At 59.8% G+C, this 56,812-nt stretch carries 53 protein-coding genes (1 of these 53 cut by a window edge); 20 read left to right on the forward strand and 33 right to left on the reverse strand.

The genetic code is table 11. The features are described from left to right. Positions 1-353: endonuclease MutS2 (locus KF767_16795; GenBank protein ID MBX3019548.1), on the reverse strand; the 353-nt coding region annotated here is incomplete at its 3' end. Between the two features lie 3 nt (positions 354-356). Beyond that, positions 357-1,937 carry an apolipoprotein N-acyltransferase gene (gene lnt / locus KF767_16800; protein ID MBX3019549.1) on the reverse strand — a complete coding sequence of 527 codons (1,581 nt, stop codon included), beginning with the start codon at positions 1,935-1,937 and terminating at the stop codon, positions 357-359. Between the two features lie 110 nt (positions 1,938-2,047). Here lnt and KF767_16805 point away from each other — a divergent pair, with 110 nt between their 5' ends. Then, complete coding sequence (locus KF767_16805; protein MBX3019550.1) at positions 2,048-2,812, forward strand: hypothetical protein; 765 nt, start codon at positions 2,048-2,050, stop codon at positions 2,810-2,812. Between the two features lie 13 nt (positions 2,813-2,825). After that, complete coding sequence (locus KF767_16810) at positions 2,826-3,590, forward strand: hypothetical protein (protein ID MBX3019551.1); 765 nt, start codon at positions 2,826-2,828, stop codon at positions 3,588-3,590. 30 nt (positions 3,591-3,620) lie between these two features. Here the strand turns inward: KF767_16810 and KF767_16815 are convergent, their stop codons facing one another. The 6 genes from KF767_16815 to clpS form a co-directional block, all read right to left on the reverse strand. Continuing rightward, complete coding sequence (locus tag KF767_16815; GenBank protein MBX3019552.1) at positions 3,621-4,478, reverse strand: metallophosphoesterase; 858 nt, start codon at positions 4,476-4,478, stop codon at positions 3,621-3,623. A 97-nt stretch (positions 4,479-4,575) separates the two neighbouring features. Then, complete coding sequence (locus tag KF767_16820) at positions 4,576-5,898, reverse strand: S8 family serine peptidase (GenBank protein ID MBX3019553.1); 1,323 nt, start codon at positions 5,896-5,898, stop codon at positions 4,576-4,578. Between the two features lie 472 nt (positions 5,899-6,370). Next, the gene (locus tag KF767_16825) at positions 6,371-9,007 is read right to left on the reverse strand and encodes a transglycosylase SLT domain-containing protein (GenBank protein MBX3019554.1); all 2,637 of its coding nucleotides are present in this window, start codon (positions 9,005-9,007) and stop codon (positions 6,371-6,373) included. Positions 9,008-9,118: 111 nt separating this feature from the next. Further along, entirely contained in the window at positions 9,119-10,015 is an 897-nt protein-coding gene (gene htpX / locus KF767_16830; protein ID MBX3019555.1) for a protease HtpX, read from the reverse strand. A 153-nt stretch (positions 10,016-10,168) separates the two neighbouring features. After that, positions 10,169-12,466, reverse strand: coding sequence for an ATP-dependent Clp protease ATP-binding subunit ClpA (clpA, locus tag KF767_16835; GenBank protein ID MBX3019556.1), 2,298 nt, complete (start codon positions 12,464-12,466; stop codon positions 10,169-10,171). 12 nt (positions 12,467-12,478) lie between these two features. Then, positions 12,479-12,880, reverse strand: a complete 402-nt coding sequence (gene clpS / locus KF767_16840) for an ATP-dependent Clp protease adapter ClpS (GenBank protein MBX3019557.1) — start codon at positions 12,878-12,880, stop codon at positions 12,479-12,481. 388 nt (positions 12,881-13,268) lie between these two features. On the opposite strand from clpS, the gene KF767_16845 reads away from it, so the two are divergent. The 4 genes from KF767_16845 to dnaK all read left to right on the forward strand — a co-directional run bounded on the left by KF767_16845 (position 13,269) and on the right by dnaK (position 17,824). Beyond that, a complete protein-coding gene (locus KF767_16845; GenBank protein ID MBX3019558.1) occupies positions 13,269-13,856 on the forward strand; it encodes a prepilin-type N-terminal cleavage/methylation domain-containing protein in 588 nt (195 codons plus the stop codon). 240 nt (positions 13,857-14,096) lie between these two features. After that, entirely contained in the window at positions 14,097-14,591 is a 495-nt protein-coding gene (locus tag KF767_16850) for a hypothetical protein (GenBank protein ID MBX3019559.1), read from the forward strand. An 86-nt stretch (positions 14,592-14,677) separates the two neighbouring features. Next, positions 14,678-15,805: a molecular chaperone DnaJ gene (gene dnaJ, locus KF767_16855; GenBank protein ID MBX3019560.1), complete on the forward strand. Its 1,128-nt coding sequence runs from the start codon at positions 14,678-14,680 to the stop codon at positions 15,803-15,805. Between the two features lie 99 nt (positions 15,806-15,904). After that, positions 15,905-17,824: a molecular chaperone DnaK gene (gene dnaK, locus KF767_16860; protein MBX3019561.1), complete on the forward strand. Its 1,920-nt coding sequence runs from the start codon at positions 15,905-15,907 to the stop codon at positions 17,822-17,824. Between the two features lie 119 nt (positions 17,825-17,943). Here the strand turns inward: dnaK and KF767_16865 are convergent, their stop codons facing one another. Further along, positions 17,944-18,462 carry a hypothetical protein gene (locus KF767_16865; GenBank protein ID MBX3019562.1) on the reverse strand — a complete coding sequence of 173 codons (519 nt, stop codon included), beginning with the start codon at positions 18,460-18,462 and terminating at the stop codon, positions 17,944-17,946. A 175-nt stretch (positions 18,463-18,637) separates the two neighbouring features. Between KF767_16865 and acs the strand changes: the two genes are divergently transcribed. Beyond that, positions 18,638-20,587, forward strand: a complete 1,950-nt coding sequence (gene acs / locus KF767_16870) for an acetate--CoA ligase (protein ID MBX3019563.1) — start codon at positions 18,638-18,640, stop codon at positions 20,585-20,587. Between the two features lie 51 nt (positions 20,588-20,638). Here acs and KF767_16875 read toward each other — a convergent pair whose 3' ends face one another. Continuing rightward, the gene (locus tag KF767_16875; protein ID MBX3019564.1) at positions 20,639-21,529 is read right to left on the reverse strand and encodes a hypothetical protein; all 891 of its coding nucleotides are present in this window, start codon (positions 21,527-21,529) and stop codon (positions 20,639-20,641) included. A gap of 219 nt (positions 21,530-21,748) precedes the next feature. Between KF767_16875 and KF767_16880 the strand changes: the two genes are divergently transcribed. Next, positions 21,749-22,171, forward strand: a complete 423-nt coding sequence (locus KF767_16880) for a hypothetical protein (protein ID MBX3019565.1) — start codon at positions 21,749-21,751, stop codon at positions 22,169-22,171. A 208-nt stretch (positions 22,172-22,379) separates the two neighbouring features. Here the strand turns inward: KF767_16880 and KF767_16885 are convergent, their stop codons facing one another. From KF767_16885 to KF767_16905, 5 genes are all read right to left on the reverse strand, one after another. Further along, on the reverse strand, positions 22,380-22,853 hold the full coding sequence (locus tag KF767_16885; protein ID MBX3019566.1) for a ribonuclease HI: 474 nt from the start codon (positions 22,851-22,853) through the stop codon (positions 22,380-22,382). A 221-nt stretch (positions 22,854-23,074) separates the two neighbouring features. Beyond that, positions 23,075-24,043 carry a hypothetical protein gene (locus KF767_16890; protein ID MBX3019567.1) on the reverse strand — a complete coding sequence of 323 codons (969 nt, stop codon included), beginning with the start codon at positions 24,041-24,043 and terminating at the stop codon, positions 23,075-23,077. Between the two features lie 31 nt (positions 24,044-24,074). Then, entirely contained in the window at positions 24,075-24,587 is a 513-nt protein-coding gene (gloA, locus tag KF767_16895) for a lactoylglutathione lyase (GenBank protein ID MBX3019568.1), read from the reverse strand. Next, on the reverse strand, positions 24,584-26,179 hold the full coding sequence (locus KF767_16900; protein MBX3019569.1) for a TolC family protein: 1,596 nt from the start codon (positions 26,177-26,179) through the stop codon (positions 24,584-24,586). The genes gloA and KF767_16900 overlap by 4 nt, the downstream gene beginning before the upstream one ends. After that, the gene (locus KF767_16905; protein ID MBX3019570.1) at positions 26,173-26,937 is read right to left on the reverse strand and encodes a hypothetical protein; all 765 of its coding nucleotides are present in this window, start codon (positions 26,935-26,937) and stop codon (positions 26,173-26,175) included. The genes KF767_16900 and KF767_16905 overlap by 7 nt, the downstream gene beginning before the upstream one ends. A gap of 147 nt (positions 26,938-27,084) precedes the next feature. Here KF767_16905 and KF767_16910 point away from each other — a divergent pair, with 147 nt between their 5' ends. Continuing rightward, positions 27,085-27,603: a hypothetical protein gene (locus tag KF767_16910; protein MBX3019571.1), complete on the forward strand. Its 519-nt coding sequence runs from the start codon at positions 27,085-27,087 to the stop codon at positions 27,601-27,603. Here KF767_16910 and KF767_16915 read toward each other — a convergent pair. From KF767_16915 to KF767_16925, 3 genes are read right to left on the reverse strand one after another with little or no spacing between them, the layout of a single operon-like run. Further along, the gene (locus tag KF767_16915; GenBank protein ID MBX3019572.1) at positions 27,548-28,441 is read right to left on the reverse strand and encodes a hypothetical protein; all 894 of its coding nucleotides are present in this window, start codon (positions 28,439-28,441) and stop codon (positions 27,548-27,550) included. The two genes, KF767_16910 and KF767_16915, sit on opposite strands and share 56 nt — an antisense overlap. Continuing rightward, complete coding sequence (purE, locus tag KF767_16920; protein ID MBX3019573.1) at positions 28,438-28,935, reverse strand: 5-(carboxyamino)imidazole ribonucleotide mutase; 498 nt, start codon at positions 28,933-28,935, stop codon at positions 28,438-28,440. The genes KF767_16915 and purE overlap by 4 nt, the downstream gene beginning before the upstream one ends. 8 nt (positions 28,936-28,943) lie before the next feature. Further along, a complete protein-coding gene (locus KF767_16925) occupies positions 28,944-30,077 on the reverse strand; it encodes an ATP-grasp domain-containing protein (protein MBX3019574.1) in 1,134 nt (377 codons plus the stop codon). Between the two features lie 159 nt (positions 30,078-30,236). On the opposite strand from KF767_16925, the gene KF767_16930 reads away from it, so the two are divergent. Further along, entirely contained in the window at positions 30,237-30,905 is a 669-nt protein-coding gene (locus tag KF767_16930) for a hypothetical protein (GenBank protein ID MBX3019575.1), read from the forward strand. Between the two features lie 58 nt (positions 30,906-30,963). On the opposite strand, the gene KF767_16935 is transcribed toward KF767_16930, so the two are convergent. Beyond that, positions 30,964-31,902 carry a hypothetical protein gene (locus KF767_16935; GenBank protein ID MBX3019576.1) on the reverse strand — a complete coding sequence of 313 codons (939 nt, stop codon included), beginning with the start codon at positions 31,900-31,902 and terminating at the stop codon, positions 30,964-30,966. Between the two features lie 215 nt (positions 31,903-32,117). Between KF767_16935 and KF767_16940 the strand changes: the two genes are divergently transcribed. Beyond that, entirely contained in the window at positions 32,118-33,167 is a 1,050-nt protein-coding gene (locus tag KF767_16940; protein ID MBX3019577.1) for a tRNA-dihydrouridine synthase family protein, read from the forward strand. 11 nt (positions 33,168-33,178) lie between these two features. On the opposite strand, the gene KF767_16945 is transcribed toward KF767_16940, so the two are convergent. From KF767_16945 to KF767_16955, 3 genes are all read right to left on the reverse strand, one after another. Next, positions 33,179-33,433: a glutaredoxin gene (locus KF767_16945; GenBank protein ID MBX3019578.1), complete on the reverse strand. Its 255-nt coding sequence runs from the start codon at positions 33,431-33,433 to the stop codon at positions 33,179-33,181. A gap of 20 nt (positions 33,434-33,453) precedes the next feature. Continuing rightward, positions 33,454-34,653 (reverse strand): hypothetical protein, encoded by a 1,200-nt coding sequence (locus tag KF767_16950; protein MBX3019579.1) that lies wholly within the window; start codon positions 34,651-34,653, stop codon positions 33,454-33,456. Between the two features lie 112 nt (positions 34,654-34,765). Beyond that, entirely contained in the window at positions 34,766-35,584 is an 819-nt protein-coding gene (locus KF767_16955) for a hypothetical protein (GenBank protein MBX3019580.1), read from the reverse strand. A gap of 224 nt (positions 35,585-35,808) precedes the next feature. Here KF767_16955 and KF767_16960 point away from each other — a divergent pair, with 224 nt between their 5' ends. Further along, the gene (locus KF767_16960; GenBank protein MBX3019581.1) at positions 35,809-37,014 is read left to right on the forward strand and encodes a hypothetical protein; all 1,206 of its coding nucleotides are present in this window, start codon (positions 35,809-35,811) and stop codon (positions 37,012-37,014) included. Here KF767_16960 and KF767_16965 read toward each other — a convergent pair. Beyond that, positions 37,007-38,050 carry a tRNA-dihydrouridine synthase family protein gene (locus tag KF767_16965; protein MBX3019582.1) on the reverse strand — a complete coding sequence of 348 codons (1,044 nt, stop codon included), beginning with the start codon at positions 38,048-38,050 and terminating at the stop codon, positions 37,007-37,009. The two genes, KF767_16960 and KF767_16965, sit on opposite strands and share 8 nt — an antisense overlap. Beyond that, positions 38,047-38,505, reverse strand: a complete 459-nt coding sequence (locus KF767_16970) for an EVE domain-containing protein (GenBank protein MBX3019583.1) — start codon at positions 38,503-38,505, stop codon at positions 38,047-38,049. The genes KF767_16965 and KF767_16970 overlap by 4 nt, the downstream gene beginning before the upstream one ends. A gap of 130 nt (positions 38,506-38,635) precedes the next feature. Here KF767_16970 and KF767_16975 point away from each other — a divergent pair, with 130 nt between their 5' ends. The 5 genes from KF767_16975 to KF767_16995 are packed head-to-tail and all read left to right on the forward strand — an operon-like array spanning position 38,636 to position 44,122. Further along, positions 38,636-39,391 carry an SDR family NAD(P)-dependent oxidoreductase gene (locus tag KF767_16975; protein MBX3019584.1) on the forward strand — a complete coding sequence of 252 codons (756 nt, stop codon included), beginning with the start codon at positions 38,636-38,638 and terminating at the stop codon, positions 39,389-39,391. Beyond that, entirely contained in the window at positions 39,392-40,789 is a 1,398-nt protein-coding gene (gene fumC, locus KF767_16980) for a class II fumarate hydratase (protein MBX3019585.1), read from the forward strand. It begins immediately after the preceding gene. A 4-nt stretch (positions 40,790-40,793) separates the two neighbouring features. Beyond that, complete coding sequence (locus KF767_16985; GenBank protein ID MBX3019586.1) at positions 40,794-41,675, forward strand: hypothetical protein; 882 nt, start codon at positions 40,794-40,796, stop codon at positions 41,673-41,675. Next, positions 41,668-42,105, forward strand: a complete 438-nt coding sequence (locus tag KF767_16990) for a hypothetical protein (GenBank protein ID MBX3019587.1) — start codon at positions 41,668-41,670, stop codon at positions 42,103-42,105. The genes KF767_16985 and KF767_16990 overlap by 8 nt, the downstream gene beginning before the upstream one ends. 10 nt (positions 42,106-42,115) lie before the next feature. Further along, complete coding sequence (locus KF767_16995; GenBank protein ID MBX3019588.1) at positions 42,116-44,122, forward strand: UvrD-helicase domain-containing protein; 2,007 nt, start codon at positions 42,116-42,118, stop codon at positions 44,120-44,122. A 4-nt stretch (positions 44,123-44,126) separates the two neighbouring features. Here the strand turns inward: KF767_16995 and KF767_17000 are convergent, their stop codons facing one another. Beyond that, positions 44,127-44,573: a hypothetical protein gene (locus KF767_17000; protein MBX3019589.1), complete on the reverse strand. Its 447-nt coding sequence runs from the start codon at positions 44,571-44,573 to the stop codon at positions 44,127-44,129. Continuing rightward, on the reverse strand, positions 44,573-44,965 hold the full coding sequence (locus KF767_17005; GenBank protein MBX3019590.1) for a hypothetical protein: 393 nt from the start codon (positions 44,963-44,965) through the stop codon (positions 44,573-44,575). The genes KF767_17000 and KF767_17005 overlap by 1 nt, the downstream gene beginning before the upstream one ends. Positions 44,966-45,215: 250 nt before the next feature. On the opposite strand from KF767_17005, the gene KF767_17010 reads away from it, so the two are divergent. The 3 genes from KF767_17010 (at position 45,216) to KF767_17020 (ending at position 48,012) form a co-directional block, all read left to right on the forward strand. Further along, entirely contained in the window at positions 45,216-45,632 is a 417-nt protein-coding gene (locus KF767_17010) for a hypothetical protein (GenBank protein ID MBX3019591.1), read from the forward strand. 119 nt (positions 45,633-45,751) lie between these two features. Then, positions 45,752-46,642: a collagen-like protein gene (locus KF767_17015; GenBank protein ID MBX3019592.1), complete on the forward strand. Its 891-nt coding sequence runs from the start codon at positions 45,752-45,754 to the stop codon at positions 46,640-46,642. Continuing rightward, positions 46,639-48,012 carry a collagen-like protein gene (locus tag KF767_17020; protein ID MBX3019593.1) on the forward strand — a complete coding sequence of 458 codons (1,374 nt, stop codon included), beginning with the start codon at positions 46,639-46,641 and terminating at the stop codon, positions 48,010-48,012. The genes KF767_17015 and KF767_17020 overlap by 4 nt, the downstream gene beginning before the upstream one ends. Positions 48,013-48,224: 212 nt before the next feature. Here the strand turns inward: KF767_17020 and KF767_17025 are convergent, their stop codons facing one another. From KF767_17025 to KF767_17055, 7 genes are all read right to left on the reverse strand, one after another. Further along, positions 48,225-49,472: a hypothetical protein gene (locus KF767_17025; GenBank protein ID MBX3019594.1), complete on the reverse strand. Its 1,248-nt coding sequence runs from the start codon at positions 49,470-49,472 to the stop codon at positions 48,225-48,227. Beyond that, complete coding sequence (locus KF767_17030; protein ID MBX3019595.1) at positions 49,472-50,386, reverse strand: hypothetical protein; 915 nt, start codon at positions 50,384-50,386, stop codon at positions 49,472-49,474. The genes KF767_17025 and KF767_17030 overlap by 1 nt, the downstream gene beginning before the upstream one ends. Beyond that, the gene (locus KF767_17035) at positions 50,383-51,456 is read right to left on the reverse strand and encodes an outer membrane beta-barrel domain-containing protein (GenBank protein ID MBX3019596.1); all 1,074 of its coding nucleotides are present in this window, start codon (positions 51,454-51,456) and stop codon (positions 50,383-50,385) included. The genes KF767_17030 and KF767_17035 overlap by 4 nt, the downstream gene beginning before the upstream one ends. A gap of 75 nt (positions 51,457-51,531) precedes the next feature. Next, complete coding sequence (locus KF767_17040) at positions 51,532-52,584, reverse strand: hypothetical protein (protein ID MBX3019597.1); 1,053 nt, start codon at positions 52,582-52,584, stop codon at positions 51,532-51,534. Between the two features lies 1 nt (position 52,585). Next, the gene (locus KF767_17045; GenBank protein MBX3019598.1) at positions 52,586-53,857 is read right to left on the reverse strand and encodes a TonB family protein; all 1,272 of its coding nucleotides are present in this window, start codon (positions 53,855-53,857) and stop codon (positions 52,586-52,588) included. After that, the gene (locus tag KF767_17050; GenBank protein ID MBX3019599.1) at positions 53,851-54,147 is read right to left on the reverse strand and encodes a hypothetical protein; all 297 of its coding nucleotides are present in this window, start codon (positions 54,145-54,147) and stop codon (positions 53,851-53,853) included. Before KF767_17050 ends, KF767_17045 begins: the two co-directional genes overlap by 7 nt. A 1-nt stretch (position 54,148) precedes the next feature. Continuing rightward, positions 54,149-56,812 carry the 3' portion of a hypothetical protein gene (locus tag KF767_17055; protein MBX3019600.1) on the reverse strand. It continues 228 nt past the right edge of the window, so only the last 2,664 of its 2,892 coding nucleotides appear in the window; its start codon lies beyond the right edge, outside the window; it ends in the stop codon at positions 54,149-54,151.

Genomic DNA, 56,812 nt, shown 5'->3' on the forward strand with positions numbered 1-56,812 from the left:
GCCCACTCCGAGCGGGATTCTTTCAAGACTTCATCGAGCGCGATGATTTCCAGACAGAAGGTGCGCACGTCGCGAATTTCGAGAACTCTTAAGACCGCGCGCTTTTTCACGCGCGCGTACCAGGGTTCGAAGAAGTCCAGGCTTTCCATGAAGGGGCGTTTGCCGGTGGAGAGGATCTCGACGGCGTCGAAAACTTTCCGCAGCGCCCGTTCGGCTTCAAGTTTGGAGCGGCAGGGACCGAGCTGGGCGATTTGCAATTTCGCGGTGCCGCTCGTGGCGAAGCCTTCGATGCGGCCGAGCACCGCGGGCCAATCGAGTTCGTTCAGTTCAGGTGATTTGATTTCATTTTTCATAAATTAAAACTTGGGTTCCTTTCGGCGTCCCGCAAGTCCGGCGATGAGGGCGATCAGCAGAAGCACCACGGGGAAATACGCCCCGTAGCGGATGTAGAAGGTTTGGTGAGTGGTGGTGCGATACGGGATCTCGAAGACCGAGGCCCACTCTTCGAAGGTCGGCGAACGTTGCAGCTGCGTGCCGTCGGCGAGAATCGCGGTGGTTATGCCCGTGTTCGTCGAACGCACGAGCGGACGACGCGCCTCCACGCCGCGCGCGAGCGTCATGATCATGTGCTGGCGCGGTTCGAAGCCGGGACCGAACCAAGAGTCGTTGGTCAGGTTGACCAGGACTTCCGCGCCCTTTCGCACGAGCGCCTCGGTGAAATCGGGGTACAGGCTTTCGTAACAGATCTGCGGACCGATCTTCAGCTCGCCGTACTGGAAGAGCGTGGGGCCCGAACCGCGACCGAAGCCGGGACCGCCGGGATTGATTTTTTTGAGGTAAGGGAACATCTCGCCGAAGGGCACGTACTCGCCGAACGCGAGCAGATAGGTTTTGTGATAACCCGGCGACAGCGGCGTGCCGTCGGGTTGGTAAAGGAACATGCCGTTGTACTCGCGGCGATTCGCCGCGCCGGGAAGATCGTTCGCGTAAGAGCCGGTCAGAATCGGGATCTGGATCTCTTGCACGAATTTGACGAGCTCGCTGTTGTAGTAGCGATGGGCATTGTGCGCGCCCAGAAAATCCGGATACGCGCTTTCCGGCCAGACGATCAGATCGACGTTTCCGTTCTGCGCGAGGCCCTGCCGGGTCAGGCGGAAGTAACGGTCCTTGATGTCGGCTTGAAAGCCCGCGCCCTTTTCGGCCATGACTTTTTCGAGGTTCCCGATGTTCGCCTGGACCTGCAGGACCCGCAGCGTTTTGTCCGCACCGGTTTTCCAGGGCGCGCCGTGCTGCTGGCCCCAGAAGTTCAACGCGACGAACAGAAGCACGAGCCCACCGACACCGCCCACCCAGAGATGATGGGGACGACGGCGAATCATGCCGGCGATGAAGGCGTTCGCCAGATGCAGGCCGAGGCTCAGCCCCAAAAACCCCACGACGTCGGCGAATTGGAAGATGGGAAACTCGGCCCACAGAAGCGGGTAACCCAAGTTCCACGGAAAGAGCGAGGGCCAGAGCGTCTCGCCCGCGTTTTGGAAAACGGCGAACAGGACGAAGAGCGCGCCCGCGCGCAGCGGCCACTTCGAGTCGATCCACTTCGCGAGCAGGCACGCAAAGGGAATGTAAAGATGCACGAAGCTCGCAAAGCCCAGCAGCGCAAGAATCGCGATGGGCCAGGGAAGATAGCCGAATTCGTGGGCGACGTAAGCAATCCAGTGAAAGCCGATCAGCGACAGGATGAACTGCGCGACCCATGCCTTCCAGAACACTTTTTTCAGTGAGGTTTCATGACGGAGATCCAGCCACAAGGGCACCCAGCAAAACGCCAGAGCCCAAGGTGGGAGCGGGATATACGAGGTTCCCATCATGAATCCCGACAGAATTGACCAGCGATAATTCTTGAAAAAGAGGCCGAGACGCACGATGATCTGAGGCATGGCCTTCAAGGTAGGGTCTTGACCCTCCAAACTCAAGCTTCCTTCGGAGTACGAAACTGGAAAATCTCGAGCTTCCGAAATTCTCAAAATCGCGGACTTATCTGCACCCCTTGTTCCTGCGAACACGGTGTCCGCATTGTCAGAAGCTCTACAGGATCGACACCCGCGACATCAAATCCAGCGAGCCGCACTTCGACTGCCTGGTTTGCGAGACGACTTTCGGTTTCGCGTACCCCGCGGAAAATCCGCTCAATGTGAAAGCGAAAATCGTCAAAGCGGCACTTCTCCCCTCGGAAAAAGTGACCGAGACGCGTCCGCTCGACGTGAAGTCGTGCCCGAAGTGCAATACGCTCAACGCGAAAGGCAGCGCGCAGTGCGGTCGCTGCGGCGTCATCTTCGCCCAGCTCGAGAATCTGCCGCTCGACGCGAAGACGGGAGCGCTGCCGAGCCTCGTGCGCGCGTGGCAAGAGCTCATGGGCGATTACGACAACCTCGCCAAACATATGGCCTTCGTGCATCGCTGTGAAGATCTGCAGGCGTTGCCTTACGCGCTCAAAAAATACCGCGACCTCAAGGACGTGCAGCCTCAGGATGAAATTGCCGACGAGATGCTGCATCGCGTTCTCGGAGGGCGCCTGAAGCGACCGGCGGCGTGGCTGTCGAAACATCCTGCGGTGAAGACTGCGCTGAGTCGCGTTCATTGGGCGCGGATTCGCAAAATTTCGCCGTGGGCGGTCTCGGGTCTATTGATTTTGCTGGGTTTAACGACACCGAGTTTGAAGAACCTCGCCGGCATCGGCGCGTCGCTTCTTTTTATCACCTTCGGTCTGCACCTCTTTTTCAAGGGACGTATTGAGTTATCCGACTTTTGGTGACAGCTTTTTGGGCATGAATTTGTTCAGGGGCAAAATTCACCAGGCTTGGGTCCTCGTTTTCGCACTGAGTGCGAGCCTTTCTTCTGCGGCACAGGCGCCGACCGAAACTCCCATCACGCGGATCAAAGCGGATTATCTTTGCGCGCTCGGCGAGCGCGGTGAAGAGGTCGTGGGTTTCACCTTGGCCGGCCCCGGAGCGCCCGCGCGGGTGTGGCTCGGCATGGCCGACAACGACATGGGACTTGAGCCCGAGGTGAGTTCGTTCACCTACGCCGCGTGCGCGGGCTGCTTTACGGTGTCCGCACGCTACAGCTTTTCGGGTGGACTCAATCTTTTGCATTTCGAAACGGTCGACGAGAATGCGAACTTCATCGCGGGCCCGTGGCCGCCGCGTCCGCCCGAAGCGGTCGTGAATCCCGATCAGGAAGAGCCCATCGAACTTCCCGAAGAGCCCGGTGAAAATCTGTGGCGGCCTTTTTGGATCGTGGCTCCGAACGCGGTCGACTGCGATCTGCCGCCGGGCATGGAGCTTCCGCCGGAATGTCGTCAAGACGATCCCTGCGACGTTCCGCCCGGGATGGAGCCGCCGCCGGAGTGTCGCGGGGACGACGACCGTCCGCCGGGCTCGGATCCTTGGCCCGAGCCCACGCCGACCCCCACTCCGGAAGAGCCGGTCACGCCCGTGGGGCCGCCCCTGCGCGTCCGCTATTACGAGACGAGCGCCGATGGCGCCCGCATCTTGTTCCAGAGCCAAGGACTGTGTCGGTCCACGCGTTAAGTGAAGACGGCGCCGCCGTCGTAGAATCCTTTAGCTTTCGCTATCCGTGAACGCCGCCGCTTCGCCTCCGGGCACCGGGGCGGGGCTGGCGGGATTTCCGCGCAGCACTTGACTGCGGTCCTGCGTGCGCCGGAAGTCGCCCGCCGAGGCGTCGTAGTCGTAGACCTGCACGTGGATTTCGTCATCGCGCAGCTCGATCACGTTGAACGAGTTCGGCTCCTCACGCGTGCGCACCGAAACGCCGGTGCCGGCTTTGATTTCGAGCGGGAAGAGCTCATTGGGATCGTGCGCGCGGCGGAAGACGCCGAAGCGGTGATTGTGCCCCGACAGGATCAGGTGCGGCTTCATCGCGAGCACGCGTTCGCGGCGTTCGTCGTACTTTTGTAAAAGTATTTTCGATTCGAACATCGAGTGGTGGGTCAAAACGATTTTGAAGCGGGGATCGTTCGCGACCTCGGGATAACCGATCTCGAAGCGCGAGATCTGCTTGTTCGAGAGTCGCCCTTCCTTCACGGACCAGCGGTCTTGCGTGTTCAGTCCCAGAACCAAAATCTCATCGTCTTCGAAAACGTCCTTTACCAGCGGTGCGATATAGCGGCGGTAACGCGAAAGCGGCGTGAGGAACCGCAGAAAAGGCAGATGCATCGGCATGTCGTGGTTGCCGGGAATCGCCACGATGTGCGGTACGTCCAGACGGCGCAAGAAAGAGGCGGCCTCGCGGAATTGATGAAGGGTCGCGCGCTGGGTGAAGTCCCCGGTGATCAGGACGACGTCGAATTGGGGTTGCGCCCGTGCGATGAAGCGCTCAAACGCCGCGATGATACGCTCGTCGGTACGGCCAAAATGCAGATCCGAAACGTGGATGAATTGTCGATTGGGAAAAGCCAAGGGCGCGTCCTCCTTCCGTCGTTTTAGACCGGGTGAAGCGCGCCCTCAAGCAGACGTTCGCGCGAGTGGAAAATCGCGCCAGATCCCGTTGGTCCCGTTATTGCGTCTCGCCCAGACGGTTGCCCGCGTTCGACTCGCCGCCGAGCGCGTCCATCAGCGATTTGCCGAAAGTCGCGATTTTGGAAGTGGGCTCCATCCCTTGACCCGCGTCCATCGTGTAGGACTGAGTCGAAGAGGCCGAAGCGACGCCCGAAGCGGTCACGCCCGCGTCAAGCATGGTGAGCGCTTTGTACAGGTTCAGACGGCGCGAGGTGCGCGTCTTCGCGATCAGCGCGGCGTTCGAGTCACCCGTCGACAACACGTACTTCTTGACCTGACCGACCGAGAAGTCCGTGTGGTGCGCCATGACCAGAACCGCCGCGCCGGTGACGAACGCGGTCGCCTGCGAAGTGCCCGTCATGTAACCGTAGTTCGAGCCGGGCAGAGTCGACAGAATGTTTTGTCCCGGCGCCGCGAGGTCCACGGTTTCGACGCCGTAATTCGACGACGAGAGGACTTCGGTCTTGGGATCGATCGCGGTGACCGAGATGATGTTATCCAAACCGTAGTCGGCGGGATAGTACTTGTGGTGATCCGAGTTCGAACGTTCGTTCCCCGCCGCCGCGACAAAGAGGATGCCTTGGTTGCGCGCCTCTTGGATGGCCGCTTTCTCTTCCGCCGAGAATTCGGTTCCGCCGCCCGAGTAATTGATGATGTTCGCCTTCATTTTGATGGCGTAACGGATCGACTCGATCGTGTTCTTCAAGTTGTCGGTGTTCGGAACTTTGGGATCGAAATACTTCAGGACCATCAGGCTGACGTTCGGGGCGATGCCCGCGATGCCCTTACCGTTACCGGCCTGCGCGCCGACGATACCCGCGATGTGGGTGCCGTGACCGTGGTTGTCGGTCAGGTCGCCGTTGTTCGAAACGAAGTTCCAGCCGTGCACGTCGTCTTTGAAACCGTTGCCGTCGTCGTCGATGCCGTTGATCGACTTGTTACATTCTTTGATCGAGAGGGCTTTCGTTTCGGGCATACCTTTACAGTAGTCGTTTTGCACGACGCCGACTTCGCCTTCGTTTTTCCAGATATTGAGCGCGAGGTCCTCGTGATCGACATCGGCGCCCGTATCGATGACGGCGACCACGATGCGGTCCGAACCTTTCGAGATTTCCCAAGCCTTCGCGGCTTCGGATTTTTTGAAGCCCCAGGCTTGATTGATCGCCGGATCGTTCAGGGCGACGGTTTGCTCCATCACGGGCTTCTGGGACTTCTGACCTTTATCGGCCAAGTCGAGGGGGCGTTCGCCTTGATCGGCCACTTGTTCGGTGACGTTCACGCCGTGATCGAAGGTCTGACGCTTCATCACGAGCGATCCCATACCCAGAAGGCCAATCGAGCTCACCGCAACCACAACCACAATCCGAATGTCTTTCACTTGAAGCCCCCTGGATCGTCCACGACCCGACAGCAGTTACCGCTTTATAGAGCAAGGAGGGGGCCATGGTCGGGGTGACCAGTGGCTCGACTAAATAGCCAATTTCAGAAGGGAAAACGGATCGAAACAGAATGATCCAGTGTCGAAGTTGTGATTTTCCGTCGACGAACTTTGCGACAGCCTTCACAACTCCGTCTTAATTCGGGAATGCGCGCGTTTTTGTGTAACCGATATTCGCTCGGAAAAGGTGCGCATCAAATTGCGATGAGACACGAAAGTCGCCCGGCAGGCGACACGCCCGTCGGCGCGGCGGGGTCAGCTGGGCCGAGCGCGCGCTGAAGCGCGAAACGCGCCTTCCGGGCGCGTTTCGTGAAAGACGAATGAGAATGTCAATGAATCGCGGCGAGTGCCTCGATCAGAGAGAAGCGCTCTGATCGCCCGCGGAATGTTTGAATTTTTGCAGATCCGGTAGACACTCCGGCGGGAAAGCCAGCGCCATCTCGGGATTTGCGAGTCTTTTGTAGAAGATGTAGTTACGCAGAACGAGCTTCACGTAAGTGCGAGTCTCTTCATAGGCGATTTCTTCGATGAACTCGACGGGGTCCTCGCGGAAGCGCGACTTCAGCCAACCTTTGATCGCGCGGTCGTTGGCGTTGTAGCTCGCGATCGCCAGGATGAAGTTCCCGTCGTAACGGTCGAGTCCCTGGCGCAGCATCTTCGCGCCGACCGGGATGTTCAAATCGGGCCGGTAAAGATCGTCGTGCCCGCTCCACGCGATGCCGAGCTCTTTCGCCACGTTCTTCGCCTGCGTCGGCAGGATCTGCATCAAGCCCATCGCGTCCGCGAAGCTGCGCGCGTTCGGGTCGAACGCCGACTCTTGGCGGATGATCGAGAACACGAGTTCCGCCGGGATTTCCTGACGGTGCGCCGCCGATTTGATCGTCGGGGCGTAGTCCATCGGGAACAGCAGCTCCGGATGGTTCAGTAGTAAAGCTTCGCGTTGCGACTTTTCGATCTTGCCGATGGTAGCGAACAGCGGCAGGTAAAGCCCCGCGCGCGCGTAAGATTTCAAAAGCTCGAAACCTTGCTCGGTCGTGTAGTCCCAGCGCGATTCGAGCGCGAGTCCGTCCAGATATTTTTCGAGGATCTTTTTTTCGCCCATCAAGTGCAGATCCGTGATCCACACCTTCTCGTCGATCGTCAAAGAGCGCAGCGCGGTTTTGGCCGGGGCCTCGGCCGCGGTCTCACGCGTCGCGAGTCCGGGCGCCACCGCGCCCGTCGGGAGCGCCGTTTGTCCACGAGCCGCCGGAGGCGGCTCAGAAGCTTTGCCCGCTGCAGGCGGCTCCGACACCTTGCCCGCCGGAGGCGGCTCCGAGCTGGTCGTTGCCGTGGGCTCCACCGCGCCGACGTCCGGTTTCACATTCGGGTCCGCGACCGCTTGGGTTCCGCCGTGTCCAGCGGCACCGCTGAGGTTCGGGTCGTGCAAGTTTGGATCTAGCGCGACGGCGTCGCCCGTCACGGTCTGCGCGCTGCTGGCGATCTCGTCGTCGAGTTTCGCGGCGGACTTCGCTTTTTCGAGCTCTTCGCGAAGCGCGTTCCAGCCTTTCAAGCTGTCCGCGCGCGAGGCGTTGATCGGCGGGATCACGTGTTGCAGTTCGTGAAAGGCGATGAGTCCGTAATAACCGACGGGATCGTCGAAAGCCACTTGGCGGAAGACGAGCTGCGCGCGTTCGCCCTGGCCCGCCTTCGCGAGCGATTTACCCTGCCAGAAGCGGGCGCGCAATTGGTCGCCGGGTTCGGGCGCGTTCGCGGCCAGCGTTTCGAAAGCCGCGGCGGCCTCGATGTCCCGACCCAGGCGGCGCAGCGCCCACGCGCGGGACGCTTCGATTTTCACCCGCGAGGCTTTGTTCGAAAGACCGAGCGCTTTTTCGTAGTGGGCCAGCGCTTTCGCGAAGTTCGCGTCTTCTTCTTCCATGCGGCCGCGGATGAACTCGATCTCGAACAGTCGCGCCCCGCGCTTCGCGAAAAGCTTTTCCATGCGCGACATCGCCTTTTGCGCTTTGGCCTTCTGGCCGTCGGTCCACAGCGCGCGCACCCAGTAAAGGCCGCTGTCGAAGGCGAGGATCCACTCTTTGTTCTTCACGAGCCAGTCGTAGTACTTTTCGGATTCTTCCAGATGCTGCGGTTTATTCTGTTCGACCTTGAACGAGTTGCGGTGCGCCTGGAACGCGCGCCGCTGGTCATTGAACTTCGCGAACTTCGAGGTCATGACTTTGCGCAGGTACTCGCGACCTTTCGCGAACTCGCGCGCTTGGATCAGATCCTGGCCGACGTCGAGGTAGTCGCCGGCTTGCGGATTTTTCAGAAAGCGCGGCGCGAGTTTTTCCAGGTCGTGGCGTAGGCGCTTCGCCTCCTCGGGCAGGTTTTTGGTCTCGGCGATCTGCACGGCCATTTCGAGCTGTTGGGTTTTTTCACGGAGATTGCGGTTCTCGCGAATTTTCGCCGACAGCAGCTCGAGGTAACGGGGCCACTTCTCTTGGCGTTCGGTCACGACCATCTCGGCGTCGTCTTTCAGCGCTTGCAGCGCCGGGAAGTGCGCGACGTCCACATCGTTCAAATTGTCGGTCGGCTTCACGAGCGCCGAGCACAAAGTCCAAAAGCGCAGCTTCGCGAATTCGCGGCGGTTGAAGTCCGCATCCTCGGCGAGTTTTTGAAATTCGGGGCAGGCCTCTTGATTGCCCAGGGTGAGCGCCCGGCGGTAGGCGTCGAGTTTCGCGCGGCGGGCTTTGGCGACGTGGATGTCGGGAAAGATCGACGACGCGTCTTCCGCGACCGAAGCGACTTCCCGGGCCTGCGGCAGAACGAACGACGGCCGCTCGCTCGGGGACCAGTTCAGAAAAGCGAGGGGCGCTTCGCCGTGGCCGACGTGGGGATCCATAGGGAGAAGGGCGGCGGGAATGCGGACGCCGTTCTCGGCGTACAGTGAAAGTCCCGATCCCAGGATCAAGAAAGACAGCACTAAAAAAGAAGATTTGCAGAGTCCATTGCGCATCCCTTCAAGGATAGACCGGGGGGAGCGGGGTCACAAGGGTGGGAAGCGCGGATATGAAAAAAGGGCCCTCTGGCGAGGACCCTTTCTTCGATTTGGCCGGTTAAGACGCGATTAACGAATGATGACCGCGTTCTGCAGGCGTTCGATCCGCTGTTCCAGCGGGGGATGCGTGCTGAACAGCGCCATGACCCCGGCCGGTTTGTTCGAGATCTTCATGGTCGCCATGCCGCCGTTGTCCGGCGTCATCTGGGGGTAAAGCGACTGCAGACGACGCAGTCCCGCGATCATCTTGTCGCGGCCCGCGTACTGAGCTCCGCCCAGGTCGGCGCGGTACTCCCGCAGACGCGAGAAGTAGGCGATCGCGATCGAGCCCAGGATCGTGAAGACGATATCGAACAGGAACGTACACGCGAAGTAGACGACGGTCGAAATTTTCTCGTCGACCGAGTTCGCGATCACGCGCGCCACGATCCGCGAGAAGAACAGGACGAACGAGTTCACGACCCCCGTGACGAGCGTCATGGTGACCATGTCGCCGTTTGCGACGTGGGCGACCTCGTGACCGATGACGCCCTCGACCTCGCCCTTCGACATTTTGTTCAGCAGTCCGGTCGAAACCGCGACCAGGGAGTTGTTGCGGGAAGGTCCGGTCGCGAAGGCGTTCACCTCATCGCTGTCGTAAATGCCGACTTCCGGCATCTTCTTCAGGCCCGCGGCCTGCGCCATGCGGTAGACCATCTGCACGAGCTCTTGCTCACGCGGCTGCGCGGAATTGGGATTGATGATCTGAACGCCCATCATCCACTTCGCCATCATCTTGGACATGAAGAGCGAGATGAACGCGCCCCCGAAGCCCCAAGCGGCACAGAACACCATCAGGCCGCCGATGCTCGACGGATTCAGATTCACGCCGAAGAGCGGCAGAACAACGTTCAAGAACACCGAGATCGTCACGATGACCAGGACGTTCACTAACAGGAACAAACCAACGCGTTTGAACCATTTCATTCAAGGACCTCCTACAAGTCGCTATAAAATTGTGTATCACGTGGGTTTCGTCAAGGTCCACAGAATCAAAAAATCATAATCAAAACGGCTCGTTAAAGCCGTTTTGATTCATCAGGGGCGAAGGGATACTTCGTTTTCCGTGAAGGGATGGTTTTAGTGGACCGTTTCGAGGGTCTGGGTCTCGATCGTGAGCTGATTGTCTTTCACGTCGACGTACAAACGTCCGCCTTTGGCGAGATCTCCGAACAGGAGCTTATCCACCATCGCGCGCTTGATGTGTTCGTCGATCGCGCGCGCCATGGGCCGCGCGCCGTAGACCTTGTCGTAACCTCGTTTCAGCAGCCACTGCGCGGCCTCCGCGCTGACGTTCAGCTCCACGTTCTTTTTCACGAGCTGCGTGCGCAGCTCTTCGATGAACTTGTGGACCACGCGCAGGACCATGCCTTCGTCCAAATCTTTGAAGGTGACGATCGCGTCCAGACGGTTCAGGAATTCGGGCGCGAAGTTCTTCTTCAGCGCTTCCATCGAAAGTCCCGAGCGCGGAGTCTCGACCAGGCCGATGCTTCCGCGCGCGACTTCCGCCGCGCCGGCGTTCGACGTCATGATCAGGATCACGTTGCGGAAATCGGTCGTGCGGCCGTTCGCGTCCGTCAGGCGTCCGGCGTCCATCACTTGCAAGAGGATGTTGTAGACGTCCGTGTGCGCTTTTTCCATCTCGTCGAACAGCAGAACCGTGTACGGGCTTTTCGTGACGGCTTCGGTCAGCTGACCGCCCTCTTCGAAACCCACGTATCCGGGAGGCGCTCCCACCAAGCGCGCGACGGTGTGCTTTTCCATGTATTCGGACATGTCGAAGCGGGTCAGCGGGACGCCCAAGAAGTCCGCGAGTTTACGGCAGACTTCGGTTTTTCCGACGCCCGTGGGGCCGGTGAACAGGAAGGTCCCGATGGGTTTGTTGTCGCGGCCCAGACCCGAACGCGAAAACTTGATCGCGGCGACCAGACGGTCGATCGCCTCGTCTTGTCCGTAGATGACGGACTTGAGTTTGCGGTCGAGATCTTTCAGCTGATCCAGCTCGTTCGCCGAAATGGTGCTGGCGGGAATCATCGCCATACGCGCGATGGTCTCTTCGATTTCGCGGGTGGAAATCGTGACGCCCGCACGACCCTTCAGGCGCGCGTCGGCACCGGCTTCATCTAGGACGTCGATCGCTTTGTCCGGTAAGAGCTTGCCGGTCAGGTATTTGGCTGACAGTTCGACGGACGCGGTGATGGCGTCGTCCGAGATCGTGACGTTGTGGTGCTTTTCGAAGCTTTTGCGCAGGCCCTTCAGGATCTCCATCGCTTCGGGGAGCGAGGGCTCCTTCACGTCGATGCGTTGGAAGCGCCGATTGAGCGCGCGGTCCTTTTCGAAGTGCTGACGGAATTCGGTGTAGGTCGTGGAACCGACGCAGCTCACGTCGCCATTGGCGAGCGCGGGTTTCAAGAGGTTCGACGCGTCCATCGAGCCGCCGCTGGTGGAGCCCGCGCCGACGATGGTGTGAATTTCGTCGATGAAGAGGATCGCGTTTTTGCGTTTTTTGATCTCTTTCAGGACGCCCTTGATCCGGCCTTCGAAATCCCCGCGGAACTTCGTGCCCGCCAGCAGCGAACCCAAATCCAGCGAGTAGATCACTTTATCGGCGAGCGCCTCGGGCACGTCTTTCGCGACGATGCGCGCGGCCAGCCCCTCGGCGATGGCGGTTTTGCCGACGCCGGGTTCACCGATCAGGAGCGGATTGTTTTTCGTGCGACGGCAAAGGACCTGCATCACGCGTTCGAGGACGTCCGCGCGGCCGATCAGGGGATCGACTTTGCCGGATTCTGCTTTTTCATTTAGATTGGTGCAGAAGCTTTCCAGCGGCGAATTTTTACTTTCGTCCTGGGGCAGTCCGTCGATGTCTTCTTTGCCGCCACCGTCGGGGCCGGGGATCGCGCGGGGGCCTTCGTCGGCGCCGTCTTTTTCGATTCCGTGCGAGATGTAGTTGATCACGTCGAATTGGGTCACGCCTTGGCGCGAAAGCGCGTGCACGGCGAAGCTGTCCTGTTCGTAGAAGTAGGCGACGAGCAGGTGGCCGTCCGAGATCTGCGTTTTGCCGGCGCTGCGGACCTGCAGGGCCGCGCGCTGGATCAAGCGATGGCAGGCGAGGGTGAACTCGGGCTGCCAAGTCTCGTACCCACCGTAGGCGGAGAGCTGTTCGACCGTGATTTGCGGGCAATTCTTTTTGATGGAGTCGCGCAGATCCGTCTTCAGACGGGTGACGTCCACGCCGAGGGCCGTGAAGATCTGCTGCGCGGATGCGGAGTTCGTCAGCGCCATCAAAATATGTTCGAGCGTCACGAATTCGCAACGCGACTGTTTCGCATCCTCGGCCGCTTCGGCCATCCGACGTTCCAGATCACGGCTTAACATCGACGTCTCCCTTCATTCGGGTTCGAGAGTGCACTTCAAGGGATGCTGATTCTGGCGGGCGAACTGATTCACCTGCATGACTTTCATTTCGGCGGTCTCGAGCGAGTAGACGCCCGCGATGCCGGAACCCTTTTGGTGTACATCCAGCATGATCTTCATCGCGGCTTCTTCGTTCTTCGCGAAGAAACGTTTCAGAACTTCGACGACGAAGTCCATCGGGGTATAGTCATCGTTCAAAAGCAGCACTTTGTACAGTCGGGGCGTCTCGACGCGCGGAGCGGTGTCGACGACACTGCGAATATCGCCCGAAGTGTGATCGTCGTCGCCGTCGCGTTCGCCGCCCCCTCCCTCGTATTTCTGAGGGATGTGCGAGTTATCCAGTCTAAGATCTTCGACTCGAGAATTGTGCTGCATGCCTCTCTCAGTTTGACCCAAATTTCCGTCCGGGTCACGACGGCCCGGGGCGCGTTCCCGGCGCCCGCGGAAGTCCCGGCCCTTCGTCGAGGTCACCTCAATCGGGTAGGCCGTGACATAATCTGTTTCGCAATGTGGGCGCGCTTGGGAAAATGTCAAGACGAGTGGACTTCGCTCTTGAGGGACAAACCCCGACTTCCGATGAGTGGGTCCGAGAACGAAGCGCACGAAGCAGACGTCCGTCCCAGTGTGAAACACGTCTGAGCATTCGCTTGGTTTAGGTGAAAAAAATGTGCAAACTGTAGTCGTCTGATCAAAAATTCTGCGCAGATTGTTGGGGCGGCGAAGTTTTGATCTCAAAATTTAGCAAAAAGGGCAGGGGGTTTAGATGAAGAGACAAATGGGCACAAAAGGACAAGCGGGTTTCTCGCTCGTCGAGCTGATGGTGGTCGTGGCGATCATCGGGGTTCTTGCGATGATGGCCGTTCCGCGGGTGAACTCGTTCATCGCGAAGTCGCGTCAATCGGAAGCGAAAGTGAATCTAAGCTCCTTCTACACGTTCAATAAAAACTTCTACGTCGAGTTCCAAGGTTATACGAACTCGTTCGAAGCGATGGGCTTCTCTCCGGAAGGTCAGCTTCGTTATAATATTGGTATCGGTGGTACCGCGGCCGCGAATACTCAGTACACCACGCTGAAGGGGACTCCCGGAGGCACGGTGAGCTCGCTGGCACGCTGCCCGGTTCTCACGGCTCAGGCCGACAGTACGGTCGAGTGCTTCACGCTCCAAGGAGCGACGGGCGAAGATCCGCCGGAAGTCGCGGGTGAGCTGGAAGAGCCGTCTTTCGCGACCTTCACTGCGGAAGCTCGTGCGGTCCTGATCTCGAATGCGGCGGATACCGAAAACGACCGTTGGACGATCAACCAATCGAAAAACCTGCTGAACCCCAACGACGGAACAGTGGAAGGCGACTAAGCCTTGAGCGAGATTGGCCCCTCTGTGCAATCAGCGAAAGAAAAGAGCGGCTCCGGCCGCTCTTTTTTATTGATGAGCTCCGCGAAACTCCGTGCGGGTTTGGGGTGGGGGCTCATTTTGGCGGGTCTTATTGTCGGGCTCGCGTTGTCACGTACGGAATTGCGGACCGCGGCCGACAGACCGCGTGAACTCATCGCACCCCCTCGTGACATTCAGTACTTCACCTTCGGTCACAAAGAGATCCTCGCGGACGCGCTCTGGATCCGTTCGCTTCAGGATTTCGATTACTGCGAGAAGCTGGTGAATCAGCGGGATTGCCGCTCGGGCAGCTGGTTGTATCAAGTGCTGGAAGTGATCACCGATCTTTCGCCCTATTTCCGCATGGCCTATTCGGCCGGCAGTATGGCGTTGACGGTGATCATCTCGGATATCGAGGGGGCGTCGAAATTTTTCGATAAAGCGGTCGCGCGTTTCCCCACCGATTGGGAAATCAGTTACAAAGCGGCCTACCACGCGATCTACGAAGAGAAAGACCTCGAGAAAGGGGCACGGCTCGTGGAAGTCGCGGCTCAAAATGGGGCTCCCGATTGGGTGCACGTCTTGGCCGGGCGCCTGTACACGCAGGCGGGGCAACGCGAAATGGCCGAGCTGCTCGCGCGCAATCTGGAGGCGGCGGGCGAGGACCCGAAGATCGTCGAGGCCATCCGGGCCCGCATCCGCGAGAATCAACGGTAACCCGCCTTAATTTCAGGCAAATTTCGTGTTTTTCCACCCCCGGGGGAACTTGACACTCCGTGGGCCAGATCCCATGTTAGCGAGGCATGCGTATCACTCGCGATTATTACGAAATTTTGGGCGTGGAAAAGACGGCCGACGGCGACGTCATCAAAAAAGCGTATCGCAAATTGGCGATGCAATTTCACCCCGATAAAAATCCGGGCGACAAAGAAGCCGAAGAGAAATTCAAAGAGGCCGCCGCGGCCTACGAGATTCTCTCCAACAGCGATAAACGCGCGAAGTATGACCGTTTCGGTCATGCGGCTTTCCAGCAGGGCGGCGGCGGTGCGGGTTTCCAAGACGTCGACGATATCTTCAATCAATTCTCGGACATCTTCGGCGACTTCTTCGGTATGGGCGGGCAAGGCGGTCAGCGCCGCGCGCAGAACCGCACGAGTCCCCGCCGCGGAGCCGACCTCCGCTACGTGACCGAGATCTCGCTGCGTGAAGTGATCGAAGGTGTCGAGCGCGAAATCGAGTTCGAGACCGACGTGAACTGCAACTCGTGCTCGGGCTCGGGCGCGGAAAAAGGCTCGCAACCGCAGACCTGTACGACCTGCGGCGGCCGTGGCCAGGTGGTGAAGCAACAGGGTTTCTTCCAGATGGCGGCGACTTGCCACGCGTGTCGTGGCGAAGGCGTCGTGATCAAACATCCTTGCAAAACCTGTAAGGGCAGCGGTCGCGGCAAGCAGGATCGCAAGATCCGGCTCACGATCCCCGCGGGGGTCGACACGGGCACGCGTCTGCGCGTGACCGGCGAAGGCGAAGGCGGCTATCGCGGCGGTCCCGCCGGCGATCTGTACGTCGAAGTCGCGGTGAAGGAAGACAATCGCTTCGAGCGTGAAGGCAATCATCTCTTCGGCGTTTTGAAGCTCGATTATCTGCAGTGCCTGCTCGGCGCGGAAGTCGAAGCCGAGGTCGTCGTGGGCTTGAAATCCGTGACGGTTCCGGCGGGCACCCAGGTTGGTGATCGCCTGAAGGTGCCGAACGAAGGCGTCCCTTCGCTGCGCGGTTCGCGCCGGGGTGACCTCTACTACACGGTCGAGGTCGACTTCCCGACGAAAATGGACAAAGACGAAGAGCAGCTTCTCCGTCAAATTGCTGAAAAAAGGGGCGTAAACGTCTCTGGAAGCGGCGGGTCCATGTTTGGATTCCTGGGCCGGAAGAAATAAGAAGAAGCCCGACTTGACGAAGCGTGACTCGCACCCAATTTAAACACGAACGAGAGGCGCTCCTGAAGCGCTCTTTGATTCGAAGGAGAACAGCATAACATGGGTAAAATTATCGGTATCGACTTGGGGACCACGAACTCGTGCGTGGCCATCATGGAGGGCGGCGAGCCCAAAGTTCTGGTGAACGAAGAAGGCGCGCGCACGACTCCGTCGGTGGTCGCTTTCACGAAAGACGGCGAACGCCTGGTCGGTCAGATCGCGAAACGCCAAGCGGTCACCAACCCCGAGAACACCATCTTCTCGGCAAAACGTTTCATCGGCCGTCGCTTCCAAGAGGTCGCGGAAGAAGTGAAACTGGTTCCCTACAGCGTCGTTGAAAAAGGGAATGACATCGCCTTCAAAATTCAAGGCGGCAAACAAGCCTCGCCCGAAGAGATCGGCGCGGCGGTTCTGGGTAAACTGAAAAAGGTCGCAGAGGATTACCTCGGCGAACCCGTCACCGAAGCGGTGATCACGGTTCCCGCTTACTTCAACGATTCGCAACGTCAGGCCACGAAAGACGCCGGCCGCATTGCGGGTCTGGACGTGAAGCGGATCATCAACGAGCCGACGGCCGCCGCTCTGGCGTACGGCATGGACAAGAAGAAAGAACAGAAGATCGCGATTTACGATTTCGGTGGCGGTACGTTTGACGTGTCGATCCTCGAAGTCGGCGACAATGTCGTCGAAGTCAAAGCGACCAACGGGGACACGCACCTCGGTGGGGACAACTTCGATATCCGCATCCTCGAGTGGCTCATCGCGGAGTTCAAAAAAGATCAGGGCATCGACCTGAAGAACGACAAGATGGCGCTGCAACGTCTGAAAGAGGCGGCGGAAAAAGCGAAGATCGAGCTGTCCAGCGCGCAAGAGACCGAAATCAATCTGCCGTTCATCACGGCGGACCAAACCGGTCCCAAGCACTTGCAGATCAAACTGTCGCGCGCGAAGTTCGAGCAGATGGTCGACGACCTCGTGAAACGCTCCATCGAGCCCTGTAAGAAGGCGCTCGCGGATTCGGGCCTCGAGAAAGGCGCGATCGACGAGATCGTCCTGGTCGGTGGTTCGACCCGTATCCCCGCCATTCAAAAAGCGGTGAAGGATTTCTTCGGGAAAGAGCCGAACCGTTCCGTCAACCCCGACGAAGTCGTCGCGGTGGGCGCGGCGGTGCAGGGTGGGGTCTTGGCGGGTGACGTGAAAGACGTCCTGCTGCTGGACGTGACTCCGCTGTCGCTCGGGATCGAAACTTTGGGTGGCGTGATGACTCCGCTGATCGAGCGCAACACCACGATTCCCACGCGCAAGTCGCAGGTCTTCTCGACCGCGGCAGATAACCAGCCGGCCGTGGATATCCACGTCCTGCAGGGTGAGCGTAAGATGTCGACGGACAACAAGACTTTGGGACGCTTCGAGCTGCAAGGCATTCCGCCGGCTCCTCGCGGAGTTCCGCAGGTCGAAGTCACTTTCGATATCGACGCGAACGGGATTCTGAACGTCTCGGCGAAAGATATGTCGAGCGGGAAGTCGCAGAATATCAAGATCACGGCGCAGTCGGGTCTCTCCGAAGAAGAGATCAAGCGCGCGGTGAACGATGCGGAAGCGCACCGTAAAGAGGACGAAGAGCGCCTCGAAGCGGTTTCGGCCCGCAACCAGCTGGATAGCATGGTCTTCCAAACGCAGAAACTCGTCAGCGACACGCCGAACCTCAGCGAAGGCGACAAGACGACGCTGAACGCGGCGGTGGATGCGGCGAAAGTCGTCCTTGATAACAAGCAGGCTTCGGTGTCGGACCTGAAGAAGGCGACCGAAGAACTGCAAACGGTTTCGCACCGTGTGACCGCAGAGCTGTATAAAAATGCGGGCGCTCAGGGCGGACAACCCGGCGGAGCGGCTCCGGGAAGCGAAGACACGCAGACCGACGCAGGCGCGAGTGCCGGCGGCGACGATGTGATCGACGCGGACTACAAGGACGTGAACTAAGGTTCCACGAAACAGATCCAAAAACGCAAAAAGGCCCGGGAAACCGGGCCTTTTCTTTTGGGGGTATCATCTACCTTCCGGAAAGTAGCAGGTACTTTCCAGAAGGTAGAAGCTACCTTTTAGCGGGCTTCGACGTCGACGTTGGTGAAGATCCCCAGATAGACGTAGTCGCTGCTGCAGTCGCCGTAGCTGCAGATTTCGCCGACACGGTAGATGCTGGCGGTGGGGGCGACTTGGATTTCGGTGGGTGAGAGCTTGGCGACACGGAAATAGACGACGAGCTCATCGACGGGGGAGTCTTTGCGTTTCGAGGCGATCGGCAGGCGCATATAAGTTACGAGGGTCGCGGGGGCGATCGCGTTCGCGCGCAATGAGCCTTTGAGCGTCGCTTGGTAAGCGCCGCCGTCGCGGAGGTCGCTCTCGTAGTAGCACTCGCTGTTCGCGGTGCGGACGAGTTTCAAATCCGACGTCACGACGTGGTCGTTCGCGAAGAATGCGTCGAAACCCGGTTTCGCGTAGCCCTTCTGGATATCGGGAGTCCCGACCAGCAGGTTCAAACTCTGCGGGCAGCTTTTCACGGGAACGGCTTGCGCCGAAAGACCGAAGGCCGCGATCAATGTCATCAGAGTCAATTTCATGATTTTCCCCTCCTCGAGATGGAGGCCGTGTACCCCATTCGCGAGCCTTCGACGTGTTAGAAATGGCTAGCGTGTCGTCTTTTCAGGTGAGGGGAGCGATGACTCTTTCCGGCAAAATTGACCTTCGCCCCGCGCATCATGACAAACGCGAGGGGGAGTCTAGACTCTTTACTCGATGAGCACTCAACAGACGTTTCCGCCGACCGAAGCCTTCGCCCGCAACGTCCTGATCACCAAAGAAACCTACGACCGGATGTACGCCGAGTCCGTGCGCGCCCCGGAAAGCTTCTGGGCGAAGCAGGCCGAGCGGCTGCACTGGTTTAAGAAATGGGACGCGGTGAAGAAGACGAGCTTTCAGAAGCCGGTCTCCATCGGCTGGTTTCTCGGCGGAAAACTCAACGTCGCTTACAACTGCCTGGATCGTCATTTGCCCGCGCACAAAGATCGCGTCGCTTTCCACTGGGAGGCCGACGCGGAGAATGCACCCAGCCGCAAGGTCACTTACGGTGAGCTGCATGAGGACGTCTGCCGGATGGCGAACGTGCTGCGGAAGTACGGCGTGGGGAAGGGCGATCGGGTCACGATCTATATGCCCATGATTCCCGAAGCGGCGGCGGCGATGCTGGCCTGCGCGCGGATCGGTGCGATTCACTCGGTGGTCTTCGGTGGATTTTCTCCGGATTCGATCTCGGATCGGATCAACGATTGCGAGTCATCTTTCGTCATCACTGCCGATGAAGGTCGGCGTGCGGGGAAGGTGATTCCCTTGAAGGCGAACGTCGATACCGCATTGAAGAAAACGACGACGGTGAAGAACGTTCTTGTCGTCGCGACGGCGGGCGGGCCTGGGACATCGGTGAATTTCGAGACGGGCCGCGATCTGTGGTGGCACGAAGAGCGGGGCACCGTTTCGGCCGAATGCGAGGCCGTGCCGATGGACGCGGAAGATCCGCTCTTCATTCTGTACACTTCGGGCTCGACGGGGAAACCGAAGGGCGTGCTGCACACGACGGGCGGTTATCTGCTTTACGCGGCGATGACCCACGAGTACGTTTTCGATCACCGCTTGGACGACGTCTACATGTGCACGGCGGACATCGGTTGGGTGACCGGACACAGCTACATGGTGTACGGACCGCTTGCGAATCTCGCGACCTCGGTGATGTTCGAGGGCGTGCCGAACTATCCCGATCACGGCCGCCTCTGGCGCATCGTCGACAAATACAAGATCTCGATTTTCTACACGGCGCCCACGGCCCTGCGCGCGTTGATGCGCGAGGGCGACTCCTGGGTGACGAAAACGTCGCGGAAATCCCTGCGCGTTCTGGGAACGGTGGGCGAGCCCATCAACCCCGAGGCGTGGCTGTGGTATCACCGCGTGGTCGGCGAAGGTCGCTGCCCCATCGTGGATACCTGGTGGCAGACCGAGACGGGCGGCATGATGATCACCTCGCTTCCGGGCGCGACGACTCTGAAACCGGGCTCGGCGACGAAACCTTTCTTCGGCGTGCGTCCGAAACTCCTGACCTCCGAAGGGGCCGAGATCACGGGCGCCGGCGAAGGCATCCTCGTGATCGAAGACTCGTGGCCGGGGCAGATGCGCACGGTCTACCGCGATCACGCGCGTTTCGAAGAGACCTACTTCTCCGCCTATAAGGGCTACTACTTCACGGGGGACGGTTGCCGTCGCGATGAGGACGGGGACTATTGGATCACGGGCCGCGTGGACGACGTCTTGAACGTCTCGGGGCACCGCTTGGGCACGGCCGAAGTCGAAAGCGCACTCGTCGCTCATCCGCAAGTCGCCGAGGCCGCGGTCGTCGGCTACCCTCACGACGTGAAAGGCCAAGGGATCTACGCCTACGTGACGCTGAACACAGGCGTTACTCCATCCGACGAACTCAAAAAAGAGCTCATCAAATTCGTGGCTCAGGAGATCAGCCCCATCGCGAAACCCGATCTGCTGCAATGGGCGCCGGGCCTCCCCAAAACCCGCTCGGGCAAAATCATGCGCCGAATCCTGCGCAAGATCGCCGAAAACGCTCCGGACCAACTCGGCGACACGAGCACGCTCGCCGACCCGTCCGTGGTGACGAGTCTGGTAAACGACCGCCAAAACCGCTAGGGTACCACGTACCGCGTGCGGTACCATGTACCGCACGCGGTACGTGGTACCCTATGCGAAAGAAGCGATGAGGGAGCGCAGGGGCTGGGGCGCGTGGCTTGCGAAGGCGTTCAGGACGTTGAAGTTCAGGAGTTGCTCCAACGGTTGTTCCAGACCCAATAGACGGAAATGAAAGCCGGTTGTGTTTTCGCGGAAGGCGGGATTCAGGTCCGCGCAGATTTTGATCAAGGCGCGGAGGGCTTTACGCGTTTGCGGAGAGACGGACGTGGGGGCCGTCAGTTCTCCCGCGATTTTCAGCATGCGGTCGATGTCCTGATCGCGGAAATCTTCTTGGAAGGCGTTCACCCGCAAGTACGTGAGCATCGCGAACGCCAGGACATAGCTCAAACCCAGATCTTGAATCGCGTTCTTGAGCGGAACGCGGGCGTCCGCCACGAAGAAGTAGGAGTTCGCCTCGTAGAAGGCGCGATGGGCGTTGTCGTCGGCGAAGTGCAGGCCCATCATTTCGACCGAGTTCACGAAGGACTCCTCGCACAGAACGCGCAAGACTTTCGCCTCCGTGGAGTTGTCTTTCGCGGGCCAAGCTTCGCGGAATAAAACGTGCGCCGTTTCGTGCATTAAGAAGTTTTTCTTCAGCGCATCGGCGACCTGGGGCCACTCTGTCGTTTGCGAAACACGCGGGGGAAGTTCCGTGAGGGCGGGGCGGGTGGGCGTGTAGGGAAGAGTCTTCTCTTGGATGTAGATCTCGAGTCGCGCGAGCGGCAGCGCGATGTCGTTCGCCGTAAGACCCGCGCGGTATTTCACTCCCGCCTTCACGCCGAGCTCGCGTACGCGTTGGTAAACGGGATTTTGCGCGAGCAGGAACGCGTCTCCGAAGACGTCTTTCAAGACGTGGGGATTCGTCGTCGGTGAATCGAGTTCGAGGAGTTTTGCGAGTTTCACCTCCTCCGCTTAGCGGGAGTTCGCACTCTCGCACAAGAGGGAGGCTTCTTTCGTGGAGTCTTTCCATCTCGAGGGGCGCGTTGGGTACACGTCGGCCTTTTCTTTCGGGAGCCCGAAAAATTCGATGATGCGGTCCAGTTCCACGCACAAAAGTTTGCGCGCGGGGTATGTGTAAGTTATATGTAAATACAGGACGACGCAAACGACTTGGAGGTCGAAATGTCCGAGCAGGAAGCGCAGCAGACGGAACTGGTGCAACTCATTCAAGAGGCCGACTTGGCCCTGGTCCAGCTGGAGCAGGCGCGCAGCGCGGTCGAAGCCGCCAAACTCGGTTTCGAGTTGGCGAAAGAAGAGCTCGAACAGCGTCGGGATTCCTTTGAGCAGGTCATCGCGCGGGCCGACGACGTGGGAGTCCCACGAAGCAAGCTCAAGAAACTCGCGGAGGAGAGATCCGCGGCCCTTCTCGCGTCGGGCCTCCTCTCTTCTCCGATCACGGGATCGCGGGCCGCCCCAGGTGGCGGCTCCACGAAACCCAAATCCCCACGCAAGAGCAAAGAACCAAAAATTCCTGAAGACCGCTTCACAAGCGACTCAGTGAGCATGGAGTCCCCCTCCCTCGCCGAGCCTCCCGTCTTCAACTAAATTCCCCCATCCCCTCACCTCGGCGGTCCGGATCCCCTCCTGGACCGCTGTCTTCGTTTGGGGCTCACACCAAAACCCGAGGCTCTTCCGATCCTCACATCCACGGTCCGGCCTCCGGACCGTTTTTTTTAAAAGGTAGCTGCTACTTTCTGGAAAGTAGCAGCTACCTTCCGGAAGGTACCACGTACCGCGTGCGGTACGTGGTACCTTAGCGGGTGTAGGTTTGGCGGCAGAGTTCGTCGGCGCGTTGGTTGAGTAGGCACTTGGCGTGCGCGCGGACCCATTTCCATTGCAGGGGCATGTTGACGGCGGCGAAGCGGTCGAGCTGCCAGCTGAGGCGTTCGAGAAGATCGAAATGGAAAACGTCGCGACCGGATTTGCGTTTCCAGCCGTTGTCGCGCCAGCGGAGGACGTCGCGCAGAGCGAGATCGATCAAAATCTGCGAATCCGTGTGAACCACCACCGGGATCGCCGCCGGTAGGCTTTCCAGCGCTTCCACCGCCGCCGTGATTTCCATCCGCAGCGAATCGGTCTGGCGCGCGAGCCCGGTTTTTTCTTCGAGGATGCGACCCGTGTCGCTGATCAGGTAAGCCCAAGCTCCACGGCCCGAGGGCAAGCAGCCCCCATCCGTATGCACCGACAAGAACGGATTCTCCAAAAGTGCACTCCCTTGACGGCGCATCCGGCGCCCCTAGGAAAAGCGTAACGGAAATCCCGCCCTTTCATCGAGAGAAAAATTTCGATGAGCAAAACCGCCAAGACTTGATTTCGTAGGGAGAACCGGACAAGGCGGGGGCGAGGCCCCCCCATCGGAGGCGGGCAAAAAAAAGCCGACTCGCCAGAGCCGGCTTCAAAATAAATCTGAATTTCACTCACCCGACGGGCGAGAGGTCACGCGCCGCTTTAGCGACGCCCGTTCTTCGGGGGAGTCGCCGGTGCGGGGGCCGACTTGCCGTCGGGAGCGGGAACCTTGCGTGCCTCGAGCGGAGCCACGAACGTCGGATAGACGATGTCCCCCTTGATCATGTTGTTCTCGAAGGTCGCCTTCATGCTCCAGCCCGTATAACCCGCGCCGTTCGGCGGGGGCGTGAAGGTCAGCTCGATGGGCGTGCGGTCCCCGTTGTAGATCACGGTGTGGCGCGCGGCCAAAGACAGTCCGTCCTCGCGGCGGTTGTAGCAGACGAGCACGGGCAGGATCTGGCCGTTCACGCTCGTGTCCTCGATACGCATCTGCATATCGACGGTGAACGACGCGTCTTTCTTCCCGTCCATCCGTTTCACGACGGCCTTGTACGAACCTTGGATGGGGAGCAGGATCGCCTTGATGCGGTCGTAAGTTTCGTTCCCGCGGCCTTCGGGCGGCGCGATCACTTCTTTCGAGACAAGTCGCACGTTCAGCATGCCGATCTGGCTGCCTTCGCCGTTTTTCACCGGCGCGCGGAAGATTCCGTCCTGCACGATCCCGCGGATGTACATCGATTCGCCGCCGCCCTGTTGCGTGGTCAGCGTGAGGTCCGAGGTCTCGGTGATCATGGTCGCCGTGAAGTAAGTGTCCACGATGTCGCGATCCAGGCGGGCGAAGCGGGCGCGGAGCTCCGGCTGGTAGCGGATCTCGCCGTCCTGAGTTTTGCCGACGGCGACCTCGGTGTACGAGATCGTCAGCCGCACGTTTTCGATTCGCGCGGGCGTATCGAAGGTGCCTTCATAGACGCCCTGGATACTTTCGTAAGCGCGCACGAGCTTTTCGCGGTTGTTCAGGTCGCGTTTGCGATTCGGATCGGTATCGCTTTGATCGAACGCGCAGGCCGTGAGCGAAAGCGCGATGAAGCCGACGCTTATCACACGGAAGATCACGCCGAAAAACTGTGTCATGGGTTGCCCCCTTTTCCTTTCAAGCCCGGCTTCAACCCAGAAGTCCCGGCTCAACGATTTCAATCCAATAATCATCGGGATCTTTGATGAAGGCGATGTTCTTCATGCCACCCTCACCCATCCGCTTCTGAAAGCGAACGCCCAGCTCTTCAAAACGCGCGCACGCGGCGGCGAGACTCGGCACGCTGACGCAGATGTGGCCGAAGCCCCGCGCCTCGCCGTTGCCGTTCACGTAAGGCGTTTCCGCCTTCTCTTCGGTACCCCAGTTGTGGGTCAGCTCTAGTACCGACTCACGCGCGTTCGTGTAGCGCGCGCGGCCCACCTCGTCCTCGGGAATGTGGGTTCCCTCGGGCACGTAGGCAAGGAAGTAGAGCGAAAATTTCCACTCCGGAAAATCCACTTTCCGCACCAGGCTCATCCCCAAAATGCGACTGTAAAAATCCAAAGAGACCTTCGGATCGCGCACGCGCAGCATGGTGTGATTGAACACGTAGCCCTTGGTCGCGGGGTCGATGCGGGTCGACAGGCCGGGAACGTCGATCATCGCGCGCCCCCTTGCGAGTCGTCGTCCGGAATCAGCTCGTCGCGGCCCGCGGCCCACGACGCCAGCGCGATCTGGTAATCGCCCAGTGCGCGGCTGAAGCTGACCTCGGCGGCGAAGAGCTGATTCAGCGCCTCGACGACGAAGTTGATGTCGGTCCGCCCCTGATTGTAGGCGCGGCTGATCTCGTTGTACGCGCGTTCACGGAGCTGCATCTGCTCGCGCGCGCTGACCGCTTGCGCGTACAAAGTCCGCGTCTGGCGTTCGCTATCCCAGAGCTCGTTCTGGGTCTGCAACTTCATGCGCTCTAGCCGGAGCTTCTCGAGCTCGGCTTGCGCTTTGCGGTTGACGGTTTCTTCGTTCTGCACGCCCGAGCCGAAGTTGTGCTCGAACTTCACGCCCATGTAATACTTCGGACGCGAGCCCGAGAGCGCCTCGCCGACCGAGTCCGCCGCGCGCTCCTCGATGCCCGAGCCGTAAACCTGACCCACGAACGCGAACGCGGGATGCTCTTCGCTTTCGGCGCTTTCGACGCGGGCCTGGGCCGCGTCGGTTTTCAGTTGCTGTGAACGCACGCGGCGCAGTTTTTCGAGTTCCACCGCCGACAGTCGCGGGGGCGGGTTGATCTCGTGCGGGATCTCGAACGTGATGTCGGCGTTGAGCGGCAAACGCAGAAGCTCGACCAAACGGTCCGCATCGCGCAGATACGTCGCACCCGAGGTCTTCGCGTTCTGACGGCGCAGTTCGAGCTCGGCCGAGACCTGCGAAAGCTCGCCCGGCGCCGAAAAGCCCAAGCCGCTTTTACGGCGAACGGTGCTGACGAGATTTTCGTAACGTTCGATCGCCTTCAGGGACTGGCGCATGTTCTCTTGCGAGATGTAGGCGGTCCAGTAAGCGCGAAGCCCTTCGAGCACGGCCGCTTGCAGATCCTGCGCGCGGGTGACGAGGGCCGCGTTCATGTCCATTTCGGCCGCGCGCACGCGGTCGCGATCCGAAACGCCGAACGAGTTCCGCCACAGCGCCTGCTCGAACGTGAAACCGAAGATGTCCTGCGTCTGTTCGGTCGGAAGGGTCGTGAAGGTCGGTGACAGGGGGCTGTACTCGGAGCGGTAGGAGTTCCGCAGCCAGCTCAGTGACGTCGTCGTGCCCGTCGTCCAGCGCTTCGTCAACGAAACGTCCGACTTCAGGATCTGGTCCTCGATGTTGCCGACGCCCGACAGGCTTTCGAAGCGCGAACGCTCGTAGCCGCTATTCGCGCGCAAAAACCAATCGAAGTCTTTCAGCACGCGCGCGAGATCCACACGCGGCAGCTCGGACTTCAGATTCGCTTCGGTGGCGCGATCGGACTGTTTCAGCACCAGGTTCGAGACGTCGGCCTGCTTCAGCACGACCTTCGGAGAATCGATTTTCACCGCCACCGGCTCGAGCTCCGGCGCGGGCGCGATCCGCGGAGTGGGCGCGATCCGCGGAGTGGGCGTCGGCGTGGGCGTCGCCGAATGTTTGGGCGCGGGCGTCGCCGTGGGCTTCGAAGCCGCGGTCTGCGCGAACGCGAAGCCGGGAGCGGTGAGCGCGAAAGCGAGGAGCGCTTTTACCACCGCGCACCCCACACCAGACTGTAAACGGTCGGCGATTCGAACTCGTTTTCGATCTGACGGGCGGCGAGACTCACGTACTGATTGCGGTCGACATGGAACTGCAAAGCGAGGCGACGTGCGCGCTCGTTATAACCTTGGGTCCACTGCGCGAGCTCGGACTCGGACGAATTCTGAATCGTCGAGACCTGATCGAACGACATCCCGAACAACGCCGCCCAGCGCGCGCTGAAGTTCCAGGTCAGGCGCGGCTCTACGCCGTAGCCGATCCACTGGTAACGCACGTTCAAGGGCAAACCGTTCGGCAGCGTCACTTCTTGGTTCGAGACGGCGATGCCGCCGTGACCGAGAACGCCGAAGCGCAGGACGTGCGTTCCGAGCGCGAGCGACTTTTCGAGGCCCGCGCCGAGCCCGAAGGTCGTGAACGCGGGCAGCGAGTTCAGGTTGTCGGGACCGAGCGCGCCGACGGGGCGGGGCACGGTCAGCTGACGTTGGTAAAGCTCCGCTTCCAGAATCCAGTCCCACGCGCGACGCGCGATCGGATTGTATTCGGCTTTCAAGGGCATCATGACCGAAGGTGTTTCGCCCGTGGGCGCGGCGGTCGGAATGTCGCTGAGCTGGCGGAGCGCTTCTTCGCGGACGGACAAGCTTTCCGTCGGCGCAGCGCTGCGCGCGCGGGATTTTTTCGAAGTGGTCGCGGCCTCGCCCGTGAGCGCGAAAACGGCGACGGATGCGGAAATCAGGATGAGCAATGATCTCATTCCAGCCCCCTTAATTGTGGCCGCAATTCACACCTAATTAAGGTCTGAGTCAAATCGGTCGAAGGCCCCCTTCATCAAATGTTGACGGAATGCGACGCGCAGCATTGCGGACTGGCCAACGGAGCGCTCTCGTGATGAATTGCGGTCATGAAAATGAATAAATCTCATATCGCTTTGATGTTCGCCTTCATCCTGATCACGCTCCTCAGCCGTTGGCTCCCCCATCCGCCGAACATGACCGCCGTCGGCGCGCTGGCGCTTTTGTCGGGAGCCCTTTGGGGTCGTCGTATTTGGGCGCCCCTCGTTCCGCTAGCAGTGCTGTTCGTTTCGGATCTCGTCCTTGGTTTCCACTCCACTTTCATTTGGGTCTACGCGGGCTTTGTGCTCGTCGCGCTGATGGGCATGATCGTGAAACCGCAAAAGGGGTGGGGACGTTCGGCGCTCGGCGCGGGACTCTCGTCGCTGGTCTTCTTCGCGATCTCGAACTTCGGGGTGTGGATGGTCGGCGGACTGTACCCGAAGACGGGCGCGGGGCTGATCGAGTGCTACGTGATGGCGCTGCCGTTTTTGCAAAACCAAATCGCGGGCGATCTGATTTTCACCGCGGTCTTTACGCTGATGGCTCGCCGGATTCTGGTGTCGGCTCGAGCTCCTCAGGCGGCATAAACTCGTCGGGCTGCGGCTCTCCCGGAGGTCCCATCTCGGGCGGCGCGAGCGGCATTTGATCGGGTGACGGCGGCAGCGGAATGTCCTCGTCGTCGCCCACCGGATCTTCCGGCAGGCTCGGAAATTTTTCTCCCCGCGCATCGAGCGGGGGACGTCCTTCCAAATCGTCGAACAAGTGCACGAGCTCTTTGCGGTCGTTGATCCGCCACACGTCGAGCTCGTCGTCGTCATCGAGATTCGCGGCCGCGATCGCCTCGAAGCCGTTCGCGTCGGCGGTGCAGTTCATCTCGCAGTAAGATCCGAGCGAACGCATCGAGACGCGAATCGCGGAATCCTGATAGCTCATGTGCGAGTCGGGATCTTCGAACGTCTTCGAGGCTTCGACGGCCTGATCGGTGTCGAAGCGGTCCATGCGATCGCGATACTCGTCCGGCGAAGGTTGGTAAGGATAAAGAAAACCGACCTTCGCGCTGAGTTTCTGCGACGTCGGCATCCAGCCCACGACGTCGAAGTCCGTCGAGTAACGCCCCGACTCGGAGTAGAACGCGCGTTCGGCCGCGTAAAGTCCCGACAGCGAGATCTTGATCTCGGAGCGGATGCGGCGTGCGCGTTCGAGTCGATCCAGATTCGGCGGGACGCTGGTATCGGCGGGGCGCGTGGCGGACGGCGACGCGACCGGCGCCGGCGTTTCGGGAAAAGTCGTTTCGAGAGTCACCGGAGGCTCTTCGGTCGCGACTTCGGGAGCGGGAGCGTCGCTCGCGCGCCACATGCGCCACACGCCTAAAACCAAGAGCAGAAAGAAGACCGCGACGACGGCCTGACGGGTGCGGGGACTCATTTGCGGGCAGAGAGTTCCTTGCGGATGTTTTTATTCATCTGACGGACCTTCGCCCGCTGCGCGCCTTGGTGTTTCTCGAGCTTCGCGCGCAGCTTCGGTGAATCGATGGAAAGAATTCGCGCGGCGATCAGCCCCGCGTTGATCGCGTTGTCGACCGCGACGGTCGCGACCGGCACGCCCTTCGGCATCTGCGCGATCGAAAGAAGCGCGTCGAGGCCCTTCAGTTTTCCCACCGTGATCGGCACGCCGATGACCGGCAGGGTGGTCAGCGAGGCGACCATTCCCGGAAGATGGGCCGCGCCGCCCGCGCCCGCGATGATCAGCGAGTATTTATCGGCGGCGGAGGCGGCGAAGTCGTACATTTTTTGCGGAGTCCGGTGCGCCGACACGATCTCGACGTGGGTTTTCACGCCGAAGGTGGCCAGCGCTTCCGCGGCGCCCTTCATCACGTCGAAGTCAGTTTGGCTTCCCATAATGATCGCGACCGGTTTCATCCGACCCCCTACTTCCGAAAAAGACCGGCGCGTTCCCGCCGGGCGGTTTTATAAAGTGTCTCGAGCGAGGCGCCCGCATAGTTGATGTGACCCATTTTACGGCCGGGACGCGACTCCGCCTTCCCGTACCAATGGAGCCGACCCGTCAAAGGCGCATTCAGGCGCGGCGGAGTTTCGCCCTCGCCCAAGATGTTCGCCATCACGAACGCCTTCGTCAGCGGGACCGGTTGCGGAAGCTTTCCGCCCCGCGCGCACAGCAGATGCATCTGGAATTGATCGAAGCTCAGCGCGTTTTGCGAGTAGTGCCCCGTATTGTGGACCCGCGGCGCGAGTTCATTTACCCAAAGCTCGCGTCCCGTATCGAACATCTCGACCCCGAGGGCGCCGACGTAGTCGATGTCCTTGAGCGCTTTGCGGAAACGCTTCACCATCGCTTCCAGACCGCGGTGTTTGAGCGGTCCCAGAACGAAATCGCAACGGCTGTCGCGCTGACGGCTTTCCACCAAGGGGTAGACGGCGACGTCGCCCGCGCGATTGCGGAAAATCATGAACGCGAGCTCGCGCGAAAACTTCACCGCCTTTTCCGCGATCGCGGGAAAGGGCGCAACGTCGCGCACGCGCGCGAGGTCTTCGGGTTGACGGACGTAAAAGGTCCCGTAGCCGTCGTAACCGCCCTGCGCTTTTTTTAGGACGAACGGATAACCCAGCGTCGCCGCCGCCGTCGCCAGCTCGGTGGGGGAATCCACGCGCACCCACGGTGAGGTCGGAATCTTGAAACGGTCGAGCAGGGCCTTTTGCGTGCGGCGGTCTTGAATTTCGGCCATGACTTCGGGGCGCGGATACACGAAAAGCCGCGGCGTTTCGCGCGCGATCTTCGCGACCACGTTCATATCGTAGAATTCGCTTTCGAAAGTCAGGGCGTCCAGGTCCGCGCAGAACTCGCGCAGGTCGTTCTCGTTCGCGGGGTCCCCTTTTTTCCAGGCGTTCGTGACTTGCGCCGCGGGGTCGTCGGCTTTGCCGCTCATCACCGCGGCGGACATCCCTTGAGGGGCGGCGGCGAGGGCCAGCATTCGCGCCAGCTGTCCGCCACCAAGAAGGCCAATACGGGACGGCAAGCGTTCGGGGGACGTCGTCTCGGGCATGAGTCCTTCTAGACCAGAAGCGCCCGGGAACTCAAGTTTGAAAAACGGGCAAGCCGGGCATTGGGGCGCTAGGGCCTTGGTCGTGGTCCTTGGCCCGGAGCTACCGGGGGCGGCGGGGACTCGTTACCCTGAGAACTCCACGAACCCCGGAGACCCGCAATGAAGAAATTCCTTCTATCCGTCTGTGTGCTCAGTCTGTTTTCGTTCAACGTCATGGCCCAAGACGATTCGGATATCGAAAGCGACACCGAAACGGTCTCGCGTCAGCGCGTGAAAACCAATCCGGACGGATCGAAAGAAGTGGAAGTGCGTTCCGGGAAAGTGCGGCCCGCGCGTCAGGGTGGTCCCCGCGTCGGCGAGATCTACAACGAGGACGTCCACCGCGTCGTCAAACGGGTCGAACCCCTGAACATGACGTCGCTCGGCCTCGGTCCCGCGGTCGTGGGCAAAATCGGGAACGAAAGCGTCTTCTACAGTCTGCAGCTCGCGCGGCACTTCGAAGTGAATCCTTGGGCCGAAATGCGTTTGGGTGTCGGAACCGCGCTCGCCGGTGAGGGCAGCGGCAGCTACAATCACCTCGCGGTCGGCGCGAGTTGGTTTTCGACGAACGAGGACATTTCGCCCCTGTTCGGCGGGGAGTTCGGTTTAGGAATGTTCACGGCGCAAGGGCGTGACGGGGGCGCGGGCTTCCACGCCGGACTGCACGGGGGCGTCCGTTTCTTCCGGACGGCCCGCGCGCAGCTGGGACTCGAGTTTTTCGGTAAGATGATTTTCCACAAGGACGACAAGCCCGTCATGGGCGGTGCGATGGTGACGGCGCTCTTTTAGAGCGCCTGGGTGGTGACAGCGCTCTTCGAGAGAGCGCCCCGCTGTTGACCGCGTTCTTTTAGTGTTCGATGCAGGCGCCGTAGTGTTTCGGATTGGCCGAGACACACGAGCCCGAGGGCTTGCCGCAGCTGATGCCGCAACCGCCGCCGACCTTACACGTCTTGGTCAGACCCAGACGATCTTTGATCGACTTTTCGCAGGTCGCTTTGTCGCCCGCCACGAAATTGTAGAGCTTCGGCGTTTCGACCGTCGCGACCGCGCGGGGCAAAGCCGCGAGGTCCGCCGCCGAATAGCAGGCACCGTAATGCTGCGGATTCGCCGAGGCGCACGAGCCGCCGGGTTTACCGCAGCTGATGCCGCAACCGCCACCCAAAGAGCAAGTGCCCTTCGCGCCGTAGTGATCCGCGATCAGCTTTTCGCAAGCGGCTTTTCCGCCACCCGCCACGAAGTTGAAAAGTTGCGCCGGAGGTGTCGCCACCGGGGCGTTGTTGATATCGGTTTGCGAAACGCAAGCACCGTAGTGTTGCGGGTTCGCCGAAGCGCAAGAGCCCGAGGGCTTGCCGCAGCTGATGCCGCATCCGCCGCCCAAGGAACAGCTGATTTTTTTGCCGGTGTGATCGGCGATTTGCTGCTCGCAGGCCGCTTTGCTGCCGCCGTTCACGAAGTTGATCAGCGACTCGGAGGGCGTGGGTGTCGACGGCGAAGGCGACGTCGGCGGAGTGTAGGGAGTGGGCTCGTAAGCCGTCTCTTCGGTTTCTGCGGATTCTTCTTCTTCGTAAGTGGCAATGTCATCGCCGCCGCCGTCACCTTGAGTGAAGACGCGACCTCCGCCGTCGCCGGCGTTCAGGCTTTCTTGGCAATTGAGGCCATCGCACGAGATGCTGACGAGATCGAGCGACTGAAACCCGGTGCCCGCGCAGTTCTGGAAAAGCGTGAGCGTGCTCAAACCAACGATAAGACAGGCATAGGTCAACCAACGATTAAACCAACGACGCATATGTCCCCCCGACAGGGAGGTGTGATGCAAACGTGATGCGCGGTCCGCTTTCACAAATTCGCGCCGATCCGGGACGCGAGCGCCAACGTCGGCGCAAGCCGCCCCGAACGTCACGTCTTGAAACGTCGACAGGGTCTTAGCCTGTCCGTGCGTTCGACAATCAACTTGCCGGGCGTTTCTTGACATCAACGAAGGAACGGGCGAACTCCAAGGGCATGACGACCGAACGCCGTGCCCTGTTGGGCGGCAAAGTGAACTTCCCGCTGTGTCTGGCCCCGATGGTCGGTCTGTCCCACGTCGTTCTGCGGATGATACTACGGTCTTACTTACCGGCGGGCGCGGTGACGCTTTGGCCGACCGAGATGCTGAATTCACGTAAACTTCCGTTCGAGGATTTCGCGCGCGTCCCGGAAACCTACAAAGGCGAAGGTGAGGGCGAACTCGTTCCGCAGATCCTGGGCAACGAGGCCGAACCCATCGGTCGCAGCATCGCGCGGCTGACCGATTGGGGCGCGGAAGGGATCGACATCAATATGGGATGCCCCGTGCAGAAGGCGCTTCGGCACAACTACGGCGTCGCGCTGATGGGGGATCCGGGTTACGCGAGTGAGGTCGTCGCCATGGCCCGTGCTCAAACGAAACTTCCGGTTTCGGTGAAACTTCGCGCGGGCAGCCAGGGCGACTTCGGATTCTTAGAGACCTTCGCGAAAGGACTGACGAAAGCGGGCGCCGATTGGTTGACGCTGCATCCGCGCACGCCCGAGCAAAAACGCCGCGGTCAGGCGGATTGGTCGCAGATCCGGCGGTTGCGGGACAGTTTGGATGTCCCCGTCATCGGGAACGGCGACATCCAGATCACGGAGGACGTTCACCGCATGATCCAAGAGACCGGCTGCGACCAAGTGATGGCGGGACGCGCGTTGGCGGCGCGGCCGTGGATGATGTGGCAGCTCGGCGAAGAACTGGGCTTCGCGAACCCCGCCGGTCGCGAGGGCCGTGCGCCACGCACGCGCGAGGAAGAGGGCGCCGAGTACGGCCGCATGTTGCTTCAATTTCTGGATTTGGCGCCGCAATACTTCACCGAAGAGCAGGCGCTACGGAAATTTCGCTTCTTCGTGCGGACGACGTCCGTCTGGCTGCCGTTCGGGATGAACTTGGTTTCCATCAGCACGAAGGAAAGAACGATCGCGGACATCCGGCGCGAGACCGCCCGTTACTTCGAGCAGTCCATCGAGATGTCCGCGCGGACCGAGCTGCGGCAGTAGCCGCGGCCGGTTTACGCCAGCATGGATTCGAGTTTGCCGTCCTCGTCGAGCTGGCGCAGATCCGTATAGCCGCCGATGAGTTTGCCATTGATCAAGATGATCGGAAACGTGCTCCAGCCCGTCTGCTGTTTGATCTTCATCATCTCATCCATGTTGCCGGTCAGATCGATGGTCTCAAAGGCGATGCCACGATCTTCCAGGAAGTTTTTCGCGGCGACGCAGTAGGGGCAGGGGTTTTTCGAATACATCGTCACTTTCGAGGCCATGGGGACTCCCTTCGGAAAGATTACTTCGTTTTCGGCTGTGCGAGCTTCGACAGTTCGGCCAGCTTCGCCTGAACGTCCTTCGGCAGGTGCGTTCCGGCGCTTCCGGTATACCCCATAAATAGGCTTTCTTCGAGCGACTTATAACAGCTGCGCGACCAAATTGAATGCGGCACGCGGCGCACGCAGGTTTCGAAGTAATTCTCGTGCAGCGAGGTCATGGTGGTGTCGCGGGTCGCCTCGTAGGCTTGGCCGGTCAGCAGCAGCACCTTCCCGAGCTGCGCTTTGGACAGATCCGTCCACAGAATCTGGTGAAGTTCGGAAAGACCGCGCAAAAGATCGATGTCGCCGCTACGATCGGTTTGGCCTTGCTGGGCGGCGCGGCCCCGTTGGACCAATTTTTCCGCGAAGGCGATGCGATCCGCGACCTTGGGATTTTTGGGAGTCTTTTCGCGCTTCCAGTCCCGCAGCGAAGTCAGCCACGAGTCCGAGGCCTGGCGGATGAAGAAGGGGAGGTGTTCGGATTTGAGCACCTGCTCGATCACCTTTTGGGTTTTGTCGGGATCGCGTTGGAACTTCACCGTGATCGCCAGCGAATAGCGAAGGGCGCGGTCATAGTCGTAGAAATTGAATTTCTCCTTCTGACCGACCTCGAGCGTCTTCATGAATTCCGCCAGGGCCGCGTCGAATTGACGGACCGCCAACAGATATTCGCCGCGTTCGAGCGGGCGTAGGCGCTGCAAGGTCTGCGTCAGGTCGGGGCTTTGGAAGGCGGGCCCCGAGGCCGTGCGGGTATGGCACTCGATGCAATAACCGGTCAGATTGACGAGCGAGTAACGGGCGTAATCGTATTTGCCTTCACCGAAGGCCGCGTCGGCGTTCTGGATCTCTTCACGCAGGCCTTCCGACAAAAAGCCGAACGAAGGATCGAGCTTCGTTTTGAACTCGGCATGATTCACTTGGCGCGAAATGTCGTTCAGGCGGTGCAGATCCTGCTTGATACGTGAAGCGTTCGCCGCCGACTCGAAAGACTGTTTGTCGACGACGAAGGGAAGCAGTCCTTCCATGGTGAGTTTCATATTCTGCATGCTGGCCTGGATCGGCACGGGCGTCGCCGCGTTCATCGACGGATCGGTCACGGGCTGCGGAGGTTTGTTCGCGCAAGCAGAGAGAATGAGAGTCGGAATCAAAATGCGGCAGAAATTCATCCATGAAATAGTCATGGAAAGGATTCTAAGTTCGGGAGGTGAAGGGAGCAAAGCTTAACGCGGTTGGAAGAGAGGGGAAAAGTTCCCAGAGAGTGTCGTCGACCGCGAGGCGGTGACGCAGAGAGAGTTACGCCAGCTGGCGTTCGTCCGACGAGTCTTTCGACTCGTCGGTTTGGGCGACGACTTCGGCGTCGTCATCGGCGTGGTCTTGGTCTTCATCTTCATCGTCGTCACGGCGGGCGGGAGCGTTTTTCTTCTCCACCTCGTGAATCTTGATGGCCATGCTGGTCGCGATGACGAGCACGATCGCCAAGGGATCGAAAATCAGGACGAACAACAGAATGAAGATCTTCGCGACCGAGTCGACGGGCGCGTCGAAGCTGTCGGCGACGTAGATGATCGGTCCGACTTCGCTCCGGTGCGAAAGCGCTTCGACTTTCGTCTTCGATTGATCCGCCAAGTTCTGGTTGATCTTGTCCTGCAGCGAACGCAGGTGCGGCTCGGCCTCACGTTGCAAAGCGATTTTGCGCGCGATCCGGTCCGGCGGAACTTCGTCGATGTAAGCCTGAATCCGCTTCATCTCTTTCTCGAGATTGACACGTTCCCCTTCGAGGGTCGCCAGGCGCTGGTCAGAGATCTTCATGTCCTGCGAGGTGCGCTGATACGCGCTCGACAGGTAACCGAAGATCCCCATGCTGGTGATCCCCGACAGCACGATGATCGCGCCGGTCAGGTAGGACCGCATCAGGAAGTTGGTGTCCTTCCAGTAGCGGTACAAGAAACCGGCCGAGACGAGCTTCGCGAATTCCAGCGCCGAGGCCATGACGCCCACGGCGATCGCCGAACCCGCGAACAACTTCGCCAGACCGATCACGGAAAAGGCCGCGGCGATCAGCGAGATCGACAGCCCCGAGATGGCAAGCAGAATGACGTACGCTAAACTCATGCTTTGCTTGTCGGTCCGAAGGGGGCGACGTTCAGGTCTAGAAAATCATTTCACGATCGTAAACCCCGTCGAACGTCTAGGCGGATTGACCACCTGCTGGGCGGTCGACTTTCACGTCTGAGAAATCGGCGTTTCAGGCTGAAACGAAGGCGACATCCATCGGGCTTTGAAGTGCCAGAGCGGTTTATGCTGATCCCGGGTAGGTGGCGATGCGAGGAGACTCCATGGCCCGCAACATCGTATTCGTCCTGGTTCTTGGTCTGGTCGCCGTCAGTTTTCAAAACTGCTCGCAGGCGAACTTCGACACGCAACCCGAGACCCTCGAAAATCCTTTCAACAACGGGACGCTGACCGTGAACAACGCCACGGGCGAAAAGACGTTCACGATCCGGGCGGATACGGAGCTTCGTTACCCGACGGACGTGCTGTTCGTCATCGACGAGTCCGTCTCGATGAACGCGATCGCCACCGAGGTGCGCGAGGGCTTCGCGAAACTCGCCGGCCACGCCTATCCCGCGAACACGCGCATGGCCGTGACGAATATGGCGCCGGCGCTCTTGAACGGTTCGACGCCGCAATTCACCACGGCCTACAAAAACAGCGCGGGCGTTTCGGCGCAACCTGGATTTTTACGTTTGGTTTCGCGCGCGGGGGTCGACAGCTTCCGTACGTCTTACCCTTCCTCGGCGGGACAGTTTCCGGTGAAGGGTTGCGCGAGTTCGTGGTTCACCCCCGAGATGAAAGACGAAGGCGGCGTTCCCTGTTTGGTCGGCGCCGCGCAGATCGCGCAGTTGGCGACGGGGATCGAGGCCGGCGTCACCTCTTTCAAACAGCTTTTGCAGAAGGCGGGGATGCAAGACGCGAAACTTTTCCGCAAGGACGTGGCCCTGACCGTGATTTTCGTTTCGGATACGCACGACGCCGGCGGCGCGTACTACGGGAAAACCGGTGCGGAAGCCTCGATGATCAGCTACGCGGCCCTACGCCAGATGGTCTACCAGCACGAGCCCACATTGAAGGGCCTGAAGTTCAACGCCATCGTGCCGCTCCCGCGCGCGACGAATTCCGTCTTGAATGGTGTGAACGTCATCGGCAATTTGCCCCTGACCGCCGAGGAGGAAATCGTCAGCGGCGAAGCCGTGAATGGCTACTCTTATCTGCCCTTCGTCGCGGCGTCGGGCGGCTCGGCGATGCATATCGCGAAGAATGATTGGGGCACGGCCATCGCCGAGATGGTGAAAGACATCGGCGTCTTGCAGGTGCCGGTGTTGAAACTCGCGGTGGTCGCCAATGAGATTCACGAAGTGAAAGTGAACGGCGTCGTGCTGACCCCGGCGCAGTACACGCTTCAGGCCGACAAACAGACGATCCAGATTCCACGTCAGGCGGGCTGGGGTCGTTACCTCGACATCCAGGTGCTGTTCAAATAGGGGCGCCGAGCTCCGCCGGGAGCTCGCGCGAGCGCGCGGAACCGGGAATCGAAAAAAGCTCCCGCACTTCGGTGGGGGTTTTCACGATTTTCACCTGATCGAAGGCGGCGGCGGCTCCCGCGCAGTCCTTCGCCATCGAGCGGAGCATCTGTTTCACCCGCGCCACCGCGAAGGCCTGCGGGTTTTTCACGAGCGGCGTTTGCTCCGAGGCCATCAGAAGCGCCAACAGGAGCGCCCTTCGGCGGGGCCATTCGTCGGCGACGCCCGCATCCAGGCCTTTGATTTTCAAAGCGAGCCAGGGGTCGGTCAAAGCGGAGCGGCCGATCATCATGTCCGCGCAGCCGCTGATCGCGCGGCAGGCGCGGGCGTCATCGGCGGTCCAGATGTCGCCGTTCACGATCAGGTTCAGATTCACGACCTCGCGGATGCGCGGAAGCCAAGTCCAGTCCACGGGCGGTTGGTACATTTGTTTTTTCGTGCGGCAGTGAACGGTCAGCGCTTCGGCGCCGCCCTCGCTGACGGCGCGCGCGTTCTCGAGGCAGAGCGACGGGTCCATGAAACCCAGCCGCATCTTCGCGGTGACGGGAAGATCGGCGGGGAGCGCGGCGCGAACTTTCGAGACCATCTCGAACAGACGTTCCGGCTTTTGTAAAAGCGCGGCGCCGCCATCGTGACGGTTCACGGTGGGGGCGGGGCAGCCGAAATTCAGATCAATCCCCGGAGAGCCCAGCTCCACCGCGCGCACGGCATTTTCCGCCACCCAGTTCGCGTCGCCACCCAGAAGCTGGACGATGAGTTTCGTCCCGTTGGGGGTGCGGGTCGTGTGCCCGCGCGTGAACGCGACCTCGAGCTCCGGGCACTCGCGAAAGAAAACATGATCGGGAATTTTCTGGTTCGTGACCCGGATGAACTCCGTAAAAACCTGGTCGTACCCGCCCACCCGTGTCCACAAATCGCGGACCGTGGCGTCGACGACGCCTTCCATGGGAGCGAGGTAAACTCGCTCCTTGGCATTGGCGAGGTCAACTTGGCTCATCCGCGGGCCATCTTCAGGACGGTCTCGAATTCCGCGGCGGTCACGGGCTGCACCGACAAACGCTGTCCGCGTTGCAGAAGCGCCATCTTCGCCAGGGACTTCGTCCCGCGCAGAGTTTCGAGCGGCAAAACGTCCGGGAACTTCTCGACGAATTCCACGGGGACGCAGTTCCAGCGGGGATTTTCGCGGGTGGATTTCGCGTCGAAGTACTCCGACTTTTTGTCGAACTGAGTGGGGTCGGGAACGGCGGGGCCGGCGACTTTGGCGAGGCCCGCGACGCCGGGGGGCTCGGCGTTCGAGTGATAAAACAGCACAAGATCACCGGGTTTCATGGCCTGGGTCATGAAGTTGCGTGCCTGATAATTACGCACACCCTCCCAGAGGCTTTTCTTGTCTTTTTTGAGGTTCTCGATCGAGTAGACCTCCGGTTCCGATTTCATCAGCCAATAGGCCATCGACACATCCTCCCAAAGCCCGAGGATGTAGCAAAACGCCCTCGGCAAGGTCAATCACGGTCCTAATGCGGAAGCCCGGGATTCAGGGCGTCTTTGCCTCTGAGCGCCTGGGGGTCTAGAATAGACCCTTATGGAAAAAGGCACGGTCTTTATCTCGGGGGCGACGGCAGGCATTGGTGCCGCGACCGCCCGCAAACTCGCGATGGCGGGTTACGCGCTGATTTTGACCGGTCGTCGCGAAGAGCGTTTGCAACAGATCGCGAACGAACTCGCGGAACAAACCGAAGTCCGCGTCGCCGCGCTGGACGTTCAAGACGCTCAAGCGATCCGCGCGCTCTTCGACGCGCATCCCGAGTGGTTGGGCGAAACGACGGTCCTCGTGAACAACGCGGGCCTCGCGGCGGGCACGGATAAAATGCAAGACGCCGATCCCGCGGACTGGGACCGGATGATCGACACGAACATCTCGGGGCTTCTGCATCTGACCCGGCACTTTCTGCCGTCGATGATCGCGAAGCGCGAAGGCCACATCGTGAACCTGGGCTCGGTGGCGGGCCGTCAGGTGTATCCGGGCGGCGGCGTTTACTGCGCGACGAAGTTCGCCGTGCGCGCGTTGACCGAAGGTCTGCGCATGGATCTGGCGGGCACGGGCGTGCGCGTGACGAACATCTCGCCCGGCATGGTCGAGACCGAGTTCTCGGAAGTGCGCATGGGGAACGCGGTGAAAGCGAAAGCGGTTTACCAGGGCATGACGCCGCTTTCGGCCGAGGACATCGCCGACGCCATCTACTGGGCGATCGAACGGCCGAAGCATGTGAACATTCAAGAGCTGGTGATTTATCCCACCGATCAAGCGGGCATTGGCCTCGTCAGCAGGAGTACATAAATGGAATTTCGGACCGAAAAAGACACGATGGGGGACGTTCAAGTTCCCGCCGACAAATTCTGGGGCGCGCAGACGCAGCGCTCGCTCGGTAATTTCAAAATCGGCGGCGATCGTTTCCCGCGCGAGATGATCAAGGCGCTCGGCACGTTGAAGAAGTGCGCGGCTTTGACGAACTCGAAGCTGGGACTGCTTGATCCCAAGAAAACCGATCTGATCGTGAAGGCGGCGGACGAGGTCATCAGCGGCAAACTCGACGCGCACTTTCCCCTCGTCGTCTGGCAGACCGGTTCGGGCACGCAGACGAATATGAACGCCAACGAGGTCATCGCGAACCGCGCGATGGACATGATGGGCGTAAAGCTCCCTTCGAAAGAAGTCCACCCCAACGACGACGTGAATAAGGGCCAGTCGTCGAACGACACCTTCCCCACGGCGATGCACATCGCGGTCGCGGACCAAATCCATTCGCGTTTGATCCCCATGGTGACGAAGCTGCAAAAAGCGATCGCCGCGAAACAACAAGAGTTCGACGGCGTGGTCAAGATCGGCCGCACGCACTTGATGGACGCGACTCCGCTGACGCTCGGCCAAGAGTTCTCGGGCTACGCGACGCAACTGTCGCACGGTCTGAAGCGCATCCAGAACACGCTTCCGCATCTGCATGAGCTCGCCATCGGCGGCACGGCGGTGGGCACGGGACTGAATACCCATCCGAAGTTCGCCGTGGAAGTCGCGGCGGCCATCGCGAAAGAGACCGGCCTGCCCTTCACCTCGGCCGAGAATAAATTCGAAGCCTTGGCGACCCACGATGCGTTGGTCGAAGTCAGCGGTGCGCTCAAAACGCTCGCGGTTTCTTTGATGAAGATCGCGAACGACATCCGTCTGCTGGGGAGCGGTCCGCGCTCGGGCATCGGTGAATTGAACCTTCCCGAAAACGAGCCCGGCTCGTCGATCATGCCCGGTAAAGTGAACCCCACGCAGTCCGAAGCGATGACCATGGTCTGCGCCCAGGTCATGGGGAACGACGTCGCGGTCGCGGTGGGCGGTTCCAACGGACACTTCGAGCTGAACGTCTTCAAGCCCGTGATCGTCTTCAACGTTTTGAACAGCGTTCGTCTTTTGGCCGACGCCTGCGAGTCCTTCTGCGACAACTGCGTGGTCGGCATCACCGCGAACACGAAAAACATCAAAGACCACCTCGAAAAGTCGTTGATGCTCGTGACCGCGCTGAACCCGTACATCGGCTACGACAAAGCGGCGCAGATCGCGAAGACCGCGCACAAAAACGGCACGACCTTGAAAGAAGAAGCGGTGAAGTTCGGCTACCTGACCGCCGAGCAATTCGACCAATACGTCCGTCCCGATGAGATGATCGGGCCCCTTGCGGACGGGAAGTGATTTGATGGATCCGGTTTTAGAGAAAGCGGAATGGCTGAAGCAGATGGAGTCGGGGGACATTCGTCCCTACGTCTTCGTGCGTCCCGAGAACCGCATTCAAAATCCCGGAACCCGCCATCGTCTGGACTGGTTTCCGAACGAGCCGATCTACAAAGATCCGCTCGATCTGGGGCAACTTGAATTCGCCGAGCAGATTTACGATCTGGAACATAAGGCTTTCGGTCCGTCGAATCTGCAGATCCCGCGCTGGGTGTTTTACGATTGCGCGGTGATGCCCGGCTTCGTGGCGGGCTTCGCGATGAAGTCGTCGAAACTGCCCGACGCCGTCAAAAAGGTCCTTCGTCACGATCCGAAATTCGATTGGACGCCGCTTTCGCTTTTCATCATCATCCCGACGATGAAAAAGGGCGAGTGGGTCGCGCACAACCTGTGCGCGGTGAACTCCATCCTGCCGGAGCAGGATCGCTTCTACGGTTTGGGCTTTTTGTCGAAGGCCTTCGGTTTGTGGTACGCGAACGTCGAAACCTGCTGCGGGATGACCCAGTGGGGGAGCCCCGCGCTGAAGCTGCACTCCCACTTCGGCCATTTGCAAATCCTGACCTCGTACACGCCCGTCCATACGCATGCCGAAACGATCACCTACCGCTCGGAAGTCAATATCGAGTGCTGGGAGAAGTTTTTCACCCGCGAACCGGATCTTGCGTTCTTGGAAAAATACGAACCTTCGGGTATTGTGCTCGATCCGACCGCGAAAGATTCGCAGATCGCGCTGCAACAGAAAATACAAAATGGTGAAGGCCCGTTCTACTTGAACGCGGCCCAAATCGCGGAACAGAAACTGACCGAGCCTCTTTCGGTCTATAGAATGAAAGGTAACCATGGCTGAATCTACACTGGCTGAACTTCCTGCCGTTGCGAAGTCGATCTATCTGGAGTGCAAGAAGTGCGAGGCCGAGCGTTACCACAAGGTTTTGGCGCACACGACGGCGACCTCCGCGAAAGTGGAGTGCGAGGTCTGCGGTTCGAAAAAGACCTACAAGCTGCCCTCGGCGAAAAAGGCCGCGGCCAAGAAACCCGGCACCGGTAAACCCCGCGTGGCGCGCGCTTCGAAAGCCGAAGAGCACAAGAACGAATTCGAGAAGCTCATGGGTGGCAATGGCGAAGCCCAAAAGTACAACATGAAGCTTAAGTTCGAAAACAACGCGAAGATCGACCACCCGAAATTCGGAATGGGCGTCGTGCGTTCGTCTTTGAGCGACAAGATCGAAGTCGTCTTCCAAGACGAAGTCCGTAACCTCGTTCACAACCGCGGTTAATAGATCTTCGATGTCTGATTTTCGGACGGGCCTTAATCCCGAGCAGGTGAAAGCCGTTGAGCACCGGGATGGGCCCCTTCTTATTTTAGCGGGCGCGGGTTCGGGTAAGACCACCGTGCTCGTGAACCGTGCGGGTTATCTGATCGCTTCGGGCGTGCCCGCGAAGGATCTGACCGTCCTGACGTTCACGAACAAAGCCGCGCGCGAACTCAAACATCGTGTGGGCGTGAAACTGGGTAAGGTCGCGAAAGGCATCTGGGCCGGGACCTTCCACAGTTTCGGGCTCCAGATTCTACGCCAGTATCACGTCAAAGCGGGACTGCCCGAGCGTTTCGGAATCATCGACCAGACCGATTCGCAGGCCGTTCTCAAAGACCTGATGAAAACGCTGACCGTCGCCGGTCGCGACAAGTTCGACATGGATAAGCTGCTGACGCTGGTGAACGATTTGCGTCTGTTCGGCAAATTCAAGTCCGTGGTCGAAAGTGAATATCAAGTCGTCGCCGAGGCGCTGCTCCCGAAGTACCTCAAACGTCTGAACCATCTGGGCGCGGTCGACTTCGAGGGGCTTTTGCTGGAGCCGCTCGAGCTTCTGAAAAAGCATCCCGACATCCAAGAGAAGGTCCGCGCGAAGATCGGTTATCTGATGGTCGACGAGTTCCAAGACACGAACGCGACGCAGATGAAGTTGATCGACGCCGTCCTCGGCGAACACCGCAATTTGTGCGTCGTCGGGGACGACGATCAATCGATCTACGGGTTTCGCGGTGCCGAGGTCTCGAACATCCTGAACTTCCCCAAGCGCTACGCGCCCGCCGAGGTCATCCGGCTCGAGCGGAACTATCGCTCTTCGGGACAGATCCTGAATCTGGCGAACGCGGTCATCGCGAAGAACTCCAACCGTCACGGAAAGGTTCTGCGCTCCGAGGCCCGCGGTAAAGGCTCGCAAATTCCCGAGCTCTTCCGTTACGAATCCGAAGAGATCGAAGCCGAAACGGTCGCGCGCGAATTGCGCAAGCTGATCAGCGAAGGTCGCAAGCCGCGGGATCTGGCGGTACTTTACCGCTCGAACTCCCAGGCCGCTGCGGTCGAAGCGATCCTGCGCCAAGAGCAGGTCCCCTATTCGGTTTCGGGTGGAACCTCCATCTTCGACCGGAAAGAGATCAAAGACGTGCTCGCGTACCTGCGGGCGGCGCTGTTCGGCACGGATCTTTCGGTCCGGCGTATTCTGAACACCCCTTCGCGCGGAATCGGCGAGACCAGCTTCGACCGCTTGGACGAGTACGCGAAAGAAAAGAAAGTCCCTTTCATGCGCGCCTTGCAGTTCTGGCAAGAGGCGGGCGTGAACGAAAACACGGGCGCGGCGATCGACGGCTTCGTGCAGATGTTGCACGAGATGCCGGACGCGATCTTGACCGAGACGCCCGCCGAATCGCTGTTGCAGTTTCTGGATCAGATCGGTTACCGCAAAGCCGTCTACGACAGCTCGACCGAAGCCTCTTCCGGCGAAAAGAAATGGAATCTGATCGGCATCTTCGCGCGCATCATGGAGCGCCGTCTATTGAAGGACGGCATCTCGCGCGGGGGATTATCCGAATTCATCGACCAGATGGAGTTGCGGGACGACGGTTCGGATTCGGACGCGGATGAAGTGTCGTTGATGACATTCCATGCTTCGAAGGGTCTGGAATTCCCGGTCGTCTATTTGATCGGGGTCGAAGAAGATCTGCTCCCGCACCGTACGCTCGGCCAAGACGTCGACGAGGAGCGCCGCCTCTTCTACGTCGGGATCACGCGCGCGCAAGAAAAGCTGATTCTGAGCTATTGCCAAGCCCGCCGTCGTTACGGCGCGCCCCGGCCGGTCTCGCCCTCGCGTTTTCTGCTCGAGATCGATCAAAAACTTTTCGAAAAGTTCGAAGACGGCGTTCGCCCCTGGACCGAGGGCGAACACGAAAAACGCATCGCGGATTTCCTGAATTCACTGACCGCGAACCGCGCGCCGAAGCCGACGCCTTAATTCCTTACTTCGAGAAGCAGCGCAGGCGAACCGAGTAGTGCGAACCCGCGCCGTCGCCATCGGCCATATTGCCGATCAGGACGCCGTTTTCTTTCGCGCCCATGCCGATCCCCACCGCGATTTTCGCCTTCAAAGCCTCGGGTGAAAGGTCCGCCGGCAAGATCAAACGCGCGTTTTCGAAATAGTACTCGTTGTTCCCTTTGTAAGGACTGCGATTCGAGGTGATGGCGTTCGCCTGCAGAACGGGTTCGTTCGGGATCGCCAGGTTCGAATCGAAGCCGTCGTCCGTGCGTTTGTTCAAGCGCACGTCCGCCAGACCGTTGTTTTCGACGACGGTCGCCGCGATATAGGGACGGCTGCCTTTTTTCGAGTAGATGTCCCAGCACGCGATTTCCAGTGCCTGGGCCGAGAGAGAGCCGAGAATGACAGTGGCAAGAATCAGCGTTTTCATTATTGCGCCCCTTCTTCTTCGCGGATCAGGCACGAGATGCATTCGTATGCGCCTTTTTTCTTCAGCGATTGGCCCATACACAAAGTCATGAAACCGCCGTCGGTTTGGTAGTCCACCGAAACGACCGCCGAAAGCTTCGCTTTGCGGTTACGGAATTTGGTTTCGAGGTACGCGAACTGGCCGTCTTCGCTGACGATGTAACGGCCGTCACCGCGGAACTCGCCGGATTCCGAAAACTTGAGCGTGGATTTGAACTCTCCGTACTCGTTCATTTTTTCGTTCACGATGCTGTAGGTTTCCGAGCCGAACTGACCTTGATTGCAGTCCGTGGTTTTGCCGTACGCGAAGCTCATCAGCGACGCCGCACAAAAGATCGCGATTGAACGCAACATGAAAGACCCCCTTTAAGATGAGATGGGCTTCCCGCGCGGCTTTGTCGACGTCATCTCGCACCGTGGGAACTGACGAAATCCAAAGATGAATCGTGTAAAGCGTTCAGCGTTCGCCCATCACGACGGCACTTGACCACGTCTTCGTCCCCGGTTCGCAAGACTGACCCGGACTGAGACACCGGGGTCTTTTTTGTCAGGGCCGCCCCCAAGCCAAATCGAACAGAATGGAGTCCTAGGCCTAGGAGGCTCCATGAAACAACGCCGGAACATCTTCGCCGTCATCGTCATCTTTCTGGGACTGTCGCTCATCGCGGGCGATCTGGCCGCCCGGTCGCGCGTGCAATCGCTCGCGCAAGAGCTCGTGCAGATGGATCTCGAGGGGACGCGTTGGTCGCTGGCCTCGAAACTTTTGGACTCGGGTTATCCCGCGCGTTGCGTGAGCGATCTGCTCGTCGATCTGTCGCTCGCCCATGTCACGGTGACCGCGATGAACGAAAGCTGCGTGTTGGGGGCGGGCGGCGCGGACACCTGCAGCTTCCGCTCAGCGGGAGAAACCGAGGGCCGCGTCGGACTGGGGCTGCATCGTTTAGAGTCGTGTCGGCGCCTCGCGGGTGAACGGGCGCTCGACGCCGAGGTCCGCTGGCCGTCATCGGCCGCCCGTTTCTGAACCCCGTGGGTCTTCGCGAGAGGTGGCTTATTTCGGGACGTCTCACCGGATGATTCTTCGCGGTTTCTTCAAGGCGTTTTCCGTTCCCCTAAGAGACAATACTCGAGGGGGATGCTGTTATGTCGTTTCGCGCTTTCGCCAATGAGCGGGGGTCCAGCCTCGTTCAGGTTCTGATGGTTTTGGTCGTCTCGGCCGTCACGAATTTGGCTTTGATGAACCTCTTGTCCGATCAAGGACGTCAACACCGGGACATTTACGTTAAAACCTCGGCCCTCGCGATCCGTCAGAATCTGATGGGCGTGATGAGCAATCACGCGGCGTGGGCGAAAACGCGCGGCAAGTCCGCGTTCATGACCTGCCGTGGGGCGAAAGACGATTCGCCTTATTGCTGGGGTCAGCCCTACCGCAAAAGTCCGGGCGACAATCGCGGCCCCGCGAGCGTCTCGGGCGGCGTCGCGGAAAAAACGATCGTACCGGCCGCGGTCTCGCTGAACCTGTACGACGCGCGTGGCGAGCTTGTGCACTCCAATGATCCGGATGCGGGTTACACGGCGACGGGCGAGCCTTGCACCGGTTTCAAGGATAGCGGCAACGACGACTGTCCGTTGAAATTCGATGTGGAGTGGCGTGCGGTCTGCAACAGCGTCACGTGCAGCGCCACCGATTTTTCCGCGCCGGAGTTCGTGACGATCCGCGCACGCTACGCGCCGAAGTCCCGCGAACTCGAGACCGCCTTCAATCCTTTGAATTACGGATTGGTCGAGCAGAATCGACTGCTCTTCGCGGCGCAGGCGTCACCGGCGCTCGACTGCGCGATGAAGTCGCGCATCTTCGTGGGGCCGGGCCGCCAAGTGAACGGTCTGACCGCGGACGGACAAGGTTGCATCGCCTACGAAGCCTTCTACGGTCCGCGCGGTGAGCGCGGCACGAAAGGCGATCGTGGATTCACGGGCGCGACGGGACCTCAAGGACCGCAAGGTCCGGCGGGCGCATCGGCGGTGTGCCCATGAGAAATCCGTTTCGCGAGCAGCGCGGTTTTTCGATGACCGAGATTCTGGTCGCCTCGGCGGCGCTCAGCGTGACGCTGATTTTCAGCGCGCGGATGATCGCGGTGAATCAACATCATCTGCAAGTGAACATGGCCGCCTTCAACATCGACGGTCTGCGCACGATGGCGCTCGGCGCGCTGACCGAGCAGCACTCTTGGAACCTGACCATCGCGGGCAATTCCGACATGGCCTGCGCGCAAAGCAGCTCCATCTCGTGTCCGGCGCAGATCACCCATGGTGACGGGATGCTGATCGATCTTTACGGACCCGACGGTCGGCGGATCATCGACAAGCGCCGCTTCGCCGGGTTCACCACCAGTGGCACCGCCTGTGACGAGTTCGATGAAAACGGCAACGACCGCTGTCCCTTACGTATGGAAGTGCGCTGGCGTCTGGAGTGCGACGGTAGTCCTTGTCGTTATCCGAATGAAGTCGTGACGGTCGTTTTCCGTTACGCGCCCAAGTCGACGGACCCGTTGATCGGCAACGTCGCGCGTTTCAATATCGTGAACTTCAACCGTCGCGGGATGTCCCACGAGGTCTCGCCGGTCGTGGCCTGCGCGGCGATGAATCAAACCTTCGTCGGTTTCGGCAAGTCCGTGACCAATGGGGAGGGCTTCATCACGGCGGCGAATTCCATGGGCTGCGTTTCGTCGGCGGCCTTTAAGGGCCGCACCGGTTTTCGCGGACTGCTGGGCGAAACGGGACTGACCGGCGCGCGCGGTCCGGCGGGCGCACGCGGTCCCGCGGGGCATGCGTATCCCGCCGGGACGAGTTTGAGCTCCATCACGTCGGGTTCGGGCTCGGGCTCGAGTTCCGGCGCCGGCGGAGCCGGAGGCGCGGGTGGGGCGGGCGGCGGCGTCGCGGGCGGCACGGGGGTCACTGCGGGCACGGGAGGACCGGTCATTCCGGAAGGGACCGATCCCAATGTCGTGTGCAGCTCATATCCCCAAGTGTGTCAGTGGTATCTGCAATATCTGAATCGTTACCCCGAACCTTCGGGCGCGGCCTACTGGGCGTCCTCCTTGGCGAACGGGGTGTCGCCCGACGTGATCGAAGATTACTTCCGGTTGGTGGCCTCGGGCGGTGATCGGGTCGTCGAGGGCTTCGACGCCGTCGGGGCGTGGAACGACATCGCGGCGAAGAAAAACCTGCCCACGGGATTCAACGGCGAATTCTGCACGAACTCGGTCGAGTGCTCGAGCCTGAGTGCCGAAGCCCACGCCGAATACGCGAAGGTCATGGACGCCTACTGCTCGGCGAATCCTTCGAAGTGTTACATCGTCTACGGCGTCGGCAACTCCGAAACCCGGCGCATGGCGGGCGAGTAGTCGAGGGCCCCAAAACGCAAAAAGCCCACGGCGAACCGCGGGCTTCGTCTTGCCGCCCCGAGGAAAGGACGGACAAGACCCGAACGAAGGTCAAGCGGGACCCCTCCCGCTCGACCGAATAACCCCAAGTGCGAAGCGGACCCCTCCGCGTCGCTACCCGATGAGCCGCCACTCTCGCGGCGGCTCGAGACCCATAGCATCTGCTTTCAAACTTAATTCAAGACGGTGAAATCGATTTCGACCTGGAACTGCTCGAGTTCGCCCAGATTCAATCCCTCATTGAGGATGATCTGGTTCGTATCGGGCAGGTAAGTCCAACCTTTCAGGTCGCCCTTCGGCAAGACCTTGCCGTTCATTTTCACGGTGATCGGCTCGGAAACGTCCGGCACTTTCTTCAGGACGATTTTGAAGTTCATCGCCTTGTTGATCAAAGTGCGTCCCAGTCCCGCCATCTGACCGCCGAAATCTTTCGTGCGGAGGTCAAACGCCGAACCCTTCATCAAACGAACGAGTTCCGCGATCTGTTCGGGACCCTTCAGGGCCGGCACGATCGCCGGATCCACCGAATAGTCCGCGCAACGCGAAAGCGATCCGTTCGGGAACGCTTTGTTGAACGAGGTCAGTCCCGGGTTTTGACCCTTTTGGAACTGAACCATTTCGTCCAAGCGCGCCAGCGCCGCGAGCACCGTCACGGTCGCTTCGCCACGGACTTTCGATTTCAGGTCCGCCGCCAGAACGGCCGCCTTCATCGTTTTCGACGGATCGATCATATCGGGCGTCGCGTCTTCCGTATCGGTGACCATCACGATCGCGAGATGGGCTTCGGGACGGCGGAAACCCGCGTTCACTCCCGACAGCATTTCGTCCGACAACGCCGCCATCACGGGCGAGAAGAGCTCTTCCGTTTCGGGACCGGTGGTCGCCGGGTTTTTCGGATCGTAAGCTTCAAAACCGACGTACAGGGTTTTCGAAAGCGTATTCGCGAGATCCTTGGTTTTCGGCGTCACGAAACGGACGTTCGAACCCTGACCGTAGACGGGACGGAGTTCGCCGTTTTTATATTTGCGGTTCGCCGTTCCGTAGAGCTTCGAGTCCCACGTTACGGTCACGCCGATGTGGAAATCGATCTTGTCGTTTTTCAGGAAGCCTTCGACGAAACGATTGATGTTCTTCGCCAGGGAAGCCTGGTCCGAACACATCGACTGCGAGGTATCGACGACGAACAGAATGTCCATCGGGACGGCCTTCTGACCGGCCAGATCTTCCTTCTGCGTGAACTTCTCTTTCGCGCCCGGTTTCGGCGGCGCTTCGTTTTGTTTTACGGGATCGAACGAAGGCTTCACCGGGGGAATGTAGACTTCCGGAGTCCCGGTCAAATCCGAGTTCACGGGCTGCACGCAAGCGGCGAGTCCCAACATCATCGAGCCGACGACGAGCGCCGGTTTCAAAAAGTGGTTCATCACAGAGTCCTCCCGGTTTTCGAATCGCAGGTAAAGAGGTCGGCCTGAGTCTTATCGACTTCATCCGCCCACAGTTCCTGGTCGCCGTTGAAGATCATGGTGTCTTTGTCTTTCTTGATCTCGGTCAGCTGCTTCGATCCGAACTGATTCGGGATGAAGGCGCGCTGGATCGCCTCGACTTCCACCAGGTGCAGATGCTGCAGGATCTTGTGGTTGCGCTGGTTTTCCAGCTTCGCCAAAGCTTGCAGACGCTGCATCAAGAGGGCGCGGTTCGCGGTCTTGATCGCGACGTTCGCCGACTTATCCAGATAGAAACGACGGGGCAGCACGTGGAAGTTCTCGGGCTTCAGGCCTTCGAACGTTTTTTTCGACATCATGTGCTCGACCGCGCCGACTTGTTTTTCGTTCAAGGCGCCCTTGGTCAGAGCTTCGATGCCGCCGACGTAGTCGCCCATCTTCGCTTTGGTGTCACCCAAAGTGGCGAAGACCGCGTTGTAGTCGCAGCTGTAAAGCTGAACGATCGACTGGAGCAGGAAAGGCTCAAGGTCGATCTGCGTCTTCAGATAGTCATTGGTCAACGAACGCACCTGCGCCGCCGCCATCTGGTATTCCTTCAGGCGCAGCGAGGTCCACGCGAGTTCTTCGCGCGCGATGGGCCAACGATCCGAAGTCGTCGGAATCTTCGCGTACTCGGCCGCCGCGGTTTTGAACTGACCTTTTTTGAAAGCCAGACGCGCGCGCGACAGGATCGCTTGCTCGCCCTTCAGGCCTTGACCCAGACGGGTCACGTTGACCTTCGAGTCCAGGGCACCCTTCGCGGCCTCGGAAAGCTTGGAAGCGTGAACTTCCGAAGCGAGTCCGAGGGCCAGCATGGGCGCCAGGATGATGAAGGTGACGGAATCACGCAAAATCATAACAGGAGTCCCATGGTAAAGGTCGCGACCGCACCTTCGATCCGGCGTTTACCGGTGAAGATTTGATCTTCGTAAGTTTGGTAACGGGCTTCGAAACGGCTGGTCAGGTGTTGGTTCCACCACATCCCCATGCCCAGACCGCCGGTCAAAAGCGGCGACGTTCCGTTTTTCAACTGCGTCTGTCCGCCGCCCGCCATGACGTAGAAGTCAAAGTACGAAACGGTCGACTCGAACCAGCTGACTTTCCCGTAAACCGGGTAGAACGAAACGGTCGCCAGCGCCGTCGAAAGGGGCTGATCGAGATCGGGAACGACGTAGTTATTGTTGTTCGCCGCCGCCATCTGCTCGGCGCGGTCATAGACGCGCTTGCCTTCGGGCGTGAGTTTGTTGAAGTTCATCTGGTAGCGCAGACCTACCGAGAAGCGGGTATTCAAGTGGAAGTCGTACTGCAGACCCAAGTTCGAGGTCTCGTAGTACGAATCACCACCCGAAGCGACCGTGCCCACCGAAATCCCGAGCTCCGAGCGGAAGTCGCGCTCGATCACGCGCTTTTGCACGACGCGGTAAGTGTTCGCGGGAATGGAAGGACGGGCCTTCTGCATGATCTGCGATTGATCGCCCAAAGTGTTCAGCGAATTGGAGTTGCCTTGCGCCATCGCGCTACGGCCCGCCAGCAGTCCGCCGATGAGGAGCATCGACAAACCGATGATCGACAGGGCTTTGCGCGACGTCATTTTCTTTTGGGCGGACTTCAGGCTTTTCTTCGCCGACGTGATCTGCTTCTTCAGGGCCTGCAGGTCCATCATCGACTCAAGTTTCGATTTCGAGATCTCGATTTCACCGACGAGCTCACGCAGCGATTGGATTTTCTCTTTCGCGGCGGGCAGGGTGTTCGAGAAGGAAGATTGAATCTTCGCTTGCGCGCTCTTCAACGAAGCTTGCAGATCGGACTTCAGCGCTTGGGCGCGAGTCGCTTTTTTCTTGCGCAAGGTTCTTGTCTTCTTCACCGCCGAAGTGGCTTTCTTCGCCCGGACTGTTTTCTTCGCGGTTTTGGTCGTCTCTTTTTTCATCTGCTACTCCTCGGGGTCTGGCGCGGGGTTAACATGGTTGGCTTCGGAGGGGGTCCTCAGCCAACCGAACAGATCTTACTTCGTTTCCGCGGTGGGTGCCGCTGTCACTTTTTTGTACACGATTTTATACTGAACGATCTTTTCGTCCGAAGTGGAGCCGGCGGGGCTGACCACTTTGAAGCTCACGCGCAACAGAACCGAGTCCGCGCCCGCGACGGGCTGGAGCTGGTTGTTGAGCTGCGCGGGCACGGCGAACAGGCTCGAATCGACGTCGTAGTGGAACAGCCACTCGCCGTTACCGACCTTCTCCACGCGGGCTTTCGCCGACGAGGGACGGACGAAGGGCGAACCGTTGTTCTCGTACAGACCGCCGGTCAGACCTTTATAGTCGTAACCCACCCACACTTCCGGCTGAAAGCCGTTGTAGGTGCCGGGCGCCGAAACCTTCAGCGAGAACGACTTCTTTTCGCCCTCGTTGATCGTCGCGGGGAAGTTCTGCACTTCGATTTTGGGAACGCGCAGATCGCGACGGATGGTGTATTCGAAGGGTTTCGCCATGGAAACCGCGCCGAAAGCCTGCTCCAGGCGTTTCTGCTTGTCCGCGTTCGCGTCTTTAATCGACTTGATCTGCAGCTGAAGTTTCAGGTTGCCGGTCTTCTCGCGGCTGGTGCCGACGAGGCTATCGACCGCGGGAGTGTAGGTCAGCTTATAGACCTTTTTGTTCGCCTCGGCCGAAACCTGTTCGAACTTCGCGCCGTCCAGATCCGCCAGCGAGGCGTTGAAGTCGATCTGACCTTGCAGCATACGGACTTCGAAGTTCACGCTCGACTCGATCCCCGCGGTGAAGCTGACGGGACCCAGATTGTTGATCTGCAAGAGCTGCGCGGCCGCGTAGTTCTGGTCGGGCTCTTTCGCGTAGTAAACCGGACGGTCCACGGGGACTTCTTTGACCACGATGACTTCTTTGGTCGGCGGATCAACCCGGCGCAGATCGTCGGGATTGGTCACGGGGCGCGAGTTCGCCGTCAAAGGATACTCTTTCAAGGGATCCTGGGACATCGGTCCGCACGCCGAAAGGGCCAGCATGGAGGCAATCGCAATTTGCGAGTAGATCAGTGTGTTCTTCATATCAGCCACCTTTCGCCATCAGATTCAAACGACCGAAATCAAACGGATAAGAAACATCGACGTTCACGCCGCCCACGGGACGGGGGAACTTCCACTTTTTCACCGAAGCGACGACGCAGTTCTCGACCGACTTCGAACGCAAAGACGAGCTTGCGACCGAGACGCGGCTGACGCCACCCGATGCGGCGACCACCCATTCCAGGGTCAGGCGACCGCGCAGGTCTTTCTGCGCTTGCAGTGCTTTTTCGTAACAGAACGCCAGTTGGCCCGAGTTGCGGCGAACCACGGCTTCGACCTGTTCACGGGTCAAACCGCCATTCACTTCGCCTTCGTTGAAGTCGGGCACCATCAGGTTACCGACCTTCGAGCCCACCGAACCGCCACCGTGTCCGAGGCGACCGCCGCCGTAGTTATCCGAGCCGTAGCCCTGAGCGCCGTAAGCGCGCGAGCCTTCACCCGAAAGACCTCCGACCAGGCCCTTGCCCGAGAGCGCGTTTTTGATTCCGCCATTGACGCCCGAACCCAGTCCGCCGCCATTGCCGTTCTTGTTACCGAACGCGCCCGAGCCCGAACCGAAACCGGTACCGGCGTTACGACCGCGGGTGTCCGCGCCGATGCCGCCGATTTTCGCCAGGGTCTTCAGCGTGCCGATCTCGGCACGGGGAGCCTTCTTCAAACCTTGCGTGACGGCGGGGCGGTTGTTCTTCACCACCAGGCGTTTCACGACGGGCTTGGGCTGGACGACCTTACGGACGACGGCTTTCCGCACCGGCTTGATTTCTTCGGCCATCTTCACGGTCGGACGTTCCTGTTGCTTGGGCTGAGTTTTGGGCAGCTCTTGCGGGGGCAGGATCACGACTTCGACCGGCTTTTCTTCGGGAACGGGCGTGAACCATTTCTGGACCGCGAAACCGATCACGAAGATCATGAACAGGGCCGAGAAGTGACCGAGGCCCGAAGCCTTGGTGAAGTACAACAGACGTTCGTCGTCGTTTTCCTCCGACAAATCGGGGGTCACGACGCTGCGGTCGTTGGTGTTCGAAATCGCGAGGGTCAAGTGACCGACCTTCACGGGATTCGCGTGCAGCGACTTGATCGAGACTTTGTCGATCAGATCGAACTCCAGACCTTCTTGCTTCAGGACGGTCGACGACTTCACCAGCTCTAAACGGCCGGTGTCTTTCATCATCACGAGTTCGTGTTGATTTTCGTCACCCAGGCGGTACGAGCGGACAATCCGCGAGCCCGAGTCTTTCAGTACGACATTTACCATGTGGTTACCCGTCCCTTCTCGGTGCCTTCGCGGTCGTCAAAGTGCTTACGCACGCCCAAGAGGTCGTCGATGGACTTATCGTTCTCGACGACGATCTTGCGCAGACTTCCCGATTGCACCTTTCCTTTGATGGCCGCGCCTTCAAAGGACATTTTTGTCGAATACTCGGAGTTGGTCGCCGCCTTGGCCGCGACCTTCTTCTTGGGAGCAGCGTTTGCGCTGACCGCCAGCATGAGGGCCACGGTCAGGGTCAAACCCAGGCCGAAGCTTGAAATCGTAGATCCCCGCATCTTAGATTCCTCCCAATTGGCGCTCGCGCGCGCTGATGAAGGCCGACAGCACATGGTTGCCGCGGTCTTCCTCCGCCCGGGCCAGCTCTTTCGAGAGCTCCGTGCGGAAAGGATTTTTCTGAACTTTCGCGTACAAAGACGTCAGCGAGGACTGTTCGTCGCCGCGGGCGTGCGTGCGCTCCAAACGCGACCAGGATTTCTGGATCACGCCGTAGCTTTGCGTCTTCCAGAGCGCGATCTCTTTCAAAAGAGCCTGACGCTGCATCGGATGCGCTTTGTTGAAGGCCGCATTGATCTCGTTTTCGAAACCCGAACGCGACCAGTTGTTTTCCATCTGCTCTTCCGACTTCGCGACCGAAGCGCGCAGCTCCTGCGCTTTGCCGGTCAGCTGGGCCTGGAAGTCCTTCTTCATATTCGCCGGAACGGGGACGCGGCCGGCGGCTTTGTCCAGATCGTTGGCGAGGGTCAAGTGGATGCCGCTCATATAACCTTGCGCGATCAGGTTCAGGACCGAGTCCCGCTGGCGTGCGTACTTGCGTTCGAACTTGTTCATGGCGCCCAGACGGCTGTCCAAGGTGCGGTTGAACGAATTCATCGAACCGAATGCCACGGGCGTCTTAACCGCCGCGCGGTAAGCGCGTGTCATTTCCACGAGGGCGTCACGACGCTCCAGCAGAATGCCGAAGACGGTGCGTTTCAACGAGGGATTCGATTTCAGATAAGCGCGCGCATCGGACTCGCGCCCTTCGCCCATCGCCATCAACGCGAAACGGGCGTTCAGCTCTTTACGTGAAGACAGAAGCGACGAGTTTTCGCGTAACAGCGTGAACGGACGCTTCGCGACCTGAATCTGCTGCTGCAGGATCCAAGTGCGTTTCTGCAGATCCGCGCGGTTGTCCGCCAGGACCTTCTTTTCCAGCGCGAGCTCGGGACGGCCCGCCAGGCGCGACTTCAACACCAGACGGAAAGCGGTTTCCGAGTTGTAGGCTTTGCCGGCCTGGTTTTTCTTCTCGAGCGCTGCCGACGTTTTGAAATCCAGCTCCAAATCCGCCACGAACATGCGTTTTTCCACCGCGAGGCCGCGCTCACGCTCGCCCAGCGAACGCGAAGTCTCGACCAGCAGCTCGGCCGTGCGCTTCAAACGATCGAAGTTTTCGATCTTCAGGGCGACGAGGTACGCATCCGACAGAATTTTGTACTTCTCTTTGCGATCGGTCGTGCGTGCGGCGATCTCGACCATCATGTCGTAGTCGCCGACGTCGACCAGATTCGCCTCGAGGCGTTTCTTGGTCAGATCGAGCGTCAGGCGCTTATAATTGCGGTAGAACGAGTTCTCGGTCTTGCCTTTCGACAGATCCAGCGACAACAGACGTTCTTTTTCCGTCTGTTTGGTGCGTTGGAAGATCCCGAGCAGCATTTCGCCCATCTCTTGGCTCTTCGTCGAACGGTAGATCGACGTCGCCGCCTCTTCGGCTTCTTTGTTCTTGCCCAAGGCGACCAGCGTTTGGACGCGCTGAAGTTGGATTTCGTTCTTCAGCTTCTGATCTTTTCCCTTGGACAAATAGAGGTCGTAAGCCGACAGGATTTGATCCTGAGCCTTCGACTTCTCGGCCGATTGAATGTTCGCGAGCAGCGCCTGCTCCAGAACCTTTTCGTCACGGGTATTGCCGATCAGAATGGCCAAGAGTTCCAGCGACGCTTTGTGCTGGCCGGCGTCCTGAGCGGTTTTGATCCCGAAGAGAAGCGCGTTTTGCTCCAGCGGTTTCATCGATCCGAAGATCGCGAACGCGCGCATGAGTTCCGCCGAGGGCTTCGTCTTTTCGAGCGCCGCCCAGTTCCGCAGGGTCTTGTGGACGCGCATCTGCACGTCGGGGATCAAAGTTTCGCACTTCGAATCGCACTTCGCGCCCGCGATTTTCTCGAGGACGGGGAGCGCCTCTTTGTTCCGTTGGATGTGGACGAGGTTTTCGAACAGCTCGGCCTGGGTCGCGATGGTCTCGTCTTCATTGACCGACTTCATTTGCAGTACGGTCAGGAAAACGAGCGCCGATTCTTTCTTCTGGCCGGTGCGCTTCAGCTCTTCGGCGAAGAGCTTCAAGTTCGATTTCTGGATTTCTTGGTCCGTGCCCGAAGCGTTCAGGACCTTCTGGATCGCGTTCGATTTGAAGGGAACGCGCGCGTAGAAGATCGCCATGTCGCGGGCCGCTTCGATCCGCAAACCCTGATCGAGTTGGGGATTCTTCAAGAGCGCTTCCATCTTGCGGACGGCGTCCTGCTCGCGGCCTTGGTGCAGCGAGCACCACGCCAAGCGGTACTGGGCGAAGGCGTTTTTCTTCTTCGAATTCTGGATCTCGTTGTACATCTTTTCGGCGGTTTTATATTCGCCGATGGCGAAGTTCAGGTCCGCCAGCAGATCCGTCGCGGTCCAGTACTCTTCCGAGCCTTTCTGCGATTTACGGATTTCGACCAGAAGTTTTTCGGCCACTTTGGATTGATCAATGAGTTGATACAGTTGAGCACGTTGCAGGTTCGCGCGGACCTTTTGATCCTTGGCGAGGCTTCCCATGACCTGTTCGATCAGGGCGATGGCCTGGACGCGGTCCTGGCGGGCCTCTTTCGAAAGCTCGCCCTTCTTCTCCATGGACTCCATATCGCGCAGACGTGC

The organism is Pseudobdellovibrionaceae bacterium (assembly GCA_019637875.1).
Lineage (GTDB): Bacteria > Bdellovibrionota > Bdellovibrionia > Bdellovibrionales > Bdellovibrionaceae > JAHBUW01.

What these genes read in the sequence shown, in the direction of transcription:
- clpS (MBX3019557.1), bottom strand. Translation starts at nt 12,880, where the DNA reads ATGCAGCACAATTCTCGAGTCGAAGATCTTAGACTGGATAACTCGCAC.
- KF767_16885 (MBX3019566.1), bottom strand. Translation starts at nt 22,853, where the DNA reads ATGCGCCGTCAAGGGAGTGCACTTTTGGAGAATCCGTTCTTGTCGGTG.
- KF767_17045 (MBX3019598.1), bottom strand. Translation starts at nt 53,857, where the DNA reads ATGGTAAATGTCGTACTGAAAGACTCGGGCTCGCGGATTGTCCGCTCG.
- KF767_16985 (MBX3019586.1), top strand. Translation starts at nt 40,794, where the DNA reads ATGGATCCGGTTTTAGAGAAAGCGGAATGGCTGAAGCAGATGGAGTCG.
- KF767_17000 (MBX3019589.1), bottom strand. Translation starts at nt 44,573, where the DNA reads ATGAAAACGCTGATTCTTGCCACTGTCATTCTCGGCTCTCTCTCGGCC.
- KF767_16905 (MBX3019570.1), bottom strand. Translation starts at nt 26,937, where the DNA reads ATGAGATCATTGCTCATCCTGATTTCCGCATCCGTCGCCGTTTTCGCG.
- KF767_16810 (MBX3019551.1), top strand. Translation starts at nt 2,826, where the DNA reads ATGAATTTGTTCAGGGGCAAAATTCACCAGGCTTGGGTCCTCGTTTTC.
- KF767_16975 (MBX3019584.1), top strand. Translation starts at nt 38,636, where the DNA reads ATGGAAAAAGGCACGGTCTTTATCTCGGGGGCGACGGCAGGCATTGGT.
- KF767_16865 (MBX3019562.1), bottom strand. Translation starts at nt 18,462, where the DNA reads ATGAAATTGACTCTGATGACATTGATCGCGGCCTTCGGTCTTTCGGCG.
- KF767_16970 (MBX3019583.1), bottom strand. Translation starts at nt 38,505, where the DNA reads ATGGCCTATTGGCTGATGAAATCGGAACCGGAGGTCTACTCGATCGAG.
- KF767_16845 (MBX3019558.1), top strand. Translation starts at nt 13,269, where the DNA reads ATGAAGAGACAAATGGGCACAAAAGGACAAGCGGGTTTCTCGCTCGTC.
- KF767_16955 (MBX3019580.1), bottom strand. Translation starts at nt 35,584, where the DNA reads ATGAGTTTAGCGTACGTCATTCTGCTTGCCATCTCGGGGCTGTCGATC.
- KF767_16935 (MBX3019576.1), bottom strand. Translation starts at nt 31,902, where the DNA reads ATGCGTCGTTGGTTTAATCGTTGGTTGACCTATGCCTGTCTTATCGTT.
- KF767_16890 (MBX3019567.1), bottom strand. Translation starts at nt 24,043, where the DNA reads ATGACACAGTTTTTCGGCGTGATCTTCCGTGTGATAAGCGTCGGCTTC.
- KF767_16930 (MBX3019575.1), top strand. Translation starts at nt 30,237, where the DNA reads ATGAAGAAATTCCTTCTATCCGTCTGTGTGCTCAGTCTGTTTTCGTTC.
- KF767_16990 (MBX3019587.1), top strand. Translation starts at nt 41,668, where the DNA reads ATGGCTGAATCTACACTGGCTGAACTTCCTGCCGTTGCGAAGTCGATC.
- KF767_16945 (MBX3019578.1), bottom strand. Translation starts at nt 33,433, where the DNA reads ATGGCCTCGAAAGTGACGATGTATTCGAAAAACCCCTGCCCCTACTGC.
- KF767_16925 (MBX3019574.1), bottom strand. Translation starts at nt 30,077, where the DNA reads ATGCCCGAGACGACGTCCCCCGAACGCTTGCCGTCCCGTATTGGCCTT.
- KF767_17010 (MBX3019591.1), top strand. Translation starts at nt 45,216, where the DNA reads ATGAAACAACGCCGGAACATCTTCGCCGTCATCGTCATCTTTCTGGGA.
- htpX (MBX3019555.1), bottom strand. Translation starts at nt 10,015, where the DNA reads ATGAAATGGTTCAAACGCGTTGGTTTGTTCCTGTTAGTGAACGTCCTG.
- fumC (MBX3019585.1), top strand. Translation starts at nt 39,392, where the DNA reads ATGGAATTTCGGACCGAAAAAGACACGATGGGGGACGTTCAAGTTCCC.
- KF767_16910 (MBX3019571.1), top strand. Translation starts at nt 27,085, where the DNA reads ATGAAAATGAATAAATCTCATATCGCTTTGATGTTCGCCTTCATCCTG.
- KF767_17025 (MBX3019594.1), bottom strand. Translation starts at nt 49,472, where the DNA reads ATGAACCACTTTTTGAAACCGGCGCTCGTCGTCGGCTCGATGATGTTG.
- KF767_17040 (MBX3019597.1), bottom strand. Translation starts at nt 52,584, where the DNA reads ATGAAGAACACACTGATCTACTCGCAAATTGCGATTGCCTCCATGCTG.
- KF767_16960 (MBX3019581.1), top strand. Translation starts at nt 35,809, where the DNA reads ATGGCCCGCAACATCGTATTCGTCCTGGTTCTTGGTCTGGTCGCCGTC.
- KF767_17020 (MBX3019593.1), top strand. Translation starts at nt 46,639, where the DNA reads ATGAGAAATCCGTTTCGCGAGCAGCGCGGTTTTTCGATGACCGAGATT.
- lnt (MBX3019549.1), bottom strand. Translation starts at nt 1,937, where the DNA reads ATGCCTCAGATCATCGTGCGTCTCGGCCTCTTTTTCAAGAATTATCGC.
- KF767_16950 (MBX3019579.1), bottom strand. Translation starts at nt 34,653, where the DNA reads ATGACTATTTCATGGATGAATTTCTGCCGCATTTTGATTCCGACTCTC.
- KF767_17030 (MBX3019595.1), bottom strand. Translation starts at nt 50,386, where the DNA reads ATGATTTTGCGTGATTCCGTCACCTTCATCATCCTGGCGCCCATGCTG.
- KF767_16940 (MBX3019577.1), top strand. Translation starts at nt 32,118, where the DNA reads ATGACGACCGAACGCCGTGCCCTGTTGGGCGGCAAAGTGAACTTCCCG.
- KF767_16965 (MBX3019582.1), bottom strand. Translation starts at nt 38,050, where the DNA reads ATGAGCCAAGTTGACCTCGCCAATGCCAAGGAGCGAGTTTACCTCGCT.
- clpA (MBX3019556.1), bottom strand. Translation starts at nt 12,466, where the DNA reads ATGTTAAGCCGTGATCTGGAACGTCGGATGGCCGAAGCGGCCGAGGAT.
- KF767_16915 (MBX3019572.1), bottom strand. Translation starts at nt 28,441, where the DNA reads ATGAGTCCCCGCACCCGTCAGGCCGTCGTCGCGGTCTTCTTTCTGCTC.
- gloA (MBX3019568.1), bottom strand. Translation starts at nt 24,587, where the DNA reads ATGATCGACGTTCCCGGCCTGTCGACCCGCATCGACCCCGCGACCAAG.
- KF767_16820 (MBX3019553.1), bottom strand. Translation starts at nt 5,898, where the DNA reads ATGGGATCGCTCGTGATGAAGCGTCAGACCTTCGATCACGGCGTGAAC.
- KF767_16880 (MBX3019565.1), top strand. Translation starts at nt 21,749, where the DNA reads ATGTCCGAGCAGGAAGCGCAGCAGACGGAACTGGTGCAACTCATTCAA.
- KF767_17015 (MBX3019592.1), top strand. Translation starts at nt 45,752, where the DNA reads ATGTCGTTTCGCGCTTTCGCCAATGAGCGGGGGTCCAGCCTCGTTCAG.
- KF767_17050 (MBX3019599.1), bottom strand. Translation starts at nt 54,147, where the DNA reads ATGCGGGGATCTACGATTTCAAGCTTCGGCCTGGGTTTGACCCTGACC.
- dnaJ (MBX3019560.1), top strand. Translation starts at nt 14,678, where the DNA reads ATGCGTATCACTCGCGATTATTACGAAATTTTGGGCGTGGAAAAGACG.
- dnaK (MBX3019561.1), top strand. Translation starts at nt 15,905, where the DNA reads ATGGGTAAAATTATCGGTATCGACTTGGGGACCACGAACTCGTGCGTG.
- KF767_17035 (MBX3019596.1), bottom strand. Translation starts at nt 51,456, where the DNA reads ATGAAAAAAGAGACGACCAAAACCGCGAAGAAAACAGTCCGGGCGAAG.
- purE (MBX3019573.1), bottom strand. Translation starts at nt 28,935, where the DNA reads ATGAAACCGGTCGCGATCATTATGGGAAGCCAAACTGACTTCGACGTG.
- KF767_17005 (MBX3019590.1), bottom strand. Translation starts at nt 44,965, where the DNA reads ATGTTGCGTTCAATCGCGATCTTTTGTGCGGCGTCGCTGATGAGCTTC.
- KF767_16825 (MBX3019554.1), bottom strand. Translation starts at nt 9,007, where the DNA reads ATGCGCAATGGACTCTGCAAATCTTCTTTTTTAGTGCTGTCTTTCTTG.
- KF767_16995 (MBX3019588.1), top strand. Translation starts at nt 42,116, where the DNA reads ATGTCTGATTTTCGGACGGGCCTTAATCCCGAGCAGGTGAAAGCCGTT.
- acs (MBX3019563.1), top strand. Translation starts at nt 18,638, where the DNA reads ATGAGCACTCAACAGACGTTTCCGCCGACCGAAGCCTTCGCCCGCAAC.